The sequence below is a fragment of the Micromonospora sp. KC721 genome (genome assembly GCF_004348355.1).
Taxonomy (GTDB): Bacteria; Actinomycetota; Actinomycetes; order Mycobacteriales; family Micromonosporaceae; genus Micromonospora.
Map to the genome: position 1 here is coordinate 1 of NZ_SMJY01000020.1, position 48717 is coordinate 48717.

Sequence of the window (48717 nt, forward strand, 5' to 3'; positions counted from 1 at the left end):
ACCGAACACCCCCTGGCCACCCTGCAACAGGTCGACCACCTCCTCCGGCGACCGGCACTCGTACACCGTCGTCCCGTCCGAGATCAACGTGATGCCCGCCAGATCCTCCACTCCACGCGACCGCAACGCCTCGATCGCCTTACGGATGTTCTGCAGGGACACCCCCGCATCCAACAACCGCTTCACGACCTTCAACACCACCAGATCGCGGAAGGAGTACAACCGCTGCGTCCCCGAACCCGACGCGTCCCGCACACTCGGCACCACCAGCGCCGTCCGCGCCCAGTAGTCCAACTGCCGGTAACTGATCCCCACGGCGTGACAAGCCGTCACACCCCGGTAACCCACCACACCGTCACCGTCCGTGCCCAGCGCCCCCGGCTCACCCGGCTGCGCGCCCGGCTCAGGATCCCGCGACTCGTGCATCCCGACAACCTCCCCGTCAGTGCGGTGACACGTCGTTTCCAGAAACGTGCACCCCTCGACAAGGCAACCCTACCGACGCAGCAAGGTGTTACCCCGCAGGAACAACCGCGACACGCCGCGCAGCCACACGACACACCGCAAACCATCACCGAAAGTGACGAGCTGGTCGAACCGCGGCGACGACCTCAGCCCGCGAAATCCTCCGGACGCACCTGCTCCAGGAACTCGCGGAACTTCTCCACCTCGTCCTCCTGCTCGTCCGGAATCACGATCCCCGCCTCACTGAGGACCTGCTCCGCACAACGAATCGGCGCCCCCACCCGCAACGCCAACGCGATCGAGTCACTCGGCCGGGCCGACACCCGCACCCCGTCCCCGATCAGCAGATCCGCGTAGAAGACGTTCTCCTTCAACTCGGTGATCTCCACCGCACGCAACGGCGCCTTCAACGCCGCCAACACATCCCGCAACAAATCATGCGTCAACGGCCGGGCCGGCTTGACCCCCTGCTGCTCGTAGGCGATCGCCGTAGCCTCCACCGCACCGATCCAGATCGGCAGATAGCGGTCGCCCTCGACCTCCCTGAGCAGGACGATCGGCTGATTGTTCGGCAGCTCCACCCGAACCCCGACCACGCTCAGCTCGCGCACCGCCGCCTCCGTGTCGTCGTCATCCAAGCCCCCACCGCGCCCATCCCTGCACGGTACACGGACCGCGACACGGCCACCCCATGCGCACCAGCCACACGTCCGCGCCAGAAAAGGCTTACCCCGGCAAGCCTACGACACGCTTCCCGGGGCAAATCTGCGCGCACGACACCACCGACTCACCGACCCAACGTCGACCGCAACCCCACCCGCACCAACGCCGCGTGCAACTGCTGCGACAACGCCACCAACTCCCGCGCCGTCTCCGCCGCCCGCGCCCGCGCCGCCGGATCACTCTGCCGCACCAACGGCGTCACCAACTGCGCGAACAAACCCACCTCGCGATCCGCGGCAGACCGATACCCCCGCAGATGCCGCGGCTCCAACCCGTACGCCGCCAAACCCGCCACCGCCCGCGCGATGATCAACGCGTCCGCGTCATACCAGCCCGGCGGATCCGACACCAACACACCCAGCCGCTCCAACTCGCCCAACGTCGACTCGTCGATGCCGCTGCGCGCAACCAGATCCGCCCGCCCGAGCCGCACCTGCGACGACTCGGGCTCCTCCACCGACCGACCCGGAACCTCACCACCGGGACCCACCGCCACCAACGCCGGCCGCTGCCAACCCGACGGCTCATCACCGGCATCCCACTGCGCCAACTGGTCCCGGATCACCCGCAGCGGCAGATACTGATCCCGCTGCGCGGTCAACACGAACCGCAGCCGGGCCACGTCATCCCAGCTGTACTTCCGGTAACCCGCCGCCGTCCGCTGCGGCTCCACCAGCCCCTCGGCCTCCAGGAACCGCAACTTCGAGATCGTGACGTCCGGGAACTCCACCCGCAACTGACCCAGCACCTCACCGATACTCATCAGCGGATGCGACCGGGCCGCCCCGGGCGGCGAGGAAGCCGCAGGCTCGTTCACCCCCGGCCGGCCTCCTCCTCCGGACGCGGACCGGCGATGAACACCACCCGGAACTTACCGATCTGCACCTCGTCGCCGTTGCTCAACGTAGCCGCCTCAACCCGCTCCCGGTTCACGTAGGTGCCGTTCAGGCTCCCCACATCCCGCACCGTGAACGTCCCACCATCCCGGTGGAACTCCGCGTGCCGCCGTGACACCGTCACGTCATCGAGGAAAATGTCACTGTCCGGATGCCGCCCACTCGTGGTCACATCATGATCCAGCAGGAACCGGGCACCCGCATTCGGGCCACGCCGCACCACCAGCAGCGCCATCCCCGGCGGCAACGAACCGGACATCCGGCTCGGCACCACATCCGTATCCGGACCCTCCAGCACTTCGTCCAACGAACCGAGATTGAGCGTCGAAGTGACGTCGAGCGGGGGGAACTCGTCGCCTGGGCGCGTCATGGGACCACCTCACGGATCAGTTCGGTCAGCGTCAAGGTAATGGCGGGTCTGGCCGCCGGGCAGTCGCACACCCGGCGGCTGGCTCCCCCGTGCCAGGGAAGGCAATTACACAACGCTCAACTATGGGGATTCTCGGTCGACTGGGCGAGCCTAGCCAGCGCCGAAATGCAGGGCAACCGGACGCGCGGAAACATCATCGTCCCCACGCCCGGCACAGACAACACTCAGCTCTCAGTGAGCTCGCAATACGCACCAGCCGTCAACAGCCCGTCCACCACCGACGGATCATCCACAGCGATCTCCAACAACCAACCCGCACCGTAAGGATCCGTGTTGATCACCTCAGGAGCGTCAACCAGCGACTCGTTCCGCGCCGCCACCGTACCGCTCACCGGCGCGTAGATCTCCGACACGCTCTTGGTCGACTCGATCTCACCCAGCGGCTCACCGGCAGCGACCACCGCGCCCACCTCCGGCAGCTGGACGAACACGATGTCACCCAGCGCATCCTGGGCGAAATGAGTGATACCGACACGGAGCCTGCCGCCATCGGCACCCACCACCCACTCGTGCTCGGCGGTGTAACGCAGATCCTCAGGAATCACCAGACGCGTCCTTCATCCATCGGTGCACCGGGACAAGCCCGACGCCAGCCGCGCCGGTCACGAGACCGGACGGGCGTGTTCCAGCTTCAACGGCCCGTGCAGCGCCGAAACCTCGGCAACCTCACGCTCCTCGACGATCACGTTACCGCCGTCACCGGCAACCGTCGCGGCCACCCCGCCCGGAATCTTCAACGCCGTCTCCATCGTCGCCGGATCACCGATCACCGTGATCGTGTACGGACCCGACAACGACCGCCCACCCACCACCAGAGACCCGCCCGGTCCGTCCAGGAAGAACGTCGACGCGACGATCCGCACCGGAGACCCACCCGCACCGGAAATCTGCATCGCCTCCGCCCCCGCGCCCCGCAACTCCTGCACCGCGTCCAGGACCCGCTCCGCCGCGATCGGCTTGCCACCCGCCACGAACCGCACACTCAACCCGGGCCCCCGCGCCGGCAACGTCCCCGCCAGGATCCCCAACTCGTCCGCCCGCCGCCGCGCCTCATCCAACGCCGCCTGCCGACCCTGCTCACCGGAGCGCAACTGCCGCTGACTCTCCTCCAGCGCCTCGATGTCCTGCTGCAGCCGCTTCTCCCGGGAATCCAGATCCGAATAGATCCGCACCAGGTCCTCCTGCCGGGTCGCCGCCAACGTCGGATCCGTCGACGTCGTCCGCAACTGCACCACCAGGGTGAACCCGAGCAACGCCAGCAGCACCCCGATCATCACGCCCGCCGAACTGACCCGTCCGCCCGCAGCAGCCCGCACCGGCTCGGCATCCCGCGGCGTCGGTGGCGACGGCGCCGCGGCGCCGTCGCCGTCGCCGGCACCCTCCCGCGGCTCCTCCACCGGAGCCAACGGGCTCATCTCATCCGGATCCGGCGCCTCCGGCCGCGGGTCCGGCTCCCCCGCCGGCTCCGGCACCGCCGGCTGCGGCCATCCCGTCCCGGTCTCGCGCTGCTCGTCGTCCATCCCCACAAACCTACGCCCGGAACAGGTGACGACGAATCGCCGCCACGTTGCCGAAGATCCGCACCCCCAGCACGACCACCACACCCGTGGACAACTGACCGCCCACCCCCAACTGGTCGCCCACATACACAATCAGGCCCGCCACCAGCACGTTCGAGATGAACGACACCACGAACTGCTTGTCATCGAAAATCCGGTCCAACTTCGCCCGCACCCCGCCGAACACCGCGTCCAACGCGGCCACCACCGCGATCGGCAGGTACGGCTGCAACGCGGCAGGCACCGTCGGATCCAGATAGATCCCCAGCACCACACCGGCGAGCAACGCCAGCACCGCGATCATCGGACACCTCCGGAAGGACTGAGCGACGTACCCGGAACCGGCGGCCCGGGACTGGACGAACCGTTCACGGCCGAACCCGACGGCGACGCGCTCGGACCGACCGACGGCTCCGCGTAGCGTAGCCGTGGCTCCGGCGCCGCCGGCAGCACCAGATCCTCGACCTCCCGCACCTCGAACGACAGACCCGTCTGCTTCGCCACCCGACGCATCAGGTACGCCGACCGGCTCTCCTCGAACCTGTCCCGCATCGACCCCGGCCCGATCGCCGACACCTCGTACGGACTCGTCACCGGCCGGAAGTCCACCAGGATCGCCGCACCCGCCGACCGGATCGTCGACGTGGCCGTCAACCGCTGCCCGTTGATCGCCACCGCCTCCGCGCCCGCAGCCCACAGGTCGTTGGCCACCTTCTGCAGGTCGGAGTAGATCACCCGGTCCGGACCCGCGTCCGAGCCACCGGTCACCGCGTCACCCTCCCGCGGCGCGTCGACCAGACGCACCACCACGCCGTCCCCCCGCACCCGGCCCAGACCGGTGCCCGCCTCCAGGTTGCGCAACCGGGCCGCCTGCGAACCACTCAGCGCCGCATCCCGGTGCCGGTTCACCTCCTCCCGCAGCCGGTCCGCGCGGACGGTCATCTCGTCGGTCTCCGCCTCCCGCTGCTTGATCTGCGCGATCAACCCGGCCCGCGCCTGACTACGGCTCGGCTCCTCGGCGAGCGTCTCCCGGTACGCCACGGCGAACAAGAATCCCACCGCCACCACCACCAGCACGCTGACCGACCGCGCGCAACCGGCACGCCACCCGGACGTCGACGGCGACTCCCGCCGCCGGGCCGCCGCGTCGGCGTATCCCGGATCCAACGGATTGCGGAACAGTTCGGTGAGGAAATCCGGCGTGAACGTCCGCGGCGGACGACCGCCGGAGTCCGGGCCGCCGCTCATGCCGCCCCTCCCCCGGACCTGGCGCGCGCCGAACGCACCAGCCGGCCGGCCTGGAGCACATACATCGCGCCGGCCACCCAGTAGAACACCAGCCCCCACCAGGCCAGCCCCCAGCCGATCGCCGAGGCGGCCGTCGCCACCGACGTGACCGAGGCGGCCAGCAACAGAACCGGGAAGGCGGCAAGGAGCAGGAAGGTCGCCGTCTTGCCCACGTAGTGCACCGGCGGCGGACCGTAGCCGTGCCGGCGCAGCACCGCCAGCGAGCCCAGCAGCAGCAGTTCCCGGGCCAGCAGCGCCGCGGTGAACTGCCACGGCACCACCTCCCGGGCGGTGAAGGCGAGCAACGTGGCCAGGATGTACAGCCGGTCGGCGAAGGGATCCAGCAACTCCCCGAGCCGGCTGACCTGGCCCAGCCGCCGGGCGACCCAACCGTCCACCCAGTCGGTGGTGCCGCCGACCGCGAGCACCACCAGCGCCGGTACGTCGGCCCGCACCACCAGGAACAGATAGAGGAACAGGGGCACGCCGAGCAGTCGGACAAAGCTGATCAGATTCGGCAGGGTCAGCACCCGGTCACCGACGACCACGAGCCCGCCCGTGTCCTGCGGGGACTCCGCCCGAACGGGGCGACGCGACACCGAACCTCCCTCCGCAGCACACACCTGGTGCCCGGTGGGACACCTCGGTGGGACGTGCGCGCTGACGGGCCGGCCAACACCGGCGCCTCGGCGATCCCGGGCTGGGACCTCCCCCTGGTTGCCGGTGGTGGGCCGTGGCCCCGACCGGCGAGTTGCGCAGCCACTATATCGGCCTCATGTCCTTCGGCCTGGTCTGCCGGTTTGCGTCCCTGGGGTGTGTGCTGCGTCACCGCCTCCAGGGCATCCTAGGAAGCTAGTAGATGGGCGGAACGACATGGATCACGCGGTACGGGCAGGCGCGTCCGCGGGTGCGGCTGCCACCTCCGCCGCCTGCGCGAACGCCATCAGGGCCAGCAACAGCTCGTGCTGGGTCCGCTGCGGCATCCGGTCCAGCACCGCCTGCACCGCCTGGTGGCGGCGCTCCTTCAGCTCCCGCAGCAGGGTCTGCGCCGCTGCGGTGGGCACCAACCGGACCTCCCGCCGGTCGCGCGGATCGGCCACCCGGCGCAGCAGGCCGGTGGCCTCCAGCCGGTCGCAGAGCCGGCTCGCCGACGACGGTACGACGTCCAACAGCTCGGCCAGCCGGTTCACATTGGTCTCCGGCCGCTCGGTGATCAGGAAGAGCACCCGCAACTGGGTCGGCGAAACGGTCACATGATGCCGCGAGGTAGCCGACTCGAGCACCCCGATCAGGGCCCCGGCCGCCGCGTCGATCGCCGCCGCAAGATTCGGAGGTCGCTCCACCCGCTGTGTCCCCTGCGATTGTCCGCTCGTACGTGGCCCACCGTCTCACCGCCCGCCCGGACCGTGAATCCCGTGCCAATCCAGACAGACGACGACGGCGTCGTCACGCAGATCCGTCTCGGCATGGTAGGCGAACAGTTCGCGCATCACCGTACCAACCGCCTCCGTCGCCGGCTGCAACCGCGTCGACCGCATCGACCGCGCCATCGCCCGCTCGCCGTACGCCTCCTGGCCCCCCGGCTGCGCGGCGTACACCCCGTCGCTGACCACGAACAGCCGGTCCCCCGGCTCCAGGTCGAACTCCTGCACCGTGTACCGGCTCTCGGCGAACATGCCCAACGGCAGCTGCTGCTCCAGCTCGATCCGGCTCACCGTGGCGCCGCGCAGCCGCAGCAGATGCGGCGAACCGGCGTCCACGGCGCGGACCCGCCCGCTCGCGGCCTCCACCGCCAGCAGCAGCGTGGCCACGTGCCGCTGCCCACGATGCTGGTAGAAGATCGTGTCCGAGGCCAGCTCCGCCTGCTCCACCAGGCCACCCCCGGAGCGGCGGGCGTTGCGCATCGCGTTCACGGTCAGCGCGGTCAGCAGGGCGGCGCCGATCCCGGCGCCGGTGCCGTTGAGCACGCTGAGGGTGAGCAACCCCTCGTCGACCGTCCAGTCGAAGTGGTCACCACCCACCGTGTACGCCGGTTCGAGCTGCCCGGCCAGCAGGAACGCCTCGTGCCGCAGGCTGCGCCCGGGCAGCAGATCCCACTGCATCTCGGCGGCCATGCTCAACCGCTCCCGGCGCCGCACCCGCCGGTACCGGTCGGTCTCCCGGTCCGCCGCGCGCAGCGAGGTGGCCAGGTCGCCGGCCACCTCGGCGAGTCGGGCGACGACGTCGGCCTGTGGCGGGGCGGTCAGCTCGACCAGCAACACCCCGAGCCGCTCACCCCAGACACTGACCGGCACCCAGAGCCGGCAGTGGCCGTCGTCCCGAGCCTCCACGACCGGCAGCTGGCTGCTGAAACAGCGCTGCGCCTGGCCCTGGCAAGCGAGGAATCCGGCGTCCGGCAGCTTCGGGTCGAGCACCGGCCAGAGTCCGCTGATCCGGTAGTCGGCGAGGAACACGTCCACCCGCGACGCGCCCCACAGCGACCGTACGACCCGGTCGACGGCCTCCACCAACTGATCGGGTGGGGCCGCGCGCAGCGCACGGCACAGCGCCGCGGACGCATCCGGCATGTTCGTCCTTCCGAGGGATTCTTGCTGTAGGGCAAGAATCATACGGAGGTGCCAACCGGGCGACGCACCGGCCAGGTCAGCCGCCGGCTTGACGGCCGGCTCGCCGGAGAACGCGTCCGGCGCGGGTTCGCCGCCCGTCCGCCCCCGCGACACCGGGACGACACCGTCGGCGGCCGGCGTCCACCGGAGCAGCGGCGGCCGGAAAGCCTCCCGGCCGGGCATCCGGAACTGCGGCCCCGTCATGGCCAGCGCCGGCCGTCAGCGTAACCACCGGTGCCGTACTGGCGGTATCGGCCCGGCGACACCCGGTCGACGGCGATACTGGCCGGCAGGGGGTGGACGGACGTGAACTCGGCGGACGGCGCGGCGGTCGTGGTGGGTGTGGACGGATCGGAGCCGGCGCTGCGGGCCGTCCGGCTCGCCGCCGTGGAGGCGGACCTCCGACGCCGCCCGCTGCGGGTGGTGCACGCCTTCATCTGGCCACTGCTGCGGGTGCCGGTCGGCCCGCCCACCGCCGGCCCGCCCGGCAGCGGGCTGCGCCAGCAGGCCGAGGACGTGGTGGCGCGGGCGGTCGCCGAGGCGGAGGCGACCCGCCCGGGGCTGCGCACCACCGGAGAGATCATCGACGGCGAGGCGTCGGCGGTACTGCTGGGCGAGACCCCCACCGCGGCGATGATCGTGCTGGGCGACCGGGGCCTGGGCGGATTCACCGCCCTGCTGGTGGGCTCGGTCGCGGTCCAGGTCGCCACGTACGCCGACTGCCCGGTGCTGGTCGCCCGGGGCGAGGAGAGGCCCGACGGGCCGGTGGTGGTCGGCGTCGACGGTTCGCCGCCGTCCCGGTTCGCCGTGGACTTCGCCGCCGAAGAGGCCGCGTTCCGTGGCACCGCCCTGCACGCGGTGCACGCGTACCGGTACCCGACCCCGGCACGCCCCGGCGACATCCAGCCGCTGGTCTACGACCAGGACGCGCTGCGCGACGAGGAACAGCGGGTGCTCACCGAGTCGCTCGCCGGCATCGCACAACGCCACCCCGACCTGCCGGTCACCCGGGAGACGGTCCGGGACCGGCCGGTGCCCACGCTGGTCGAGGCGTCCCGGCGAGCGGCGCTGGTGGTGGTCGGGGGTCGGGGGCGCGGCGCGCTGACCGGGCTGCTGCTCGGCTCCGTCAGCCACGGGCTGCTGCACCACAGTGCCTGCCCGGTCGCCGTGGTCCGCGCCCCGCAGTGAGCGGTTGGCGGGCGACCAGACGGGTAGACCGCCCGGGTACGGCACACGGTGACAGCGAGGCGAGGGGAGGCGGCGATGCCAGGACCACGGCCCGGAAGCAACGCCTACGACAAGGAACGAGCGCGGCTGCGCGACCTCATCGAGCAGTCCGGCCGGGCGGCCGACCAGGAGGCGAACCAGGTCGCCAACCGGATTCTCCAGGAGGATCGCGGACAGCGTGGCATGGCCCGGGGCGACCGGACCTTCGGCCCCAAGGGTGAACGCGAGCCCGGCGATCCGAAGTGAGGACGGGAGCCGCAGCGGGCCGACGGCGCGGCGGCTGCCGGCCGTTGCTCGTCGTGCCGCGCCATCGCCGGCAGGCCGTCAGCCCGGCACGTCGCTGTCGTCCTCGGCCACCGGCTCACCGGCCGGGCCGTAGGGTGAGACCTGTCCCTTCGGGACGGGCCGGCCGCGGTCACCGGTCGAATGGGTCTTGTTACGCGGATGGCCGGTCGGCCGGGGGCCCTTGCTGTCCTGGCTGGTGGCTCCCTTGTCGTTACGGCGGAACTCCTCCTGCTGCGGTTGCACCACGTGTCTCCTTCCGGGTGGGGACGCGACCGGCGAGGCCACGCACCGGCTTCGGATACCCACCGGTGTGGCCGGCATGCTCGCCGCCAGCGGCCCAGCTGACCCGTCCCGCAGCGGGTAGTCCGGACGGATGGGTGAACAACAGCGACTCGCCCGGGCGCTGCTGGACCGGCAGGCCCGCACGTACGCCGAGGAAGCCGGCATCCACCTCGCCGACCGGCCCGGCCCGCTCTACCAACTGCTGGTGCTCGCCACGTTGCTCAGCACCCGGATCCGGGCACAGGTGGCGGTGGCCGCCGCCCGGGAACTGTTCGCCGCGGGCTGGCGGACGCCCCGGGCGATGCGGGCGGCGAGCTGGCAGGAACGGGTCGACGCCCTGGGCCGCGGACACTACCGACGCTACGACGAACGGACCGCGACGATGCTCGGCACCGGTGCCGAGCTCTGCCTGGACCGCTGGCACGGTGACCTGCGGCGGATGCACCGCGAGGCGGCCGGACAGCCCGATCGGCTGCGGCCGCTGCTCACCGAGTTCCCCGGCGTCGGCCCGACCGGCGCGGACATCTTCCTACGCGAGGTGCAGGCGGTCTGGCCGGACGTGCGCCCGTACGCCGACCGCCGGAGCCTGGCCGGGGCGAAGCGGCTGGGACTACCGGCCGACCCACGCCGGCTGGCCGAGCTGGTCGGAGCGGCGGAGTTCGGACGGTTCGCCTCGGCACTGGTCCGGGTCGCGCTCGGTGCCGAATCCGCCGACGAGATCAGGCACGCCGCCGGCGTCACTTGACCGGCTGGCTCGGCTTGGTGAGATGCCAGACCAGCAGCGCGGCCAGCACGGCGAGCAGCACGATCCCGCCGGAGACCCCGCCGCCCTCCGCGGTGGAGTCCCGCCCGGTCACCCCGAAGTAGATCACCGCGAGCCCGGCGAGCACCGCCAGGAATGTCCGCATGCCACGGTCCTTCACGCCCCGGACGGTACGCCCGATCGGGCGGCCCGGTCGGTGGTCGCGGCGGCGCTCACCCGTCCGGGTCGACGGTGACGGCGGGACCGCGTACCCGCACCCGGCGTACCGCCCGGTCGGCCACCTCGACCACCTCGACGGTGAGCCCCGGCAGCCGCACCGTGTCCCCCGCGCCGGCCGGCAACCGCCCCAGGCCGGCCAGGACCAGTCCGGCGACGGTGGTGTAGTCGCGCGACAGGGGGAAGGTCAGCCGGACACCGACGTCCGGCAGGTCGTGCAGCGGGAAGTCCCCGGGCAGCAGCAACGCCCCGCCGGCCTCCCGGACCACGCCGCGCACGTCGCGGTCGGTCTCGTCGTACAGTTCGCCCACCACCTCCTCCAGCAGATCCTCCATGGTGACCAGGCCGTCGATTCCGCCGTACTCGTCGACCACCAGGGCGAGCTGTTCGTGGCGTTCGCGCAGCTGCCGCATCGCCTCGGCGACCGGCAGCGTGCCGGGCAGCAGCACCGGCGGACGGGCCCGCCGACCGGTGGTGTCTCCGCCAGCGCCGACCAGGTCCCGGATGTGCACCACGCCGCACACGTCGTCCAGCCCGCCGGGGCCGACCACCGGCGCCCGGGACCGGCCGGCGGCGGCGAGCCGCCGCATCGCCTCCGGCGGGGCCAGGTCGGCCGGGAGCATGGTGACGTGCCGGCGGGTTACTAGGACCTCGCGCAGGGTCCGCCCGGCGATGTCGAAGGCTCCGGCGAGGATCTCCCGCTGCTGTGCCGACAGGCCCCGCTGGCTGACCAGCGTCTCCCGCAGCTCGTCCTCGGTCATCTCCGCGCGGCTGGCCCGGGGATCGCCACCGGCGAGCCGGACCAGCAGGTCGGTGCTGCGGCTGAGCAGCCAGACCGCCGGGCGGGACAACCCGGCGAGCAGGTCCAGTGGCGGCGCGCTGAGCAGCGCCCAGCGTTCCGCCCGCTGCATCGCCAGCCGTTTCGGGACCAGCTCCCCGGCGACGAGGGTGACGAAGGTGAGCAACACGGTCACCAGCACCACCGCCGCCGGACGGGCGAGCGCGCCGAGGAAACCCAACGGAGCGACCAGTGGCTCGGCGAGCGTGACCGCCGCGGCCGCCGAGGCGAGGAAACCGGCAAGGGTGATGCCGAGTTGGATGGTCGCCAGGTAGCGGTTCGGCTCGCGGGACAGCCGGGTCAACCGGGCCCCGGCCCGCCCGGCCCGGCCGAGCCGACGCAACTGCCCCTCGCGCAACGTCACCAGCGCCATCTCGCTGCCCGACAGAGCGGCGTTGACCAGCACCAGCACGGCCACCAACGCGAGTTGACCGCCCATCGCACCCCTTTCCGGTCAGTCGTTCTCCAGGTCGTCCAGGGAGATGGCGTGGGTCATCAGCCAGCGGGCCAACGCCGCCATGCCGAACAGCCACAGCGGAGCGGACTCGGTGGTGCCGTTGGTGGCGAAGATGGCGAACCTGAGATCCGGCGCCCGGTACGCCTCGATCCGCCAGCGGTGGTTCTTGTCCCGCCAGACCGCCGAAGGGTCCATGGCGTCACGGTAGGCGACGTGGCGGCACCGGCGGAGCGGCTTCGGCGCGAACGCCCGCGCCGGCCTCGGGCGGGGTACGCGACGGCGCGAGCACCTGCCGGGTGTCGTCGGGCAGCCGGCGGGTGGCCCCACGCCGGTCCAGCAGTTCCAGCAGCGGCACGGCCACCCGGCGGGTGGTGTCCAGCGCCTGCCGGGCGGCGCTGAGCGTGAACGGCTGCGGCAGGGCCGCCAGCACCTCGGCCGCCTGGTCGAGGGCGCCGGGCAGCAGCACCACGGTGTCGGCGAGCCGCAGCAGTGCGCCGGCGCGTACCGCCGCCCCGAGTTCGCGCGGGCCCAGGCCGAGGGCGGCGAGGCGGTCGGCCTCCGGGGCACGGAACGGGTGGTCGGCGTACTCGGTGTGGATGCGCCGCACGGCCCGGGCCACCGGCTCCGGCAGCGTGTCGACCGGCCCGACGGTCACCCGGCCGGCGCGCAGCGCCAGCGGCGGGCGCACCAGGGCCTCGACCAGCCCCCGGTCGGGCAGACCCAGCATCCGGCGCAGCGCCTCGACCGGCACCCCGGGCTCCAGCGGGTGCGCGTGGACATACCGGGTGGCCTCCTCGACGAGCCGGTCGCCCAGCCCTCGCCAGTACTCCGGGTCGGCGAGCCAGTCCCCCGCCACCGGGTCGGCGGTCACCGGGACGCCCATCCGGGTCAGTTCCGTGGCCCGGGCCAGCCGGCGGCGGCGCAGCTCCCCGGCCAGGTCCGCGCGTCCGTCCAGGCCGGTCAGCACCTGCGCGCGGGCGGCGGCAGCCCCGCGGCGGGTCAGCGGCGGCGGATCCACGTCCAGCACGGTCACCCCGCCGGACACGTGATGCCGGCCCGGGTCGCGCAGCACCGCCCGGTCACCGATGAGCAGCGGCAGCGGCCGGGCCAGCCGCAGCCGTACGGTGTCCACGCCCAGCGGGCGCACCCGCACCGGCACGGCCGCCGAGCCGACGTGCAGGGTGAGCGTGGCGGGCAGGTCGCTGGCCGGATCCCCGGCCAGCCGCCCGTCGAGCAGCTCGGTCAGCCGGAACCGGCCGGGGGTGAGCAGGGTGTCGCCCCGGGCCAGCCGGTCCTTCGGCACGCCGCGCAGGTTGACCGCCACCCGGGCCACCGCCTCGACCCGGTCCCGGGCCGCGCCCAGCCGGTGCAGGCCACGAACCCGGACCGGGTCGCCGGTGGCAGCGAGTTCGAGCTGGTCACCGACGCGCAGCCGGCCACCGCCGAGGGTGCCGGTGACCACCGTGCCGCTGCCCCGGATGGTGAACGACCGGTCCACCCAGAGCCGCACCGGGGCGTGGACCGCCGGCGGCGGCAGCCGGGCGATCAGCCGGTCCAGGGCGGCGCGCAGGTGCGGCAGACCGGCGCCGGTGACGCCGCTGACCGCGACCGCCTCGACCGCGCCGAGTGAGGTGCCCGCGAGTTCGGCCCGCGCCGCCTCGATCGCCGGCCGCGGGTCGGCCAGGTCCGCGCGGGTCACCGCGAGCAGCCCGTACGACACCCCGAGCGCGTCCAGCGCGGCCAGGTGCTCGGCGGACTGCGGCATCCAGCCCTCGTCGGCGGCCACCACCATCAACACGGCGGGCACCGGGCCGACGCCGGCGAGCATGTTCGGCACGAACCGCTCGTGCCCGGGTACGTCGACGAAGGCGACCGTGGTGCCGGAGGGCAGGGTGCTCCAGGCGAAACCGAGGTCGATGGTCATGCCCCGGCGGCGTTCCTCGGCCCACCGGTCGGGTTCCATCCCGGTCAGCGCCCGCACCAGGGTGGACTTGCCGTGGTCGACGTGGCCGGCGGTGGCGACGACGTGCATGTCAGCCGGCCGCCCGGCGGACCGCGACGCGCAGCGTGTCGTCCGCGGCGGCCGGCACGCAGCGCAGGTCCAGCAGGAGGCGGCCGCGCGTCACCCGGCCGAGCACCGGCGGATCCCCGTGGCGCAGCGGCGCGCCGTACGCCTCGGGCAGGCTCACCGCCCAGGATTCCAGTTCGACGCCGGGCGCGCCGCCGCCGCCGACCACGGCGACGCTTCGCACCACCTCGGCCGGGCAGCCGTCGGCGCGCAGGGCGTCGCGGAGTCGTTCGGCGCGGGCGCGCAGCGCGGCCGGGTCGGCGTGCAGGGCGGCCCGGGTGGGGGTGTCGGGGGCGTGCAGGGTGGCGGCGAGCGCGGCCAGGGTCAGCTTGTCCACCCGCAGCGCCCGGGCCATGGGGTGTCGACGCAGCCGTTCGACCAGGTCGGCGTCACCGAGCAGCAGCCCGGCCTGCGGGCCGCCGAGCAGTTTGTCGCCGCTGGCGGTCACCAGGGCCGCTCCGGCGCGCAGGGTGGTGGCGGCGTCCGGCTCGTCGGGCAGCAGCGGGTCGCAGGTGAGCAGGCCGGAGCCGATGTCGGCGACCACCGGCACGCCGAGGGTGGCCAGCTCCCGCACCGGCACGGCGGAGGTGAAGCCGGTGACGACGAAGTTGGCCGGGTGCACCTTGAGCACGAAGCCGGTGTGCGGGCCGACCGCCCGCGCGTAGTCGGTCAGCGTGGTGCGGTTGGTGGTGCCGACCTCGCGCAGCCGGGCGCCGGTGCTCTCCAGCAGCTCCGGCAGGCGGAAGCCGTCGCCGATCTCGACCAGTTCACCACGGCTGATCACGATCTCCCGTCCGGCGGCGAGAACGGTGGCGGCGAGCAGCAGCGCGGCGGCGCCGTTGTTGACCACGTGCACGGCGGCGGCGTCGGGCACCGCGGCGGCGAGCGCGGCCAGGGCGTCCCGGCCGCGTCGGGCCCGCCGGCCGGTGGCGAGGTCCAGTTCCACGTCGGTGTTCCCGGCCGCGGCGACGACCGCGGCCACGGCGGCGGGCGACAGCGGTGCCCGGCCGAGGTTGGTGTGCAGCACGACGCCGGTGCCGTTGAGCACCGCCCGGGGCGTCGGCGGGGGCAGCCCCGCCAGCGTGGCGGCGGCCACCTCCTCGGGGGTGATCTCCCCGCGGCGGGCCCGGTGCTGGGCGGCGACGACGGCGGCCTTGACCCGGTCCCGGCCGAGGGTGGCGACGGCGGTGGCCAGCCGGGCATCGGCGAGCAGGGTGTCGGTGCGCGGCACCCGCCGCCGTGGGTCGGCCGCCGGCTCGCCCATCCCTGTGGCCCCTCCGTGTGGCATGGCGGAGACGGACGGGAATCGAACCCGCCTGGCCCGGCTCCCGGACCACGACAGCTTTGAAGGCTGCGAGGGGCACCAGCCGCCTGAACGTCTCCGTGCAGGAGTCAACCACAGCCCGGCGTGCGGATCCGCGTCGAGGCTCAGTCCGGGTCGGCCTGGCGGCGACGCAGCCGTTCCCGCTGCGGCACCACGGTGTACTTCGGATCCCGGGCGGAGGCGACCCCGCCGTGGAAGATCCCGAACCGGGTGGCGACCGACGCGGCGAGCAACGCGGCCCCGGAGAGCCCGGAGAGGACCCGGCTGCGCCGGGCCACCAGCGCGCCGAGGACCCCGGCGACGGTCAACGCCCGCCCGGCGCGCAGCAGCCGGCCCGAGGGGCCGGTCGTGTACGGCTCGCTGAGCAGCCCGAGGCGGGTCTTCACCGACCGCGCGCCGTACAGCTCCAGGGCCGCGCCGGCGAGCGCCAGTCGACGCGCCGGCCCGACCTGCCCGCAGGGCGCGGCGATCAGCCCCACGCCGGCGCCGCTGGCCAGGGCGCTGCCCGCGAAGATGATCGGCAGATGGGGGTACGCCTCGTGCCAGGACGGCACGGCCGTCGTGGCGAGCAGCACCCCGGTGTACGTGGCCAGGGCCGGCGCGGTGGCGGCGGCGGCCAACCCGGCGACCTGTCCGGCCGGCGGCAGCAGCCGGCGGGCCCGTCCTGCCGCGCCCCGCTCGGGCAGCCAGGCCGCCGCCTCGGCGACCGCCGCGAGCCCGGCGGCCGGGCCGTAGGCGCTGAGGATCCAGGTGCCCACCGACATCGGCGAGGTCGGCTTCGCCACCCGCAGCATGTGGTGGAAGCGGGCCGGTCGACCGAGGTCGTGGATGAGCAGGTACGCGCTGGCGGTCACCGCGCCGAGCGCGGTGACCCGGCCCGCGCGGCGCAGCGCCGGCCGGCCGGTGAGCTGCCCACCGGCCGCCAGCAGCGACGATCCGGCGGCCAGCCCGCCGGTGAACAGGTACGCGGGGATGTCCCATCGCCACACCGGCGGCTTCAGGATCGGCCGCCCGTAGTACGAGGTGAATTCGGCCTCGGGCACCGGCAGTTCCGCTGCGCCGCGGCGGCGTGCCCGGCCCGGGCCGGCGGGCGGGACGTCGTGCGGCGCGGGGCCGTCGAGACGCTGCCGGAACCAGCGGAACAGGTCACCCACCCGGGGCTGCCGGCTCACGAGGAACGTCCGACGAACGCGGCGACGGCCGCCGCCGCCATGGCCAGCGCGGCCAGGCCGGCGCGTCTCCACATCCGGGGCAGGTCCCGGGTGGCGACCACCGGATCGGGTGGCAGGCCGTACACCTGCGGCTCGTCGAGCAGCAGGAAGAACGCGCCGTCGCCGCCCACCCCGTCGCTCGGGTCGTGACCGTAGAGGCGGGCCTGCGGTACCCCGCGCGCGTGCAGCTGCGCCACCCGCGTCGCGGCCCGTTCCCGCAGCTCGTCGAGGGAGCCGTACTGGATGGACTCGGTCGGGCAGGCCTGCGCGCAGGCCGGGGTCAGGCCGGCGCCGAGGCGGTCGTAGCAGAGGGTGCACTTCCACGCCCGGCCGTCGCCGCGGCGCTGGTCGATGACCCCGTACGGGCAGGCGGGGATGCAGTAGCCGCAGCCGTTGCAGATGTCCTGCTGCACCACGACGCTGCCGAACTCGGTGCGGAACAGTGCCCCGGTCGGGCAGACGTCCAGGCAGGCGGCGTGGGTGCAGTGCTTGCAGACGTCCGACATCATCAGCCAACGGAAGTCGGTGCGTTCCTCGACGCCGGTGTCCCGGCCGGGTGGTCGCGGGCCGGGCATCCCGAGGAACCGCGTCCCGGTGGTGTCGTGGCCGGTCGGCGGGGACTGTTCGACGAACGCCACGTGCCGCCACGAGTTCGCGGTCAACGCGCCGGTGTTGTCGTACGACATGCCGAGCAGGTCGAAGCCGGACGCCGGGACGTCGTTCCACTCCTTGCAGGCCACCTCGCACGCCTTGCAGCCGATGCAGACGCTGGTGTCGGTGAAGAAGCCCATCCGGGGGCCTGCCGCGACCCAGCCCGCGTCCGGGGCGGGGTCGTGTGGACCGGCCAGGCTGTCGCCGTCAGGCATCGTCGTTCTCCCTCGGTCCCGCGTCGGTGTTCCCGGCTGGCGGCCGGAGTTCGGTGGTCATCATGGGCGGCGGCACGCCGGGGACGATGCCGGCGCGTCGCCGGTAGTCGCCGATCAGGTCCCGCAGGGCCGGGCCGGTGGGACGGCGTCCGGGGCGTACGTCACAGGTGCCCACCTTGCTCTCCTGGATCAGCACGTTCGGGTCGAGGGTGATGCCGAACAGGTCGTTGGCCGAGTCGCCGGTGACGATCCCCTCGTACCCGAAGTGGTACGGCAGCCACAGCTGGTGGATCACCCGGCCGTCCACCCGCAGCGGGGTGAGCCGCTCGGTGACCAGCACCTTCGCCTCGATGACCGCCCGGCCGCTGATCAGGTGCGCCCAGCCCAGGTGGGTCAGGCCCGCCTCGGCGGCCAGCGCCGGGGACACCTCCACGAACATCTCCGGCTGCAGTTCGGCCAGCGGTCGCACCGTCCGGCTCATGCCGCCGGCGGTGTGGTGCTCGGTGAGGCGGCTGACCGTGAACACGTACGGGAAGACCTGGCCGTGTTCCTGGGGCGGGCTCGGGTTCACCGAGTTCACCGGGTGCGGGTAGACCTTGCGGGCCGGGTTGGTTTGCTGCCCGTACAGCGGGTTGCGCAGCGGGGACTCGGCCGGCTCGAAGTGCGTCGGCAGCGGGCCGTCGAGCACCCCGCTGGGCGCGTACAGCCACCCCTTGCCGTCGGCCTGCATCACGAACGGGTCGTCCCCGGCGAGGGCTTCCGGACCGGAGGCACCCTCGGGCGGCCGGTAGGTCGGCGGCTTGGTCCGCTCGAAGTCCGGCACGTCGTAGCCGGTCCACTCGCCCGTCGCCTCGTCCCACCAGACGTAGCGCTTCCGTTCGCTCCACGGCCGCCCCTGCGGGTCGGCGGAGGCCCGGTTGTAGAGGATGCGGCGGTTCGCCGGCCAGGCCCAGCCCCACTCGGCGGCCACCCAGTCCTGCTCGTGGCCGGGCCTGCGCCGGGCGGCCTGGTTGACACCGTCGGCGTACACGCCGGTGTAGATCCAGCAGCCCACGGCGGTGGAGCCGTCGTCGCGCGCCTGCGCGAACGACGACAGCGGGCGGCCGGTCGCCACCTCGTACCCGTTGATCTCGCGCAGCACCGCCTCGGCACTCGGCTCGGCGTGCGGGCCGTGCGTGGGGTAGTCCCAGGCCAGGTCGAGCAGCGCCCGGTCCCGGGGGTGCGGCGAGCCGGCCAGCCTCTCCCGCAGCCGCCGGCCCAGGTGGTAGAAGAACCACAGCTCGGAGCGGGCGTCGCCGGGTGGCTCGACGGCCTTCTCCCGCCACTGCACCAGCCGCTGGGTCTGGGTGAAGGTGCCCTCCTTCTCCACGTGCGCGGCGGCGGGCAGGAAGAACACCTCGGTGCGGCATTGTTCCGGCACGATCTCGCCGGTGGCGACCTCGGGGCCGTTCTGCCAGAACGTCGCGCTTTCGATCATGAACAGGTCACGGACCACCAGCCAGTCGAGGTTGGCCAGGCCCAGCCGCTGGGCGCGGCCGTGCGCCGAGCCGACCGCCGGGTTCTGGCCGAGCAGGAAGTACCCCTTCACCTTCCCGTCGATCATGTTCAGCACCTGCTGGTAGGTGCCGTGGTCACCGGTCATCCGGGGCAGGTAGCCGTAGCCGAAATCGTTCTCCGGCGTCGCCGCGTCCCCCCAGTAGGCCTTGAGCAGGCTGGCCGCGTACGCGCGGGCGTTGCCCCAGAAGCCCTTCTGGCCCGGATGCCGGATGCCGTCCACCCAGGCGTCGAACGTCGGGTGGTCGGCGTGGTGCGGCATCGGCAGGTACCCCGGCAGCAGGTTGTACAGCGTCGGGATGTCGGTGGAACCCTGGATGCTGGCGTGCCCGCGCAGCGCCAGGATGCCGCCGCCCGGGCGACCCATGTTGCCCAGGAGCAGTTGGATGATCGCGCCGGTGCGGATGTACTGCACCCCGACGCTGTGTTGCGTCCAGCCCACCGAATAGATCAGCACCCCGGTGCGTTCCCGGCCGGAGTTCTCCGTCCAGGCGCGGGCCAGCTTGAGGAACTGCTCGCGTGGGATGCCGCAGACCCGCTCCACCATCTCCGGGGTGTAGCGGGCGAAGTGCCGTTTGAGGATCTGGTACACGCAACGCGGGTGCTGCAACGTCTCGTCGCGCTGCACCGCCCCGCCGACCCGGGCGCCGTGCGACTCGTGGCGCAGCCCGGCCGCGCTGTCGCGGGCGCGGGCGGTGTGACCGCTGCCCGAGTCGGTTTCGTGGCCCGCGTACTGCCAGCTGTCCTGCACGTAGCTGCCGGTCTCGGGATCGAAGCCGGAGAACAGGCCGTCGCCGTCCTCGGCGTCGACGAACCGCTCACTGACGATCGTCGCCGCGTTCGTGTACGCCAGCACGTACTCGCGGAAGTCGAGCTCGTTGTCCAGGATGTGGCGCACGACGCCGCCGAGCAACGCGATGTCGGTGCCGGCCCGGATCGGCAGGTAGGTGTCGGCCACGGCGCTGGTGCGGGTGAACCGGGGATCGACGTGGAAGACCTTCGCGCCACGGCGCTTGGCCTCCATGACCCATTGGAAGCCGACCGGATGGGCCTCGGCCATGTTCGAGCCCTGGATGATGATGACGTCAGCGTTGGCGACGTCCTGCTGGAAGTCCGTCGCGCCACCGCGACCGAAGCTGGCCCCCAGACCGGGGACGGTGGCAGAGTGTCAAATCCGGGCCTGGTTCTCGATCTGGAGCGCCCCCATCGCGGTGAACAGCTTCTTGATGAGGTAGTTCTCCTCGTTGTCCAGCGTCGCCCCGCCCAGGCTGGCGATGCCCAGCGTCCGGTTCAGCGGCCGGCCGGCGTGGTCGGCGTCCTCCCAGGTCTCCGCCCGGGCGGCGAGGATCCGGTCGGCGATCATGTCCAGGGCGACCTCGAGGTCCAGCTCCTCCCACTGCGTGCCGTACGGCCGGCGGTAGCGGACCGTCGTCTGCCGCAGCGGACTGGTCACCAGGCTCCTGCTGGCCGCGCCCTTCGGGCAGAGCCGGCCCCGGGAGATGGGGCTGTCCGGGTCGCCCTCGATCTGGGTGACCCGGCCGTCGGTGACGAAGACCCGCTGCCCGCAGCCGACGGCACAGTACGGGCAGACCGAGCGGGCCACGGTGTCCGCGTCCTCGGTGCGGGCCGTCAGCCGCGCCGAGCGGCCGGACTGCGCCGCCGAGCCCCGGCCGAGCGGGTCGGTGCCGGTGAGCTGCCGGTAGACCGGCCAACCCTGGATGAAGGTGCGGATTCCCACCCTGGGCACCTCCCTCCCGGCATCGCGCAACCCGACGTCTCCTGAACATAGGCCAGCGGTTCGCCGGTCCGCGAGCCGAGTGGCGGATCTTTTTCGGCGTACGAGCCACAGCGCCGCCCCCGGCCCGGTCGGGTCGGGGGCGGCGCTGTGGGTGGGTCAGCTGTTCCAGTGCTGGGCGACGAGGTCGGCGGCCTGCTGTTCCCACTGCGCGTAGTGGTCCGGGTAGGCCGACACCTGCACGGTCTGCGCGGCACGGGTCAGCGGCATGTCCCGCCAACCGTCGACCTGCTTCAGGCCCTTGAGGAACGCGGTGGTCGCGTACTCGGGGTCGGTGATCTGCTCCACCGTGCCCCAGCCCGAGGACGGACGCTGCTGGAACAAGCCCTGCGAGTCGTGGTCGTTGCGGTCACCCAGGTGACCCAGGTTCTCCAGCTTCGACTCCTGCAACGCGGTCCCGACCGCGACCACGGCGGCCCGCTCGTCCATACCAGCCTTCTTCGTCGCGGCGATGATCGCCCTGACGTTGCCGACCTGCTCGCCGGAGAGCTCGATGCGCGACTGCTCGCCCTGCACACCATGCGGAACCAGCTTGTCCACGGCCGGCTTGTCGGCCCGCACCGCGACACCCGGCACAGCGGCATGGGCATCGGCGACCGGACCGGCGAACACACCACCGGCGAACGCCAAACCAACAACACCCAGCACACTCTTACGCAGGATCGTGTTCATGGTGAAAGCTCCATTCGGGGGTCGACACACACGCTCACAACCGGGGGGCGGGCGAGCACATGCGGGCACCTCGACAGGCGCTCGACAAGAGGGGGAAAGTCACGGTCCGGCTTCTCGCGAACCCTGCGGGGTTCGGCGGCCACGCCAAGCACGGCGGCGCCGGGACCATGTGTAACGACCGCCGGCCGGCCATCATTCCGGCCCGGGCACCACCCTCGGCCGGCCCTCGGGCCAGCCAGCGGGGCGCGCTGCTGCGGTCGTACGGAGATGTAACCACCCGGCGCCTGCCACCATTCCGCCAACCGGCAGCCGCCTGAACCGGACATCCGGCGGGAGATGCCCCAGGCGGGCCGCACATGCACGGCAGGTGGGTGGTCCGAAGCAGCGGATAGCCCGGTATGCCGCAGCCGGGGGGTCGATTGCGGCGTTCACCCGGTCCTGGCCGGCACCGGGTCGGCCTGATCGGTCCGCACCGGGGTTACCCTGATGCCATGCAGACCACCGTGGCCCCCGTGGCGTACCTGGCCCGCCCGGGCCGGCCCGCCGTGGTGGCGCGTACGCTCGGCGAGCTGGTCGGCCCCACCCACGGCGTCGTGGAGCTGCCGGTGCGGCTGATGTGGAACGCGCAGCGGACGTTCGATCTGGCCGAGCCCGACGACCTGCTCTGGATGTACGAGAACGTGCTGCGCGAGAGCACCCGCACCGACGACCTGCGGCGGCTGATCAACGGGCGCGTCCTGTGCCGGGTGTGGCGCGGGCTGAACCTGCCGCGCGGGGTACGGCAGGCGTGGGAGAGCCGGCACCCGGGTCTGCGGGTCGCGTGACCCACCTGCACGACTTCTACCGCGAGGTCGCCCGGGTGGCACTCACCGCCGCCGGACGGCACCGGTTCGTGCTCGGCGGCGGCGTCGCCTGGGCGGCGCACGGCCTGGTCACCCGCCCCACCGAGGACGTGGACCTGTTCGCCGACGTGGAGGGCGCGGCCGCGGCGGCGGCCACGGAGGTGCGCGCGGCCCTGGAACGGGCCGGGTACACGGTCACCGACGCTGATCCGGACAGCGACCTCGGCGGGCTGTTCGACGGCGTCGACCAGGACCTCCGGGACTTCGTGGTGCGCCGCGGCGACCGGCAGATCCGGTTGAGTCTGGCCCGCCTCGACCGGTACCGCTCCCCCGTGGTGATGGACTTCGGCCCGGTGATGGACGTGCGGGACCTGGTGGCGAACAAGACCGCCGCCCTGGTCAACCGCCGCGAGGCACGCGACTACATCGACGTGGCGGCGGCCCTGGACCGCTGGTCCGTCGCCGAAGTGCTGGGGCTGGCCCGGCAGGTCGATCCGGCGCTGGAGGACTCCGACGTGCGGGAGGCGGGCCGCTACCTGGACCGGGTGTCGGACCGGCGGTTCAGCCGCTACGGCCTGGACGCCGGGCAGATCGCCCGGATGCGGGACCGGTTCGCCGGCTGGCCCCGCTGACCGGCCGCGCCCACGGCGCAGCCGTCGCACCCGCAGGACCGGCGCAGCGGCCCGGGTGGCCGCGCGGAGACCACCCGGGCGCGGTGTCGGTTCACTTCGTCGGGCGTCCACCGGTGACACCGAGGATCTCACCGGTGACGTAGCTGGACTCCTGCGAGGCGAAGAAGACGTACGCGGGGGCGAGTTCGGCGGGCTGCGCCGGCCGACCCAGCGGGGTGTCGGTGCCGAACTGCTTCACCTTCTCCTCCGGCATGGTGGCCGGGATCAACGGCGTCCAGACCGGGCCGGGCGCGACCGCGTTGACCCGGATGCCCTGCGCGGCGAGCTGCGCGGCGAGAGCCTTGGTGAAGTTGGCGATCCCCGCCTTGGTGGTGGCGTAGTCGAGCAGCTGCGGCGACGGGTCGAAGGCCTGGATCGACGTGGTGTTGATGATCGTCGAGCCGTCCTTCATCTGCGGGATGGCCTCCCGGCACAGCCAGAACATCGCGTACAGGTTGGTTTTCAGGACCCGGTCGAACTGGGCGGTGGTGATGCCGGCGATCCCCTCGTCCTGGGACATCTGGTAGGCGGCGTTGTTCACCAGAATGTCAATGCCGCCCAGGTCGGCCACGGTACGCGCGACGAGGTCCCGGCAGTTGCCCTCGTCGGTGATGTCGGTGCGTACCGCCACGCCCCGCCGGCCGGCCTGCTCGATCAGCCGCACCGTCTCGCGGGCGTCGGCGTCCTCCTCCTCGCCGAGGTAGGAGATCACCACGTCGGCGCCCTCCCGGGCGAAGGCGATCGCGACCGCCCGGCCGATGCCCGAGTCACCGCCGGTGATCAACGCGCGCCGGCCCTCCAGGCGGCCGCTGCCCCGGTACGACTCCTCGCCGTGGTCGGGCTTCGGGCCCATCTCGCGGGTCGAACCCGGCGCGGACTGCTGCTGCGCGGGCTGCCCCTCCTGCTGGCCGTACTGCGTCGTCGGGTCCTGAGTGGCGTACTGGTCCTGGTTCACCGGTTCACTCCCTTGCTGCGTCGTCCGTCCTGGTCCCTGTCCGCCCTACCCCGTCGACCAGCGAAGTAACCGATGCGGTGGTGGTGTCACACGGAGGTGGCCGCCGACGCCGGTGGGGTGAAACACCATGAGCCCGTGTGGCGGCCGCGTCGACGGCTCGCCTATGGTGCGCAGCGGCGCCCACGAGGTGCCTCACCCTTCCCGAAAGGTTCCGCATGACCTCCTCCTCCGGCGCGTCGCGCCGCCAGGTGCTGGCCGTCGCCGCCGCCGCGACGTCCGGGCCCCTGATCGCCGGCGACCCCGCCCGGGCCGCCGCGGCGAAGGGCCCGAAGACCTGGGACCTGACCGTCCTGGGCACTTCGGACACCCACGGCCACGTCTACAACTGGGACTACTACCGCGACGCCGAGTACGACGACAGCAAGCACAACGATGTCGGCGTCGCCAAGCTGGCCACCCTGGTCAACCAGATCCGCGCCGAGCGTCGGGGCCGGGCGACCCTCGTCCTCGACGCCGGCGACACCATCCAGGGCACCCCGCTGGCCACCTACTACGCCAAGCAGGAGCCGATCACCGTCACCGGTGAGACGCACCCGATGGCCAACGCGATGAACGTCCTCCGGTACGACGCGGTCACCCTGGGCAATCACGAGTTCAACTACGGGCTGCCGCTGCTGGCGAAGTGGATCGAGCAGCTCGGCTTCCCGGCGCTGGCCGCCAACGCTCTCAACGCGAAGACGGGCCGGCCGGCCTACCTGCCGTACCTGATCAAGAAGGTTCGGCTGGGCGGCGAGGGCTGCCCCACCCTCAACGTCGGCATCCTCGGCCTGACCAACCCCGGTTCGGCGATCTGGGACAAGGCCAACGTCGAGGGCAGGCTGATCTTCGCCGACATGGTCGAGTCCGCCGCGACATGGGTGCCGATCATGCGGGAGCGCGGCGCCGACCTCGTGATCATCTCCGCGCACGGCGGCGACAGCGGCACCTCCAGCTACGGCCCGGAACTGCCGGTCGAAAACCCGGTGGCGACGATCGCGCGGCAGGTGCCGGGCATCGACGCGATCCTGTTCGGGCACGCGCACGCCGAGGTGGTGGAGCGGTTCCACACCAACGAGGTCACCGGCGAACAGGTGCTCACCGCCGAGCCGTCCAAGTGGGGCCAGCGGCTGACCCGGATGGACTTCACCGTCCAGAAGGTGCGCGGCCGCTGGAAGGTCGTCGCCAAGCGGGCGTCCATGCTGAACACCAACACCGTCGTCGAGGACCCGGCGGTGCTCGCCGCCGTACGCGGCCAGCACGCCAAGACGGTGGACTACGTCAACACCGTGGTCGCCCAGTCATCGCAGGAACTGTCGGCCGCCGCGTCGCGGTACCGGGACACCCCGATCCTGGACTTCATCAACCACGTGCAGACCGAGGTGGTCACGAAGGCGCTCGCCGGCACGGCGTACGCGTCGCTGCCGGTGCTGTCGATCGCCGCGCCGTTCAGCCGTACCGCGGTCTTCCCGCAGGGCGACGTACGCATCCGCGATGTGGCGGGCCTGTACGTCTTCGACAACACCCTCGAGGCCGTGGTGCTCACCGGCGCCGAGGTCCGCACGTACCTGGAGTTCTCCGCCAGGTACTTCCGGACCGTGCCGGTCGGCGCCAGCGTCGACCCGGCGACGATCAGCGACCCGGCCGTGCCGGACTACAACTACGACGTGTTCTCCGGGCTGGACTACGACATCGACGTCACCAGGCCGGTCGGGCAGCGGATCACCCGGCTGGTCCTGCCCGGCACCGACACCCCGGTCACCGATGATTCGCGGTTCGTCGTCGCGGTCAACAACTACCGCCGCAGCGGCGGCGGCAACTTCCCCGGCATCGTGAAGACCCAGGTGTACAACGAGCAGCAGGAGATCCGTCAGCTGCTGATCGACTGGGCGCAGGCCAAGGGTGTCATCGACCCGGCCGACTTCTTCGTGCCGAACTGGCGACTGGTGCGCGAGGGCGTGCCGGTCTTCTGACCCGTACCACGTCGACGGGTCGCGGGCCCCACGCCCCGCGATCCGTCGACGTGAGGTTGGTCCGGCCGGTGGCCGGGCTCAGTCGGCCGGCTGCCGCAGCGGGGGCAGGCGATCCAGCAGCGCCAGAGCGGCTCGGACCGGCACGCGGGTCAGCGTCCGGTCGAAGTCGGCCCGGCCCTGGCAGAACCGCACGAACATCCGCCAGCCGGCCGGGGTGGCCAGCAGGGCGTGGAAGACGTCGGGCCGGCGTTCGAAGACCTCCAGCAGACGGTGCCCGGCCCGCATCGACGGCACCAGCCGCTCGCGCACGTCCCGTTCGTAGTGCCCCGGGTCGCCGGCGGCGACCGCCGCACCGGCGAGCGCCCCGGACCGCAGGGCGTAACTGATCCCCTCCCGGCTCCACGGTTCCAGCAGCCCCGCCGCGTCCCCGGCGACCAGCACCCGTCCCCGGCGCAGCGGGGAGTCGTCGGCCCGGCACCGGGTCAGGTGCCCCGAGTCGTGCTCCGGCTCCATCTCCGACAGGCCCAGCCGGTCGAGGAAGCGGCGCAGGTACGCCCGGGTGCGGTCACCCTCGCCCCGGGCGGCGATCACCCCGACCGTCAGCGACGCGCCCTTGGGGAACACCCAGGCGTAGGAGCCGGGGATGGCGCCCCAGTCCAGCAGCAACCGGCCCTGCCAGCGCCGCTGCACAGCGGACGGGACCGGCAGTTCCCGCTCCAGGCCCAGGTCCACCTGCCGGAACCGGACACCCACGTGCCGGGCGGTGACCCCCGAGGAGCCGTCCGCCCCGATCACCGTCCGGGCCGGCACGGTGGTGCCGTCGGCCAGGCGCACGCGTACCCCGTCGGGGTCCTGCTCCACACCGCGGACCGCGACGCCCTCGCGCAGCTCGGCCCCGGCGGCGACCGCGGCGGCACGCAACCGGTCGTCGAACTCCTCCCGGCGCACCATCGCCACCAGCGGGGTGTGGTGGCGGCGGGTGAAGGCGCGTCGCCCGTCCCGGGTGAACGTCACCCGGTCCACCCGGTCGTGCGCCGGAACCTCGATCCGACCGGCGACCTCCGACAGGGAGGTGCCGATCAGGCCCCCGCCGCAGGTCTTGTAGCGGGGGTGCGTGGCCCGGTCCAGCACCAGCGTCCGCACGCCCGCCGCGGCGGCGACCCGGGCGGCGGTCAGCCCGGCCGGGCCCGCGCCGACGACGACGAGATCCCAGATGATCACGGGTCCACCCTAGGGCACCGCGCGTGGCCCGGCGGGACACGACCGCCCGAACGGATGGGCATTGTCGGTCACCCGGCGGGTAAGCCGCGGTACCCAGACCGCCCGGGCGACGGGCGGGTCACGGCGAGGAGGTCACCATGCAGCAGGTGCGTCTGTCGGAGGCCGAGGAACGGGTGTACGACGCGGTGGCGGCGTTGGAGTCGCGCGGTCAGGTGCCGTACCCGGCCCTGATCGCCGAGGAGGCGGGGATGGCGGAGGAGCAGGTGCACCAGCCCCTGCACCTGCTCACCGAGAAGAACCTGCTGCACCGGGAGGACTCGCCGATGGCCGGGCTGGACTTCGGTCCCCGGTGGTGCGCCCGCCAGCTGGCGTGAGCCGCCGACACCGCGGTGCCCGGGTCGCGGGCGGCCATGCCTGACCGACCGTCGGTGGCCGACGCGACGGGTGACCGACGTCGGTGGCAGGCTCTCGGCGTCGCCCTGGTCGCGGCGTTCATGACGCTGCTGGACGTCAGCATCGTCAACGTCGCCGTCCCGTCCCTGCAACGGTCGTTGCACGCCAGCTCCAGCGACCTGCAGTGGGTGCTATCCGGGTACGCGCTGACGTTCGGGCTGGTCCTGGTGCCGGCCGGCCGGTTCGGTGACGCCCACGGGCGACGCACGGCGTTCGTGGTGGGCGTCGCCCTGTTCACGCTCACCAGCGCCCTGGCCGGTCTGGCCAACTCCCCCGGCTGGCTGGTGGCTGCCCGGCTGCTCCAGGGAACCGCCGCCGGGATCGTCAACCCGCAGGTCACCGGCCTGATCCAGCAGCTGTTCCGGGACGCCGAACGGGGCCGCGCGTTCGGTTTGCTCGGCGCGACCATCGGCGTCTCCACCGCGGTCGGCCCCCTGCTGGGCGGGCTGCTGATCGCCCTCGGCGGCGCGGATCACGGCTGGCGGTGGGTCTTCTTCGTCAACATTCCGGTGGGGATTGTCGGGGTGCTGCTCGGTTGGCGGCTGCTGCCGGCGCGTCCCACCGGGCTACCGGACCGGCACCGCTTCGACCTGACCGGGGTGCTGCTGCTCGGTGCGGGGGTGCTGCTTCTGCTGCTGCCGCTGGTGCAGCGCGAGCACTGGCACAGCCCGTGGCGGTGGGCGCTGATCCCGACGGGGATCCTCGTCCTGGCCGGTTTCGCCAGGTGGGAACGCCGGTACGCCGGGCGTGGGCGGGTCCCGTTGTTCGACCTGCGACTGTTCGGGCTGCGCTCGTACACCCTCGGCGCGCTGCTCGCGCTGGTCTACTTCGGCGGCTTCACCGCGATCTTCTTCGTCTTCACGCTCTACCTGCAGAACGGCCTCGGCTACAGCGCGCTGGTCGCCGGCCTGGCGATCACACCGTTCGCCCTCGGGTCGGCGCTGGCATCGGCGCTCGGCGGGCGGGTCGTCGACCGGTTCGGCCGGCCGCTGGTCGGCGCCGGGCTGGCGGTCGTGCTGCTCGGCCTCGGTGCGGTGGTGCTGGTGCTACGCGGCGACCCACCCGGCGGCGTGCCGCTGCTCACGGCGGTGCCGCTGCTGGCAGCCGGGCTGGGCAGCGGGCTGGTCATCACACCGAACCAGACCCTCACCCTGGCCGAGGTGCCGGTGCCGCAAGCCGGCGGCGCGGCCGGCATGTTGCAGACCGGCCAGCGGATCGGCTCCGCCGCCGGCATCGCCGCGGTCGGGGCGGTGTTCTTCTCGTCGCTGGCCGGCAGTGCCGGTGACTGGGCGGCGGCGCTGCGGCACGCGCTGCTGCTGGCGATGGGCTTCGTCGCGCTGGCCCTCTGCGCCGCCCTCCTCGACGTGGCTCTCACCCGCCGGATGGTCCACCCGGACCCGGACGCGACGCGAGCCAGCGGGCAGAGGAAATGACCGGCCGGGCCCGGCGTGACGGGACCGGCCGGTCAGTCGATCCGGGAGGTCACCACAGCTGCTGGACGATGTCCGCCGCCTGCTCCTCCCACTGCGCGTACGCGTACGGGAACGCCGAGACCTGCACGGTCTGCGCCGCCGTGGTCAGCGGCAACTCCTGCCAGCCGGGCACGTTCTTCAGCGCCTCGAAGAACGCCTGGGAGGCGTACCCGGGGTCGGTGACCTGGTCGGGCGTGCCCCAACCCGACGACGGACGCTGCTGGAACAGGCCCTGCGAGTCGTGGTCGTTGTACGCGCCCAGGTGGCCGAGGTTGTAGAGCTTGGACTCCTGCAACGAGGTGGCGATACCGATCACCGCGCCGCGCTTGCCCACACCGGTCTTCTTGGCCTCCTCGATGATGGCCCTGGCGTTGGCGAGTTGGGCGTCGTCCAGCGGAATGCGGGACTGGGCGCCCTCCACGCCGCGCGGGACGAGTTCATCCCGACCCGGCTTCTCTGCCGGCACCTCAGTGGTCCTGCCGCCGGTGGCCAGGTCGATCGCGGCGACGGCACCCCCGTGTGGGCCGGCGCTGACAGGAGCGGCCACGGCGGCGGGGCCGAACGCCAACCCACCCAGGGCGGCGACACCGGCGATGCTCAGTGCGGTCCTGCGGTTCTTCGCGATGGCCGGGAGCCATCGAGTGAAGTCGCCCTTCACGATGGTTGCCCTTTCGATCGTTCGGTGCGCTGCGGATCGAACGCACCTCGGAGGAACTGCCGGCACCGCCGGGGGTTTGCCTGCCAGCGGTACGGGGGACACAACCAGCTTCGCGTGTCGGCCATTCCGGAAGTACTCACTGTCGCCGGCGGCGGCGGCCCAGGCACCGGACAGATCCGGACAGGGCCGACCACCGCGGTACGAACCTCAGCCTCGGCGTGCGCCGAACGCCACGAGGACGTGCCAGAGCTGCTTGAGATGCTGGAGCGTCTCGGCGGTCGACCCCCGGTCGGTCCAGCGGCCGGGGTCGCGGACCACCGAAGCGGCGGCCCGACCGATCAGCGCCGCGTCGACCGGCTCGCCGGGCCCGGCGAACTCGGCGTGCACCCGGGCCGCCAGAGGTGGGATGGCCGGCCCACGGAAGTCAGGATCGACCGCGTCGGCCGGCAGCACGAAGCCGCCGTGAAAGCGCAGTGCGACACCGCTCCGCCGAGCGAGCCTGGCGAGCACCTGCCCGGTGCCGGTTCCCGCGAACGAGGGGTCCACCACGATGGCCTCGACATCGCGGGCCAGGTCGACACCCCCGTGGATCTGCGCCTCCACGTAGTCGTCGAGCGCGCGGCCGGCTGCGCCTGGCCGCCACACCGCCCGTTCCCGGCGATCCAGCAGGGTGGCGACCAGCCGGGCGGTGTCCATCCCCGCGACGCCGAGGCTGACCCCACTTCCGGCGGTGGCCGTCAGCAGGGCGGCCAGGATCGGCTCGGGCACGTCCACCGTGCCGAGGTCGGTGGGGCCACGGTGACTGTCGCCGAAGCAGAGCGTGGTACGGGCCAGCACCGCCGGACGCAGCCGCAGGTAGCAGGAGCCGAACCGGGGACAGGCGCCATCCGGATGGTCGAGCAGGTTGAGGCCGCCGTATACCGGCCGGTCGGCGAGGCTCACCCCTGGCCGCTGGTACGCGCCGCCGAAGAGCACCTCCTCCCACCGGTCCCGGTCCCCTCCGGGGTACGCGGTCAGCCCTCCGTTGGAGATGCCGGTGACGAACTGGCTGCGGTACACCCCCTCAGCGGCGAGCGCCTGCGCCACCGTACGCCCGTCGGCCAGCAGCCGGTCGGGATGGAAGTTGACGGTCAGCCGCCCCTGCTCGGCGACGGCGGAGATCAGGTGTTCCGGTTCGTACCTGGCGCCGAAGCCGGCCAGATGCCGGGCGATCACCGCGAGGGCCGCCGGCCGGTTTCGTCGCGCCACGGCACGCACGTGCCGCACCGCGGCGGCCTGGGCGGGGGTGAGTACCCAATCGGCGTCCGGTGTCACGTCGAACAGCTTGGATCATGAATTCCGGGGTTGTCCAGGGCATTGCGACGTGGCCGGGCCCGGCCACGGGGCGTCAGGCCCGACGCAGGATGATCAAGCCGTCGGCATCCAGGTCGAAGCCGGTCCGCGACGGTCGGCCGAGACGGTCGAGCAGGGCCGCCAGCCAGCGGGCCTCGGCGGGTGCCGCCGGCTGCAGGCGCATCCGACGGATCCGGACCGGGATCAGCCGCAGCCGGACCAGCCCGGTCCGGTCGAAGGTGGGCAGATGCAGCAGCCGCAGCCACGGCCGGTACGACTCCTGCCCACCGATCCCCTCGTAGTCGTCCACCAGGTCACCGGCGCCGTAGAGGATCAGCCCGTCCCGGTATGCCTCGATCGGGCGCGGGTGGTGCGACGAGTGCCCGTGCACCAGGCGCACCCCGGCCTGCACCAGCCGGTGCGCGAACCGCACCTGTGCCGCCGGCACGTCGTATCCCCAGTTGGATCCCCAGTGCACGGAGACCATCACCAGGTCGCCCGGCTGGGTCTGGCGGTCGATGCGTGCGGCGAGCGCGTCAGCACACTCGTCGCTCGCCTCCGGCAGGTACGCCACGCCGGCCCGTCGCCGGGTGGCCGCCCAGTGCGGCAGCACCCCAGCCGACGGCATCCCGACCGACCAGAGCACCAGCCGACGACCGCCACCCAGGTCGACGCGGGCCGGGCGCCACGCCTCGGCCTCGTCGCGGCCCGCACCCACCGGCGTGATCCCTGCTCGGCGCAGCCCGTCGACGGTGTCGGCCAACCCGTCCGGCCCGAAGTCGAGGACGTGGTTGTTGGCCAGGGCGCAGACGTCGATGCGGGCAGCGGTCAGGCACGTCAGGTTGTCCGGACGCATCCGGTAGTGGATGGCCTTGCCGGGGGCGAAATCGCCCCGGCCGGTCACCGCGGTCTCCAGGTTGACGATCCGCACGTCCGGCCGCTGCTCGTCGAGCAGACGCAGCGCGTCTCCCCACGGCCACCCCGGTGGCACCGGGCGCGGGATCGGTCCCGACACCGACTCGACCAGCTCCACGTACCGGCGCGCGTCGGTGACCACCTGCTCGCGCAGCTGCGGCGAGCCCGGCCGGGGCAGGATCTGGTCCACGCCCCGACCGGTCATCACGTCACCGCTGAGAAAAAGGGTCACCTCGTCACCCGGCACCACCCCCGCATTCCCGGCGGGAGCCGCTTCGCACCTCGTCAGTCCGCTCCGACCGCCGCCGCCCGACCGCCGCCGGCCGGCTCACCGGCCCAGAAGTCGACCAGCAGCCGGTGGAACTCCTCGGCCCGCTCGACCTGCGGCAGGTGCCCGCAGTCGGTGAACAGGTGGGTGCGGGCCCGCGGCAGACGGGCCCGCGCCGCCTCGAGGTGCTTCGCCGGGAGGATCAGGTCCCGGTCGCCCCAGACGATCAGGGTGGGGATGTCGAGGGCGGCCACCTGGGTCAGCAGCTCCTCGCGCCACTGCGGCCGGACACCCCGGAAGGTGCCGAGGTGGCGGCAGGTCTGCAGAATGACCCGTGCCGTGTACGGCTGGCCGGCCACCTCCAGCGCGTGGTCGATCCGCTCCTCGGTGGCGAACGCCGGGTCGCAGAAGAGCATCCGTTCCGTCCGGCGGGCCATCCGGCGACTCGGTCGCAGCAGCAGCCGACCCAGTGGGCGCAGCGTCAGCAGCCGCAGCGCCAGAGCCGCCTCCGGCCCGAAGCCGGCGCTGTTGACCAGCGCGAGGCTGGCCACGCGGGCCGGCTCGGTCGCGGCCAGCCGCATGGCGACCGCCCCGCCGAGGGAGTTGCCGACCAGGTGGGCGGGCTGCTCCACGCCCACCGCGTCGAGGTACTGCCCGACGAACCTGCCCAACGCCGGCAGGGTGCACGGCTCGGCCATCGGCAGCGAACCGCCGTACCCGGGCAGGTCCACGCTGTGCACCCGGAACCGGCGGGCCAGCAGCTCGTGCTGCTCGGTGAAGTCACGCAGGCAACGGCCGAGGCCGTGCAGCAGCAGCACCGGCGGGCCGTCGCCGTCGACGCGGTGTCGGACCCGCCGACCGGCGACGGTCACGTGCCGGGGACGCGGCCCGGCCCCCGCGGTCACGCCTGTTCCCGGGTGGGCAGCGGCGGCGGGCCGGCCGGACGGGACGCCACCCGGACCGGACGGTGCGCCGGCCTCGCCGCCAGCGCGAGCACCCGCCCGTAGCCGACGGGCAGGACCCGGGCCAGCAGGTCGGGCAGCCGCGCCGACCAGCCGATCAGCACCCGGCCGCGACGTCGTGCGACAGCGCGCAGGATCACCTCGGCGGCGGTGGCCGGTGCGATGGACAGCAGCTTCTCGAACTGGCGCAGACTCCGCTCGTACTCCTCGCGGACGACGCCGCTGCCCACCCGGGCGTTGCGGGCGATGGCGGTGGCGATCCCGCCGGGATGTACCGAGGTCACGCCGATGCCGTCGTCGACCAGCTCGTGCCGCAGGGCCTCGGTGAAACCGCGTACGGCGAACTTGCTGGCCGCGTAGGCGGCCTGTCCGGCAGGGGCGATCATCCCGAAGATGCTGGAGACGTTGACCAGGTGCGCGCCGGGCTCGGCCTTCAGCGCCGGCAGCAGCGCGTGGGTCAGGCGTACCACCGCCCGGAGGTTGATGTCGAGCACCCAGTCGAACTCGTCGAGGGTGACCTCATCGAAGCGTCCTCCGAGGGCGACCCCGGCGTTGTTGACGAGCAGTCGTACCCGGGGGTGGGCGGCGCGGATCGCCTCGGCCACCCGGTCCGTCGCGGCCGGGTCGGCCAGGTCGACCACGTGGGTGTGGACCTGCCGGTCCGGGTACGCGGTACGGACCGCCGCCGCCACCGCGGCGAGCCGGTCGGTGTCCCGGTCGAGCAGGACGAGGTGGCTGCCCCGGCGGGCGAGGCCGTGAGCGAGGGCCTCCCCGATCCCGCTGGCGGCGCCGGTGACCACGGCGGTCCCGGCGGCGAAGACGAATGGTCGCACGTGGCCTCCTTGCTGCGCGGGTGGTACGGGGCGGTGGACGGCCGTCGCGTTCAGACGACCGGGTTCGCGGTGGTGCCGGTGCTCGGCAGCGCGGCGGTCGCTCGGGAGAAACGGACTCCCTCGTCGACGAGCCGACCGTGCCGCATCAGCAGCACGTCCCGGGGATAGTTCTGGTGCAGCCGCCACGGGGCGCGGGAGCCCTGCCTGGGCAGGGTCGCCACGCTGCGCAGCACGTACCCGGAGGTCAGGTCGATCAGCGGGGTCCGTCGCCCGTCGGGCGGGGCCACCGGGGTGACGATCTGGTCGCCGGTGGCGTCCAGATGGCGCAGCAGCCGACAGACGTAGGTGGCGACCAGGTCGGCCTTCAGGGTCCAGGAGGCGTTGGTGTAGCCGATGGTCAGCGCCAGGTTGGGCACGCCGGAGAGCATCATCCCCTTGTACGCCACGGTGCCGGCCAGGTCGACGTCGACGCCGTCCACCGCGACGGTCATCCCGCCGAGAGCGAGCAGGTTGAGCCCGGTGGCGGTGACGACGACGTCGGCGGGCAGCTCCTCACCGCGGGCGAGCCGGACCCCGCGTTCGGTGAAGGTGTCGATGGTGTCGGTGACCACCGACGCCCGCCCGGTTCGCACCGCCTCGAACAGGTCCCCGTCGGGTGCCACGCAGAGCCGCTGGTCCCAGGGGTCGTAGCGGGGCGAGAAGTGCCGGTCCACGTCGTACCCGGCGGGGAGGCGACCCTTCGCGGCCCGACGCAGCAGGCTGCGCACCAGCTTCGGAGCGCGCCGGCTGAGCTGGAAGTTGGCCGTGCCGAGCAGGACGTTCTTCCACCGCACCAGACGGTGGGCGGCGGCTGGTGGCAGCCAGCGGCGCAGCGCGTCGGCCACCACGTCCCGCGACGGCAGCGCGATGACGTACGTGGGTGAGCGTTGGAGCATGGTGACGTGTGCGGCCCGCCGCGCCATCGCCGGCACCAGGGTCACCGCGGTGGCACCGCTGCCGATCACCACGACCCGTTTGCCGATGTGGTCGAACCCGTCCGGCCAGTGTTGGGGGTGGATCACCTCGCCAGCGAACCGGTCGACACCGGGCAGGTCGGGGGTGTAGCCGGCGTCGTAGCGGTAGTAGCCGGTGCAGACGAACAGGAAGGAGCAGGTGAGGACGACGTCCTGGCCGTTGTCGACGCGGTGCGCGTGCACCGTCCAGCGGGCGGTGGCGCTGTCCCACTCGGCGCGCACGACCCGGTGGTGGAAGCGGATGTGCTCCTCGACGCCGTACTCGCGGGCCGTGTCCCGGACGTAGTCACGAATGGAGTCGCCGTCGGCGATCGCCTTCGGGTCGGTCCACGGTCTGAAGGAGTAGCCGAGGGTGAACATGTCCGAGTCGGAGCGGATCCCGGGGTAGCGGAACAGGTCCCAGGTGCCGCCGATCGCACCGCGCGCCTCCAGCACCGCGTACGTCTTGCCGGGACAGTCGCGGCGCAGGTGGCAGGCCGCGCCGACGCCGGACAGGCCGGCGCCGACGATGAGCACATCGACGTGGTCGCGGGCCATGGCGTCTCCCGGGGCAGGCAGTGGACGACACTATCCACCGTCGTCGACGGCCGTCAACGGTGCCCGCCGGCTGTCGACAGCGAACGCAGGGCCGTACCGACGGTGCCGATTCCCTCCTCGATCTCCCCGCCGGTGACGGCGGCGTAACCGAGCACCAGTCCGGCCGGGTACGGGCGTTGGGCGTGCCAGGACAGCGGCTGGGTCTTCACCCCCCGACGCAACGCCTCCGTGGCGAGCGCGACGTCGCAACCGACCCCCGCGAAGGTCACCGTCAGATGCAGCCCGGCCGCCGCACCGTGCACGGTGGCCCCCGGCAGGTGCCGGCCGATCGCCCGGATCATCGCATCCCGGCGGCGCACGTGTCGGCGACGCAGCAGACGCAGGTGCCGGTCCAGATCGCCGGAGGTCATCAGCTCGGCCAGTACCAGCTGTGGCAGGACGGCGTTGCCCAGGTCGGCCATCCGCTTCGCGGCCACCAGCGCATCCCGGTACCGCGGCGGCGCGAGCACCCAGCCCACCCGCATGGCCGGGGCGAGCAGTTTGGAGACGCTGCCGGTGTAGCAGATCCGCCCCGGCAGGCTGGCGCGCAGGGCGGGCACGGGCGGCCGGTCGTAGCGGTGCTCGGCGTCGTAGTCGTCCTCCACGACCAGACCGCCGTCGCGGGCCCAGTCGAGCAGCTGCCGTCGCCGGTCGCCGTGCAGCACCACCCCGGTGGGGAACTGGTGCGCCGGGGTGAGCATCACCGCCGGATGCCCGGCGGCGACCAGTTCGTCGACCCGCAGCCCGTGCTCGTCGACGGTCACCGGCGGGGTGTCCAGCCGCCAGTTGAGCAGATGCTGGCGGACGCCGAGCGAACCCGGATCCTCGACCGCGACGGTGTGCACACCATCGGCGCGCAGGACCTGGGCGAGCAGGCCGAGCGCCTGGGACACACCGGTGACGACCAGCACTTCGTCCGGGTCGGCACGGATGCCGCGGTTGCGGGCAAGCCACTGGGAGACCGCGGCCCGCAGTGCGGGAGCGCCCCGCGCGTCGCCGTAGCCGAGGGCGGCGGCGTCGAGGTGCCGCAGCACCGTGCGTTCGGCCCGCAGCCAGGCCGCACGCGGAAAGGCCGCCAGGTCGGGTACGCCCGGCGACAGGTCGATCCGGGCCGGGGCGGCGCGGAGCGTGTCGAAGATATCGGTGCCGGGTTCGAACCCGAAGACCGCTTCGGGTGCGGGCGGGTCGGGTACGGCCGGGGTCGGCGAAACAACGGGCGGGATGGCGACGACGACGGTGCCGGCACGGCCCCGTCCGACGACCTGCCCCTCCTCGGCCAGCCGTTGGTACGCCTCGGTGACCACGCCCCGGGAGACCCCGAGCTCGTCGGCGAGCACCCGGCTGGCCGGCAGCCGACAGCCGAGCGGGATGCGCCCGTCGGTGATCGCGACGCGCAGCCGGTCCGCCAGCCAGCCGGCCCTGCCGCCCGGTGGAGCGGTGCCGACGTCGAGCTGGAGGAAATCCGAACCGGCCGTTATGGACCCCTCTATCGGGTGCTTTTTGGCTCTGGGCACCGGACCATTGTGGCAGCAGGGTGGAGGGCGTGAGCATGTCGTTCCTGCTGGCCACACTGGTGGTGGCCGCTACCCCCGGCACCGGGGTCGTCTATACCCTCTCCGCCGCGCTGTCGCGAGGGCGGCGGGCCGGGCTGATCGCCGCCGTCGGCTGCACGCTGGCGCTGGTGCCACACCTGGTGGCCGTGGGCACCGGTCTGGCCGCGCTGATGCACACCAGCCCCACCGCGTTCGACGTGGTGCGGTACCTGGGCGTCGGCTACCTGCTGTACCTGGCCTGGGTCACCGCGCGGGACCGCTCCGGGTTCGCCGCCGCCGACGATCCCGTCGCCCGCCCGGCCCGCCAGGTGATCATCTCGGCGGTGCTGGTCAACCTGCTCAACCCGAAGCCGATGCTGTTCCTGCTGGCGTTCCTGCCGCAGTTCGTTCCCACCGACGCGCCGGACAGCACCCCGCAGATGCTGCTGCACGGTGCGGTGTTCATGCTCGTCACGCTCGTGGTGTTCGCCGCGTACGGCATCCTCGCCGGCGTGATGCGGGAACGGGTGCTGGCCCGCGCCCGGCTGACCGAGCGGATACGCCACGCCTTCGCCGGGTCGTTCGTCGTGCTCGGGCTGTCCCTGCTGTTCTCCGGAAGATAGGACCACCGATGCGTTTCCAGCATTCCGCAGCCGTCCGGTCGGCGCACCCCACCCTGGTGGCCGCCGCGCTGAGCGCCGACGGGCTGGCTCCGGACGCCGACGTGGCGGAGCCGGTGGCGCACCTCGTCGCCACGGCCCGCCACCGGCTGGCGGCCGGCCCCGAGAGCGGACTTCGCGAGATCCAGGCCTGGCGGCGGGCGTTCGCCGCGACCGGGCTGCCACCGACCCGGTACCGGTGCGCGGCCGAGTCGCTGCTTCGCCGGCTACGCCGCGACGGGGATCTGCCCCGACTGCACCCTCTCGTCGACCTCTGCAACGCCGTCTCGGTCGCGTACGCGACCCCCGTCGCGGTGCTCGACCGGGAGCGGATCGACGGTGATCTGGAGGTGCGGTCCGCCACCGGCGCCGAGGAGTACGTGACGCTGGCCGGCGGCGTGGAGTACCCGGAGCCCGGGGAGCTGATCTTCGCCGACGGTTCCGGTCGGGCCCACTCGCGGCGCTGGACACACCGGCAGAGCGGGTGGTCGGCGGTACGTCACGACACCCGGCGCGTGCTGGTGGTGGTGGAGGCGCTGCACGAGGGGGCCGGCGACGACGTACCGGCCCTGCTGGACACCCTGATCGGCGAGTTGGCCGAGCGGTGGAAGGTCGACGCGCGGGGCGCCGTGTTGACCGCCGACGCGCCGACCTTCGACGTACCGTCCTGAGCCGGCGGTTCGACATCGAGATGCCGGGCCGGGGCGGCATGATCGGGGCATGGACCGAGGGCACCGCACGGTCGCGCACACCGCCGACGTACGGATCGAGGCCTGGGCGCCGGACCGGGACGGTTGCCTGGCCGAGGCGGTCGCCGCGCTGGTGGCGACCTTCGCCGACACCGACGGGGTGCCCGCCACCGGCGAGACCACGTTCGAGTTGCCTGTCGGCGACGACGACGAACTGCTGGTCGGTCTCCTCGACGAGGTCATCTTCCGGTTGGAGACCGAGGGCACACTGCCGCTGGTGACCGAGGCGCAACCCGCCGACGGAGGACTGCGGGTGCGGTGGCGCACGGTGGACGCCGACGCGGTGGAGCTGGTGGGAGCGGTGCCGAAGGCGGTCAGCCTGCACGCGCTGCGCTTCGACCGAGACGCGACCGGATGGCGGTGCGCGGTGACCGTCGACGTGTGAGCACCGGCCCCGGACGCCGGCTCAGCCCTTGACCACGCCGATCGGGGCCAGCCGGGCCACCCGCCGGCACAGCCCGGCACCCTCGGTCGCCTCGATCACCGCCGTGATGTCCTTGTACGCCTCCGGCATCTCCTCGGCCAGGCCGCGCCGCGACGCGCCCCGTACGGCGATGTCGCGGGCCTGCATCTCCCGGCGCGGATCGTGTCCACGCGCCGCCCGGGTGGCCTGCCGGCGGCTGCGGACGCGACCCGCGCCGTGGCAGGTGGAGGCGAAGGCCGGCGCCCCGGGCACCCCGACCAGGACGTACGACGGGGTGCCCATCGAGCCGGGGATGAGCACCGGCTGACCGACGGAACGCAGGTCGTCGGGAAGCTCCGGATGGCCGGCCGGCAGGGCACGGGTGGCGCCCTTGCGGTGCACGCAGAGCCGGCGCAGCACGCCGTTCACCTCGTGTTCCTCGATCTTGGCGAGGTTGTGCGAGACGTCGTACACCAGGTCCAGGGCGCGGCCGGTGCGGTCGGCGAAGACCCGGCGGGCCGATTCGGCCAGCAGTTGCCGGTTGGCCCGGGCGTAGTTGGCGGCGGCGGCCATCGCGCCGAGATAGGCGCGACCCTCGGGCGACACCACCGGGGCGCAGGCCAGTTGCCGGTCGGGCACCTCGATGCCGTACCGGGGCATGGCCTTCTCCATGGCCCGTACGTGATCGGTGCAGACCTGGTGGCCCAGCCCCCGCGACCCAGAGTGGATCATGACGCAGATCTGGCCGTGCCGCAGCCCGAAGACCTCCGCCACCGCCCGGTCGTAAACCTCGTCGACGGCCTGCACCTCGAGGAAGTGGTTGCCGGAGCCAAGGCTGCCCACCTGCTGCTGGCCGCGCTGCACGGCCCGTTCGCTCACCTGCGCCGGGTCGGCGTCCCCCACGGCCCCGCCGTCCTCGCACCGTGCCAGATCCCGCGCGGTGCCGTGACCCCGGTCCACGGCGTACCGGGAGCCGCCGCACAGCACCGCGTCGAGTTCGGCCCGGTCGGCGAGCTGCCACACCGCGCCCCGGCCCATCCCCCGGGGCGTACCGGCACCCAGCCCGTCCATCACCGACTCCAGGACGCCGTCCAACTCGCCCCGGTCCAGGTCCGCGGCGAGCAGCCGCACCCCGCAGGAGATGTCGAAGCCGACACCGCCGGGCGACACCACCCCGCCGTCGGCCGGGTCGGTGGCCGCCACCCCACCGATCGGAAAGCCGTACCCCCAGTGCACGTCCGGCATGGCGTACGCGGCGCCGACGATGCCGGGCAGCGTGGCCACATTCGCCACCTGCTCCAGCGACCGATCCCCCGCCACGTCCGGCAACAGCGACCGGGACGCGAACACGGTTCCGGGTACCCGCATCGGATCGTGCCGGTCGATGCGGAACCGGTAGGGCGCCTCCTCGACCAGCTCCATGCCCCGCACCTACCCACCGCACCCGACGGCACACCTGCCACGATTGGCGTGACCACGCCCGGGTAGTGCGCAACCATGCCTGAACGACACGAGAGCTACCCGACAATCGCCATCGTCACCGGCGCCGACTCCGGCATCGGCAAGGCCTGCGCCGTCGCGCTGGCCGAGGCGGGCTTCGACATCGGCATCACCTGGCACACCGACCGTGACGGCGCGCGACGCACCACCGAGGAGGTACACGCCACCGGCCGCCGCTGCGAGGTCGCCGAGCTGGACCTGACCCGACTGCCCGAGGCCGCCACCGTCGTCGACGAGCTGGCCGACCGGCTGGGCGGCGTAGGGGTCTTGGTCAACAACGCCGGTACGGGGGCGTCCGTCCCGTTCGTCGACACCGACTGGGAGCAGTGGCGGGAGGTGCTCGCGGTGGACCTGGACGGGCCCTTCCTGTGCGGGCAGCGGGCCGCGCGGCGGATGCGGGCCGCCGGGCGGGGTGGCCGGATCATCAACATCACCAGCGTGCACGAGCACGCGCCCCGGGTCGGCTCCGCCGCGTACTGCGCGGCCAAGGGCGGGCTGGGGCTGCTGACCCGGGTGATGGCGCAGGAGCTGGCCGCCGACGGCATCACCGTCAACGCGGTGGCACCCGGGGAGATCAGCACCCCGATGACCGGGCAGGAGGACGTCGACCCGTTCACCCAGCAGCGGCCGGGCGTGCCGGTGGGCCGCCCGGGTGACGCGCGGGAGGTAGCCGCGGTGGTGGCGCTGCTCGCCTCCCCCGCCGCCGCGTACGTCACCGGGGCGTCCTGGCCGGTCGACGGCGGGATGCTGCTCATGGGCCCGCAGGCGGGTTCGCACCTGCCGTCGGACGACTGGCGATCGGTGTGACACCCGTCGGTACTGTGCCCGACTCCTGAGGCGTCCGAGCGCCGCGCCCGTTCCCGGGCAGCGGCGTCGTGCCTTCCTCGCGACGGGCCGGGCACAATAGGGTCCGGCCCGCGACGGACGGAGCCGCACATAGACCAGCCGGGAGCTCCCACCCGTGTCCCCACCGCCAACCCCGGACGAGCTGCGCGCCGACTGCGCCCGCTGCGTCGGCCTGTGCTGCGTGGCCCCCGCCTTCGCCGCCTCCACCGACTTCGCCATCGACAAGCCCGCCGGCCAACCCTGCCCCAACCTGCGTCCGGACTCCCGCTGCGGCATCCACGACCGGCTACGCGAACACGGCTTCCCCGGCTGCACCGTCTTCGACTGCTTCGGCGCCGGCCAGCGGATCACCCAGCACACCTTCGGCGGGCAGGACTGGCGCACCGACCCCGGCACCGCCGCCGCCATGTTCGCCGCGTTCACGGTCGCCCGACCGCTGCACGAACTGCTCTGGTACCTCACCGAGGCGCTGGCGCTCACCCCGACCGGGACACTACGCGACGACCTGTCCACCGCTATCGAGCAGACCCGCCGACTGACCGCCGGCGACGCCGACCACCTGCCGGCGGTCGACGTCGACGCCCACCGGGCGCAGGTCAACCCACTGCTGATCCGGGCCAGCGAGCAGGCCCGCCACGAACACCGCGGCCCCGACCACCGGGGCGCCATGCTGCTCGGCGCGGACCTGCGACAGGCGGACCTGACCGGGGCGAACCTGCGGGGCGCCTGCCTGGTCGGAGCGGACCTGCGCGGCGTACGGCTGCGGGCCGCCGACCTCACCGGCGCGGACCTGCGCGGAGCCGACCTGCGCGGAGCCGACCTGCGCGACACGCTTTTCCTGCACCAGTCCCAACTCGACGCCGCCCGCGGCGACCGGACCACCCGACTGTCGGCGGCACTGCGCCACCCTGGCCACTGGTCCGGACTGACCCTCACCCCGGCCCGCCGGCCCGGCCGGACCCGCCCGGCGGCCCGCCGCCACCGGTGACGGGTTTGCCCGCCGACCAGACGGGCAGGTAGGTCGACATGACCAACAAACAGCGCACCGACCTGGCCAGCACCGACGAGCCGGACGGCACCCCGGCGTACGAGGCGTCACTGCGCCCGCCGGGCGACTCCCTGCGCGGCACCGACGACACCGGCGACGACTTCGCCGACCTGCCCGCCGAGGAGCACCTGTCGGCCCGGGAGACCAGCCGCGCCGGCTACGACGTCGACGCCGTCTCCGGGGCGGTCGACCCCGCCCAGCGGGACGCGGTCAACCCCGCCAGCGAGGTGTAGCGCAGCCGGTCACCGGACGGTCGCGGCAGCGCCGAGCGCGGCCCGCGCCTCGGTCATCCCCCGGTTGGCCAGCGCGTCGGCCCGCTCGTTCTCCGGATGGCCGTTGTGCCCCTTCACCCACAGCCAGGTCACCTCGTGCCGGCCACAGGCGGCCTCCAGCCGCTGCCACAGGTCGGCGTTCTTGACCGGCTGCTTCGCCGCGGTCAGCCAGCCGTTGCGTTTCCACCCGGCCAGCCAGCCGGTAATGCCGTTACGCACGTACGTGCTGTCGGTGTGCACCCGCACGGCGGCCGGCCGGGTCAACGCCTCCAGCGCCTGGATCGCGGCGGTGAGCTCCATCCGGTTGTTGGTGGTGGGGGTTGCCTCCCCGCCGCACAGTTCCCGCTCGTGCTCGCCGTAGCGCAGCACCGCACCCCAACCACCCGGCCCGGGATTGCCGCTGCATGCCCCGTCGGTCCAGATCTCCACAACCCTGCTGTCCGCCGCGTCCACCACGCCCCGAACCTACCGCCCCGCCCCACCGTTCTGATCACCAACCGGCCGCCCGTCGTTTCCAGCCCGGACGAGGTCGAACCCGCCCGGCGAAGCGGGGTCAATCCCCGGAAGAAAGCTCGGAGACGACGCCTCGGTACCGCACAATGGGGTGGTCCCAGCGCAGAGTGGCCGTACATGGCGAAGGCGCTGCCACCAACCGTCGGCTACGGCAAAACCCGGCAACTCCTCGGTGAACCACGAACGGGCCGAGCCGGTCCGCTGCCGGTGACGGTCCCCGGCGAGGTGCTCAGGACCGGAACAGCCGGGCCCGCAGCCGGCCGGCGGCGTCACCGACGGCGGCCGAGGTCATCGGCAGCAGCGGACTGGATGCCATCACCGCCAGGTCCTCCACCGGGCGGGTGTCGCCATCGAGGAAACGCAGCACCCGCCGCGGCGGGTTGCGGTCGAACAACCGGCCGAAGAACTCCGGACCACCGACTGCCCCGGTGTCCAGTGCCCGCAACGCCACCCCGTCCATCCACCGGTGCCGACCCGGGTACGCCGGGCGGGGCACCGGGGGCCGGCCGGCGGCGAGCGCCCCAGCCACCTGCGCGGCCTGCCGGCGCATCGCCGAGAAGGTGAACCCGGTCGACGGCCGGGTCGCCCCGCCGGCCGTGCCGAGGCGCACCACCCGCGCCGACGGCCGACGCGAGAAGGGTGCGTCGGTCATCGGAATCATCCCCTGCTCCACTTCCCGCACCATCGACCGGGTCAGGTCGACCCCGAGCCGGCCGGTGTAGTCGCGCAGCGCAGCGTCGTACGCCGCGTCGTCGATCAGCGCGGGTGCGAACTCGGTGTACTCCACCAGGGCGTACCGGTCGCTGACCGGCAGCACGTACCCGAAGGAGACCCCTCGGGCCGGCTGCGGGGTGCGGAAGTCCATCAGCACCGCCCGGTCCGGGTCGAACACCGGCACGGCCGACTCCACCCACCAGCCCCGGAAGTGCTGCCACCACGTGGTGCGCCCCCGCCGCCGCGGCGGTGCCGGCCGGGAGTCCAGCACCCAACGGGCCCGCACCAGCGCCCGACCGTCGGTGTCGCGCACGGTCACCCCGGTGCCGTCGTCGTCGAGCGTGCCGGCCGCCGCCGTGAACCGGATGACACCGAGCCGCCGCTCCGCCTCGGCGGCCCGCGCGTACAGCGGCGCGGAACGCAGCATCGCGTACCGCAGCGGCGCCAGGTCCAGCACCCGTCGTCGCTGCGGCGTGGTCACCTCCACCTGCCGCCAGGTGGCGCTGAGCAGCGGCGCCACGTCGGCATCGGGTACGCCCCAGAACGCCCAGGTACGGTCCTGGCCCTGCTTGCGGACCGGGTCGACCACCGCGATCCGCAGCCCGGTCAGGTGCTGCCGGTCCAGCGCGTCCAACACCAGGCAACCCGCACCACCGCCGCCGACGAGGGCCAGGTCGACGATCTCCACCGGCCCACCCTGCCACACCGGCACGGTGACTCGACCCGACTGCGGTCCGAGCGCCGCCCGGCGGACCCGGCCGGAGCTACGGTCGTAACCGGAAGCCGGCTGAGGGAGGCACTGTGGGCGAGGCGCTGCGGGTGGGGCTGCTGGGGTACGGAACCGCGGGCCGGGTGTTCCACGCCCCGCTGATCGCCGCCGCCCCCGGGCTGCGGCTGCACGCCGTGGTCACCACGAACCCGCAGCGGCGCGAGCAGGTCCGTCGGGAGCACCCCGAGGTCCGCCTGGTCGACGACGTCGACCTGCTCTGGCGTACCCCGGAGGCGCTGGACCTGGTCGTGGTGGCCACGCCCAACCGGCACCACGTGCCGATGGCCCGCGCCGCCATCGCGGCCGGCCTGCCCGTCGTGGTGGACAAGCCCCTCGCGACCACCGCCGCCGAGGCCCGCGCGCTGGTCGACGAGGCGGCCCGGCGAAAGGTGCCGTTGACCGTCTTCCAGAACCGCCGCTGGGACGGCGACTTCCGCACCGCCCGGCGGCTGCTCGCCGCCGGCGAGCTGGGCCAGGTGACCCGCTTCGAGTCCCGCTTCGAACGGTGGCGGCCGGCGATCAAGCCCGGCTGGCGGGAGAACGCCGCACCCGACGACGCCGGCGGTGCCCTCTACGACCTCGGCGCCCACCTGATCGACCAGGCGGTGCAGTTGTTCGGCCCGGTGTGCAGCGTGTACGCCGAGGTGGACCGGCGCCGCCCCGGCGCGCAGGTCGACGACGACGCCTTCGTGGCCCTCACCCACGCCGGCGGGGTCCGCTCCCATGTGTGGATGAGCGCGGTCACCGCGCAGCTCGGGCCCCGGCTGCGGATCCTCGGCGACCGGGCCGCGTACACCACGTACGGGCTGGACGTGCAGGAGGCGGCGCTACGTGCCGGGGGCCGGCCGGGCAGCCCCGGCTGGGGCGAGGTCACCCCCGAGCGGTACGGCCGCCTCGGCGTCGACGGCGACCTGCGCGCCGTACCCACCGAACCCGGCCGCTACCAGGACTTCTACCCGCAGGTGGTGGCGGCGCTGCGCGGCGAGGGGCCGATGCCGGTCGACCCGGCCGACGCGGCGACCACCGTGGCGCTGATCGAGCTGGCTCACCGCTGCGCCGCCGAGGGCGTGGTGCTTCCCGTCGACATCTGAGGTGAGGCACGGTGCTGTGCACACCCGCTTCCCCGTTTCGTCGGTGCCCCGCCTCGCACCCCGTAGGGCGTCCTAGGAGGCTAGCCGACTCGCCTGGCCAGGTCGGGCATGTCCCCCGTCGCCGGGCAGAGGGAGAAGACGTGACGGCAACGAAGATTTCTCATTTGCCCCGAGCCCAGGGCCCATCCCTCCTAGTGTTGGCCACACCGGTGCTAGTTACGGAGTTGGCCACCCGAACGACGTCCCACGCAGACAGCGGACGAAAAGTGAGGGAACACGCGTATGAAGGCACAGACAGTTCTCGTATCGGCAACGCTCGGCGTGGGACTCGGCACGCTCCTCCTGCCGGCCGCCGCGCTCGCGGAGACGACCGTGTCACCGTCCACCACCCCCGTCGGCGGCACCGTCGTGCTCACCGCGAGGGGTTGCAACCCGAAGACCGGCGACGCCCTCTTCCGCGTCACCGGACCGAACCGGGACCAGAACGTCCGATCCACCACGGCCGCCGCCGGCGGCGGGCTGAGCGCGGAACTCTTCACCGCCGGTTTCACCCTCGGCACCTACACGGTCACCGCCACCTGCGGTGACGGCAGCTCCGCCGGCAGCGCCACCTTCACCGTGACCCCGATCGGCGGCGCCCCCGCCGGCGGTGGTGGCGGAGACGACAGCACCGCCGGCCTGCTGGCCACCGGTGGCGCGCTGGCCGGCGCCGCCGCGCTCGGCGCCACCGTCCTGCTGCGCCGACGGCAGCGGGCGGCCACCGTCGGCTGACGCCGCCACCACACCATCCCTCGGAACGGGTGCCCGCACCGGTACGAACCGGACGGGCACCCGGACCACATCGCCGTCGGGGAGGTGAGGCGATGGCATTCACCCGAACCCGGGGCGCGGCGGCCGCGGTGACGCTCGCCGGCACGGCCGGCATCAGCCTGATCGTCGCGGGCCTCGCCGCCGGCCCGGCGGGACCACCGCAGCCCGAAGCGGGCAGCCACGGCGTGGAACAACACCACCGCTCGCCGCGGCCGGTGCTGCCCCGCTCCGCGCCCCTGCGCATCGACATTCCCGCCATCGACGTACACGCCGAACTGGTGCCGGTCGCCGGCGACCCGCACGGCACCCTGGAGGTGCCACCACTGGACCGACCCACCGTCGCCGGCTGGTACCGGCCGGGAGCCAGCCCCGGCGAGGCCGGCAACGCGGTCGTCGTCGGCCACGTCGACACCCGGCACGGACCGGCGGTCTTCTTCAACCTCGGCCGGCTGCGTCCCGGCGACATCGTCCGGATCAGCCGTGCCGACGGGCGGGTGGTGACCTTCGCGGTCGACGGCGTCGGGGCGTACCCGAAGGGGAACTTCCCCACCACCCTGGTCTACGGCCCGGGCGGCCCGGGAGCGGCGCTGCGCCTGGTCACCTGCGGTGGGCGCTTCGACGAGCGCTCCCGCGACTACTCCCACAACATCGTGGTACGCGCCAGCGCCGTGCGCTGACCGCCTCCGTGCCACCGCCACCCGCCGCCGTACTACGGTGATCGCTCGGCGCGGCGAGGCGGAGGTGGACGGTGGGGCGGCAGAGGGTGACGCAACGGTTGCTCCCGGGGCTGGACTCACTGGTCGGGCGGCTACTCGGACGCCCCGACGAGTCACCGCGGCAGGCGCCCCGGCGGGCGAACCCGGACGCGGTGGTCGACTGCGCCGTGTACGCCAACGGCCGCCGCGAACCGGGCCGCCCGCACTTCGCCGACGCGTACGCCCGCACCCGACAGGACCGCCACACGTTCGTCTGGCTCGGCCTGCACGAGCCGGACGCGGCGGTGATGGCCGCCGTCGGCCGGGTCTTCGGCCTGGACGAGTTGCTCGTGGCGCAGGCCCTCGCCGACGGGCACCGCCCCGCCGTGCAGCGGCACGGCGAGGTGACGCTGCTGGTGGCGCGCACCGCCGGGTACGTCGCGCACGGCGAACTGACCGCCAGCTCCGAGGTGGTCGACACCGGAGACGTGCTGGTCGTCCTCGGCGACCGGTTCGTCGTCACCGTCCGGCACGGGGCCGCCGGTGCGCTGAGCACCGTCCGGGACGGCATCCAGCGCCGCCCGAGCGTGCTGGCCCAGGGCCCGTGGGCGGTGGCGTACGCGGTCACCGAACGGATGGTGGACCTCTACCTGGAGGTCGCCGCCCACCTGGAACACGACCTGGAACGGGTGGAGGAGAGCGTCTTCGCCCCCGATCGACACGCCGACATCCAGCACATCTACCAGCTCAAGCGGGAGGTGGTGGAGTTCCGGCGGGCGGTGCTGCCGCTGGCCGAGCCGATGCGCGCCCTGGTCGCCGGCGGCGACGGCGGGCCACCGCCCGGGCTGCGCCGGTGGTTCGTCGACGTCGAGGGGCGGCTGGCCCGGGCCGTCGACCGGGTCGCCGCGTACGACGAACTGCTCACCTCGATCGTGCAGTCCCGGCTCGCGCAGCTCGCCGTCGAGCAGAACAACGACATGCGCAAGATCGCGGCGTGGGCGGCGATCGCCGCCGCCCAGACCGCGATCGCCGGCGTGTACGGGATGAACTTCGCGCACATGCCGGAACTGACCTGGACCTACGGTTACCCGGCGGCACTACTGGTGATGGCGACCGCCGCCGTCACCCTGTACCGGCTGTTCCGCCGCTCCGGCTGGCTCTGAGGGCAGGCAGCCACCCGACGACCGGAGCGCGGTCGCAAGCGACCACCGATGTCCGGTTCATCCTGTGAAATCCGATTCTCCCGGTCGCCCACCCCGCGGCGGAATCGCCACCGCCGACGCGGCGTTGTATCTGGCAGACGCCGGTGCTCTCCCGCCCGGCAGCCGGCCGGCGGCCCGCGGAATGTGGGCCACACCCGATCGGTTACATCCTCCGGACCCCCGAGCAGGCCCCGCCGCCCGGAGTCCTCC

51 protein-coding genes and 1 tRNA gene are annotated in these 48717 nt (G+C 73.2%); 18 read left to right on the forward strand and 34 right to left on the reverse strand.

Annotated features, from left to right (window positions below; all coding sequences use genetic code 11):
• From E1182_RS05970 to E1182_RS06020, 11 genes are all read right to left on the reverse strand, one after another.
• Nucleotides 1–426 (reverse strand): MerR family transcriptional regulator (locus tag E1182_RS05970; RefSeq protein WP_132261729.1); only part of this gene is annotated, 426 nt, incomplete at its 3' end.
• A 185-nt stretch (nt 427–611) separates the two neighbouring features.
• Nucleotides 612–1076, reverse strand: coding sequence for a bifunctional nuclease family protein (locus E1182_RS05975; protein ID WP_132261839.1), 465 nt, complete (start codon nt 1074–1076; stop codon nt 612–614).
• A 176-nt stretch (nt 1077–1252) separates the two neighbouring features.
• A complete protein-coding gene (locus E1182_RS05980; RefSeq protein ID WP_207921284.1) occupies nt 1253–1951 on the reverse strand; it encodes a MerR family transcriptional regulator in 699 nt (232 codons plus the stop codon).
• 50 nt (nt 1952–2001) lie between these two features.
• Nucleotides 2002–2454 (reverse strand): FHA domain-containing protein, encoded by a 453-nt coding sequence (locus E1182_RS05985; protein ID WP_088962138.1) that lies wholly within the window; start codon nt 2452–2454, stop codon nt 2002–2004.
• 224 nt (nt 2455–2678) lie between these two features.
• Entirely contained in the window at nt 2679–3059 is a 381-nt protein-coding gene (gene gcvH, locus E1182_RS05990; RefSeq protein WP_132261733.1) for a glycine cleavage system protein GcvH, read from the reverse strand.
• 57 nt (nt 3060–3116) lie between these two features.
• Complete coding sequence (locus tag E1182_RS05995; protein WP_132261735.1) at nt 3117–4034, reverse strand: DUF881 domain-containing protein; 918 nt, start codon at nt 4032–4034, stop codon at nt 3117–3119.
• Between the two features lie 10 nt (nt 4035–4044).
• Nucleotides 4045–4377 (reverse strand): small basic family protein, encoded by a 333-nt coding sequence (locus tag E1182_RS06000; protein ID WP_132261737.1) that lies wholly within the window; start codon nt 4375–4377, stop codon nt 4045–4047.
• On the reverse strand, nt 4374–5321 hold the full coding sequence (locus tag E1182_RS06005) for a DUF881 domain-containing protein (RefSeq protein WP_132261740.1): 948 nt from the start codon (nt 5319–5321) through the stop codon (nt 4374–4376). The genes E1182_RS06000 and E1182_RS06005 overlap by 4 nt, the downstream gene beginning before the upstream one ends.
• Complete coding sequence (locus E1182_RS06010) at nt 5318–5959, reverse strand: CDP-alcohol phosphatidyltransferase family protein (protein ID WP_132261742.1); 642 nt, start codon at nt 5957–5959, stop codon at nt 5318–5320. The genes E1182_RS06005 and E1182_RS06010 overlap by 4 nt, the downstream gene beginning before the upstream one ends.
• A 279-nt stretch (nt 5960–6238) precedes the next feature.
• Entirely contained in the window at nt 6239–6703 is a 465-nt protein-coding gene (locus tag E1182_RS06015) for a MarR family winged helix-turn-helix transcriptional regulator (RefSeq protein WP_132261745.1), read from the reverse strand.
• 45 nt (nt 6704–6748) lie between these two features.
• Entirely contained in the window at nt 6749–7927 is a 1179-nt protein-coding gene (locus E1182_RS06020; protein ID WP_132261747.1) for a PP2C family protein-serine/threonine phosphatase, read from the reverse strand.
• Nucleotides 7928–8272: 345 nt separating this feature from the next.
• Here E1182_RS06020 and E1182_RS06025 point away from each other — a divergent pair, with 345 nt between their 5' ends.
• Nucleotides 8273–9154, forward strand: coding sequence for a universal stress protein (locus tag E1182_RS06025; RefSeq protein WP_132261750.1), 882 nt, complete (start codon nt 8273–8275; stop codon nt 9152–9154).
• A gap of 75 nt (nt 9155–9229) precedes the next feature.
• A complete protein-coding gene (locus E1182_RS06030) occupies nt 9230–9439 on the forward strand; it encodes a phosphatidylethanolamine-binding protein (RefSeq protein ID WP_132261753.1) in 210 nt (69 codons plus the stop codon).
• 78 nt (nt 9440–9517) lie between these two features.
• Here the strand turns inward: E1182_RS06030 and E1182_RS06035 are convergent, their stop codons facing one another.
• Complete coding sequence (locus E1182_RS06035) at nt 9518–9724, reverse strand: hypothetical protein (RefSeq protein WP_132261756.1); 207 nt, start codon at nt 9722–9724, stop codon at nt 9518–9520.
• A gap of 127 nt (nt 9725–9851) precedes the next feature.
• Here E1182_RS06035 and E1182_RS06040 point away from each other — a divergent pair, with 127 nt between their 5' ends.
• Nucleotides 9852–10505 (forward strand): hypothetical protein, encoded by a 654-nt coding sequence (locus tag E1182_RS06040; RefSeq protein ID WP_132261759.1) that lies wholly within the window; start codon nt 9852–9854, stop codon nt 10503–10505.
• Here the strand turns inward: E1182_RS06040 and E1182_RS06045 are convergent.
• The 10 genes from E1182_RS06045 to E1182_RS06090 form a co-directional block, all read right to left on the reverse strand.
• Nucleotides 10498–10668 carry an amidophosphoribosyltransferase gene (locus tag E1182_RS06045; protein ID WP_132261762.1) on the reverse strand — a complete coding sequence of 57 codons (171 nt, stop codon included), beginning with the start codon at nt 10666–10668 and terminating at the stop codon, nt 10498–10500. The two genes, E1182_RS06040 and E1182_RS06045, sit on opposite strands and share 8 nt — an antisense overlap.
• A 67-nt stretch (nt 10669–10735) precedes the next feature.
• Complete coding sequence (locus tag E1182_RS06050) at nt 10736–12016, reverse strand: hemolysin family protein (protein WP_132261765.1); 1281 nt, start codon at nt 12014–12016, stop codon at nt 10736–10738.
• Nucleotides 12017–12031: 15 nt separating this feature from the next.
• Entirely contained in the window at nt 12032–12229 is a 198-nt protein-coding gene (locus E1182_RS06055) for a hypothetical protein (RefSeq protein ID WP_109944258.1), read from the reverse strand.
• 4 nt (nt 12230–12233) lie between these two features.
• Nucleotides 12234–14066 (reverse strand): selenocysteine-specific translation elongation factor, encoded by a 1833-nt coding sequence (gene selB / locus E1182_RS06060; RefSeq protein ID WP_132261768.1) that lies wholly within the window; start codon nt 14064–14066, stop codon nt 12234–12236.
• A gap of 1 nt (nt 14067) precedes the next feature.
• Nucleotides 14068–15366 (reverse strand): L-seryl-tRNA(Sec) selenium transferase, encoded by a 1299-nt coding sequence (gene selA, locus E1182_RS06065; RefSeq protein ID WP_132261770.1) that lies wholly within the window; start codon nt 15364–15366, stop codon nt 14068–14070.
• 23 nt (nt 15367–15389) lie between these two features.
• A tRNA-Sec gene (locus tag E1182_RS30900) sits at nt 15390–15485 on the reverse strand.
• Nucleotides 15486–15530: 45 nt separating this feature from the next.
• Entirely contained in the window at nt 15531–16598 is a 1068-nt protein-coding gene (nrfD, locus tag E1182_RS06070) for an NrfD/PsrC family molybdoenzyme membrane anchor subunit (RefSeq protein WP_132261772.1), read from the reverse strand.
• Entirely contained in the window at nt 16595–17503 is a 909-nt protein-coding gene (locus tag E1182_RS06075; protein ID WP_132261775.1) for a 4Fe-4S dicluster domain-containing protein, read from the reverse strand. Before E1182_RS06075 ends, nrfD begins: the two co-directional genes overlap by 4 nt.
• Nucleotides 17496–20795, reverse strand: a complete 3300-nt coding sequence (gene fdh / locus E1182_RS06080; RefSeq protein ID WP_207921285.1) for a formate dehydrogenase — start codon at nt 20793–20795, stop codon at nt 17496–17498. The genes E1182_RS06075 and fdh overlap by 8 nt, the downstream gene beginning before the upstream one ends.
• A gap of 156 nt (nt 20796–20951) precedes the next feature.
• Nucleotides 20952–21524 (reverse strand): hypothetical protein, encoded by a 573-nt coding sequence (locus E1182_RS06090; protein ID WP_132261782.1) that lies wholly within the window; start codon nt 21522–21524, stop codon nt 20952–20954.
• A gap of 491 nt (nt 21525–22015) precedes the next feature.
• Here E1182_RS06090 and E1182_RS06095 point away from each other — a divergent pair, with 491 nt between their 5' ends.
• Both E1182_RS06095 and E1182_RS06100 read left to right on the forward strand, forming a co-directional pair.
• Nucleotides 22016–22348, forward strand: coding sequence for a hypothetical protein (locus E1182_RS06095; RefSeq protein ID WP_132261785.1), 333 nt, complete (start codon nt 22016–22018; stop codon nt 22346–22348).
• The gene (locus tag E1182_RS06100; protein WP_132261788.1) at nt 22345–22998 is read left to right on the forward strand and encodes a nucleotidyl transferase AbiEii/AbiGii toxin family protein; all 654 of its coding nucleotides are present in this window, start codon (nt 22345–22347) and stop codon (nt 22996–22998) included. Before E1182_RS06095 ends, E1182_RS06100 begins: the two co-directional genes overlap by 4 nt.
• Nucleotides 22999–23089: 91 nt before the next feature.
• On the opposite strand, the gene E1182_RS06105 is transcribed toward E1182_RS06100, so the two are convergent.
• Complete coding sequence (locus E1182_RS06105) at nt 23090–23992, reverse strand: SDR family oxidoreductase (RefSeq protein ID WP_132261791.1); 903 nt, start codon at nt 23990–23992, stop codon at nt 23090–23092.
• A gap of 215 nt (nt 23993–24207) precedes the next feature.
• Between E1182_RS06105 and E1182_RS06110 the strand changes: the two genes are divergently transcribed.
• On the forward strand, nt 24208–26001 hold the full coding sequence (locus E1182_RS06110; RefSeq protein WP_132261794.1) for a bifunctional UDP-sugar hydrolase/5'-nucleotidase: 1794 nt from the start codon (nt 24208–24210) through the stop codon (nt 25999–26001).
• Nucleotides 26002–26079: 78 nt separating this feature from the next.
• Here E1182_RS06110 and E1182_RS06115 read toward each other — a convergent pair whose 3' ends face one another.
• Nucleotides 26080–27222, reverse strand: a complete 1143-nt coding sequence (locus tag E1182_RS06115) for a geranylgeranyl reductase family protein (protein WP_132261796.1) — start codon at nt 27220–27222, stop codon at nt 26080–26082.
• 137 nt (nt 27223–27359) lie between these two features.
• On the opposite strand from E1182_RS06115, the gene E1182_RS06120 reads away from it, so the two are divergent.
• Both E1182_RS06120 and E1182_RS06125 read left to right on the forward strand, forming a co-directional pair.
• Complete coding sequence (locus E1182_RS06120) at nt 27360–27596, forward strand: hypothetical protein (RefSeq protein ID WP_132261799.1); 237 nt, start codon at nt 27360–27362, stop codon at nt 27594–27596.
• Nucleotides 27597–27632: 36 nt separating this feature from the next.
• Nucleotides 27633–29108 (forward strand): MFS transporter, encoded by a 1476-nt coding sequence (locus E1182_RS06125; protein ID WP_132261801.1) that lies wholly within the window; start codon nt 27633–27635, stop codon nt 29106–29108.
• 49 nt (nt 29109–29157) lie between these two features.
• Here E1182_RS06125 and E1182_RS06130 read toward each other — a convergent pair whose 3' ends face one another.
• The 7 genes from E1182_RS06130 to E1182_RS06160 form a co-directional block, all read right to left on the reverse strand.
• Nucleotides 29158–29805: a hypothetical protein gene (locus E1182_RS06130; protein WP_132261803.1), complete on the reverse strand. Its 648-nt coding sequence runs from the start codon at nt 29803–29805 to the stop codon at nt 29158–29160.
• 207 nt (nt 29806–30012) lie between these two features.
• Nucleotides 30013–31119, reverse strand: coding sequence for a DUF3626 domain-containing protein (locus E1182_RS06135; protein ID WP_243706057.1), 1107 nt, complete (start codon nt 31117–31119; stop codon nt 30013–30015).
• Between the two features lie 73 nt (nt 31120–31192).
• Entirely contained in the window at nt 31193–32284 is a 1092-nt protein-coding gene (locus E1182_RS06140) for a CapA family protein (RefSeq protein WP_243706058.1), read from the reverse strand.
• 53 nt (nt 32285–32337) lie between these two features.
• Nucleotides 32338–33225, reverse strand: coding sequence for an alpha/beta fold hydrolase (locus E1182_RS06145; RefSeq protein ID WP_207921286.1), 888 nt, complete (start codon nt 33223–33225; stop codon nt 32338–32340).
• Nucleotides 33222–34115: an SDR family oxidoreductase gene (locus tag E1182_RS06150; RefSeq protein WP_132261805.1), complete on the reverse strand. Its 894-nt coding sequence runs from the start codon at nt 34113–34115 to the stop codon at nt 33222–33224. Before E1182_RS06150 ends, E1182_RS06145 begins: the two co-directional genes overlap by 4 nt.
• Nucleotides 34116–34165: 50 nt before the next feature.
• The gene (locus E1182_RS06155; RefSeq protein WP_132261807.1) at nt 34166–35665 is read right to left on the reverse strand and encodes an NAD(P)/FAD-dependent oxidoreductase; all 1500 of its coding nucleotides are present in this window, start codon (nt 35663–35665) and stop codon (nt 34166–34168) included.
• 53 nt (nt 35666–35718) lie between these two features.
• Nucleotides 35719–37218, reverse strand: coding sequence for a PLP-dependent aminotransferase family protein (locus E1182_RS06160; RefSeq protein WP_207921287.1), 1500 nt, complete (start codon nt 37216–37218; stop codon nt 35719–35721).
• 35 nt (nt 37219–37253) lie between these two features.
• Between E1182_RS06160 and E1182_RS06165 the strand changes: the two genes are divergently transcribed.
• The 3 genes from E1182_RS06165 to E1182_RS06175 are packed head-to-tail and all read left to right on the forward strand — an operon-like array spanning nt 37254 to nt 39029.
• Nucleotides 37254–37859, forward strand: coding sequence for a LysE family translocator (locus E1182_RS06165; RefSeq protein ID WP_243706061.1), 606 nt, complete (start codon nt 37254–37256; stop codon nt 37857–37859).
• A gap of 8 nt (nt 37860–37867) precedes the next feature.
• Nucleotides 37868–38566 (forward strand): B3/4 domain-containing protein, encoded by a 699-nt coding sequence (locus E1182_RS06170; protein ID WP_132261811.1) that lies wholly within the window; start codon nt 37868–37870, stop codon nt 38564–38566.
• 49 nt (nt 38567–38615) lie between these two features.
• Complete coding sequence (locus tag E1182_RS06175; protein ID WP_132261813.1) at nt 38616–39029, forward strand: archease; 414 nt, start codon at nt 38616–38618, stop codon at nt 39027–39029.
• 21 nt (nt 39030–39050) lie between these two features.
• Here the strand turns inward: E1182_RS06175 and E1182_RS06180 are convergent, their stop codons facing one another.
• Nucleotides 39051–40469, reverse strand: a complete 1419-nt coding sequence (locus tag E1182_RS06180) for an RtcB family protein (RefSeq protein ID WP_132261816.1) — start codon at nt 40467–40469, stop codon at nt 39051–39053.
• A gap of 75 nt (nt 40470–40544) precedes the next feature.
• Here E1182_RS06180 and E1182_RS06185 point away from each other — a divergent pair, with 75 nt between their 5' ends.
• From E1182_RS06185 to E1182_RS06195, 3 genes are all read left to right on the forward strand, one after another.
• Complete coding sequence (locus E1182_RS06185; protein ID WP_132261819.1) at nt 40545–41354, forward strand: SDR family oxidoreductase; 810 nt, start codon at nt 40545–40547, stop codon at nt 41352–41354.
• Between the two features lie 154 nt (nt 41355–41508).
• Nucleotides 41509–42381, forward strand: a complete 873-nt coding sequence (locus tag E1182_RS06190; RefSeq protein ID WP_132261822.1) for a pentapeptide repeat-containing protein — start codon at nt 41509–41511, stop codon at nt 42379–42381.
• A gap of 38 nt (nt 42382–42419) precedes the next feature.
• Complete coding sequence (locus E1182_RS06195; protein WP_132261825.1) at nt 42420–42674, forward strand: hypothetical protein; 255 nt, start codon at nt 42420–42422, stop codon at nt 42672–42674.
• Nucleotides 42675–42683: 9 nt separating this feature from the next.
• Here the strand turns inward: E1182_RS06195 and rnhA are convergent, their stop codons facing one another.
• Complete coding sequence (gene rnhA, locus E1182_RS06200) at nt 42684–43169, reverse strand: ribonuclease HI (RefSeq protein ID WP_165942525.1); 486 nt, start codon at nt 43167–43169, stop codon at nt 42684–42686.
• Nucleotides 43170–43455: 286 nt separating this feature from the next.
• Nucleotides 43456–44646: a lycopene cyclase family protein gene (locus tag E1182_RS06205; RefSeq protein ID WP_132261852.1), complete on the reverse strand. Its 1191-nt coding sequence runs from the start codon at nt 44644–44646 to the stop codon at nt 43456–43458.
• A gap of 95 nt (nt 44647–44741) precedes the next feature.
• Here E1182_RS06205 and E1182_RS06210 point away from each other — a divergent pair, with 95 nt between their 5' ends.
• From E1182_RS06210 to E1182_RS06225, 4 genes are all read left to right on the forward strand, one after another.
• The gene (locus E1182_RS06210; protein ID WP_132261828.1) at nt 44742–45800 is read left to right on the forward strand and encodes a Gfo/Idh/MocA family oxidoreductase; all 1059 of its coding nucleotides are present in this window, start codon (nt 44742–44744) and stop codon (nt 45798–45800) included.
• Between the two features lie 282 nt (nt 45801–46082).
• Nucleotides 46083–46571: a hypothetical protein gene (locus tag E1182_RS06215; protein ID WP_132261831.1), complete on the forward strand. Its 489-nt coding sequence runs from the start codon at nt 46083–46085 to the stop codon at nt 46569–46571.
• A 92-nt stretch (nt 46572–46663) separates the two neighbouring features.
• A complete protein-coding gene (locus E1182_RS06220; RefSeq protein WP_132261834.1) occupies nt 46664–47287 on the forward strand; it encodes a class F sortase in 624 nt (207 codons plus the stop codon).
• A gap of 86 nt (nt 47288–47373) precedes the next feature.
• A complete protein-coding gene (locus E1182_RS06225) occupies nt 47374–48468 on the forward strand; it encodes a magnesium and cobalt transport protein CorA (RefSeq protein WP_243706060.1) in 1095 nt (364 codons plus the stop codon).
• Nucleotides 48469–48717 lie beyond the last annotated feature (249 nt).

Excerpts from the sequence above, each read along its gene's own strand:
- E1182_RS06045 (WP_132261762.1), bottom strand. The coding sequence starts at position 10,668 with ATGCGGACATTCCTGGCGGTGCTCGCCGGGCTCGCGGTGATCTACTTC.
- E1182_RS05980 (WP_207921284.1), bottom strand. The coding sequence starts at position 1,951 with ATGAGTATCGGTGAGGTGCTGGGTCAGTTGCGGGTGGAGTTCCCGGAC.
- E1182_RS06090 (WP_132261782.1), bottom strand. The coding sequence starts at position 21,524 with ATGAACACGATCCTGCGTAAGAGTGTGCTGGGTGTTGTTGGTTTGGCG.
- E1182_RS05985 (WP_088962138.1), bottom strand. The coding sequence starts at position 2,454 with ATGACGCGCCCAGGCGACGAGTTCCCCCCGCTCGACGTCACTTCGACG.
- E1182_RS06125 (WP_132261801.1), top strand. The coding sequence starts at position 27,633 with ATGCCTGACCGACCGTCGGTGGCCGACGCGACGGGTGACCGACGTCGG.
- E1182_RS06005 (WP_132261740.1), bottom strand. The coding sequence starts at position 5,321 with ATGAGCGGCGGCCCGGACTCCGGCGGTCGTCCGCCGCGGACGTTCACG.
- E1182_RS05995 (WP_132261735.1), bottom strand. The coding sequence starts at position 4,034 with ATGGACGACGAGCAGCGCGAGACCGGGACGGGATGGCCGCAGCCGGCG.
- E1182_RS06030 (WP_132261753.1), top strand. The coding sequence starts at position 9,230 with ATGCCAGGACCACGGCCCGGAAGCAACGCCTACGACAAGGAACGAGCG.
- E1182_RS06155 (WP_132261807.1), bottom strand. The coding sequence starts at position 35,665 with ATGGCCCGCGACCACGTCGATGTGCTCATCGTCGGCGCCGGCCTGTCC.
- E1182_RS06195 (WP_132261825.1), top strand. The coding sequence starts at position 42,420 with ATGACCAACAAACAGCGCACCGACCTGGCCAGCACCGACGAGCCGGAC.
- E1182_RS06180 (WP_132261816.1), bottom strand. The coding sequence starts at position 40,469 with ATGGAGCTGGTCGAGGAGGCGCCCTACCGGTTCCGCATCGACCGGCAC.
- E1182_RS06175 (WP_132261813.1), top strand. The coding sequence starts at position 38,616 with ATGGACCGAGGGCACCGCACGGTCGCGCACACCGCCGACGTACGGATC.
- E1182_RS06220 (WP_132261834.1), top strand. The coding sequence starts at position 46,664 with ATGGCATTCACCCGAACCCGGGGCGCGGCGGCCGCGGTGACGCTCGCC.
- selB (WP_132261768.1), bottom strand. The coding sequence starts at position 14,066 with ATGCACGTCGTCGCCACCGCCGGCCACGTCGACCACGGCAAGTCCACC.
- E1182_RS06055 (WP_109944258.1), bottom strand. The coding sequence starts at position 12,229 with ATGGACCCTTCGGCGGTCTGGCGGGACAAGAACCACCGCTGGCGGATC.
- selA (WP_132261770.1), bottom strand. The coding sequence starts at position 15,366 with ATGGGCGAGCCGGCGGCCGACCCACGGCGGCGGGTGCCGCGCACCGAC.
- E1182_RS06050 (WP_132261765.1), bottom strand. The coding sequence starts at position 12,016 with ATGGGCGGTCAACTCGCGTTGGTGGCCGTGCTGGTGCTGGTCAACGCC.
- E1182_RS06095 (WP_132261785.1), top strand. The coding sequence starts at position 22,016 with ATGCAGACCACCGTGGCCCCCGTGGCGTACCTGGCCCGCCCGGGCCGG.
- E1182_RS06075 (WP_132261775.1), bottom strand. The coding sequence starts at position 17,503 with ATGCCTGACGGCGACAGCCTGGCCGGTCCACACGACCCCGCCCCGGAC.
- E1182_RS06000 (WP_132261737.1), bottom strand. The coding sequence starts at position 4,377 with ATGATCGCGGTGCTGGCGTTGCTCGCCGGTGTGGTGCTGGGGATCTAT.
- E1182_RS06170 (WP_132261811.1), top strand. The coding sequence starts at position 37,868 with ATGCGTTTCCAGCATTCCGCAGCCGTCCGGTCGGCGCACCCCACCCTG.
- E1182_RS06165 (WP_243706061.1), top strand. The coding sequence starts at position 37,254 with ATGTCGTTCCTGCTGGCCACACTGGTGGTGGCCGCTACCCCCGGCACC.
- E1182_RS06040 (WP_132261759.1), top strand. The coding sequence starts at position 9,852 with ATGGGTGAACAACAGCGACTCGCCCGGGCGCTGCTGGACCGGCAGGCC.
- E1182_RS06020 (WP_132261747.1), bottom strand. The coding sequence starts at position 7,927 with ATGCCGGATGCGTCCGCGGCGCTGTGCCGTGCGCTGCGCGCGGCCCCA.
- E1182_RS06215 (WP_132261831.1), top strand. The coding sequence starts at position 46,083 with ATGAAGGCACAGACAGTTCTCGTATCGGCAACGCTCGGCGTGGGACTC.
- E1182_RS06110 (WP_132261794.1), top strand. The coding sequence starts at position 24,208 with ATGACCTCCTCCTCCGGCGCGTCGCGCCGCCAGGTGCTGGCCGTCGCC.
- E1182_RS06185 (WP_132261819.1), top strand. The coding sequence starts at position 40,545 with ATGCCTGAACGACACGAGAGCTACCCGACAATCGCCATCGTCACCGGC.
- E1182_RS06120 (WP_132261799.1), top strand. The coding sequence starts at position 27,360 with ATGCAGCAGGTGCGTCTGTCGGAGGCCGAGGAACGGGTGTACGACGCG.